The sequence below is a fragment of the Streptococcus castoreus DSM 17536 genome (assembly GCF_000425025.1).
In the GTDB taxonomy this organism is placed as follows: Bacteria; Bacillota; Bacilli; order Lactobacillales; family Streptococcaceae; genus Streptococcus; species Streptococcus castoreus.
On record NZ_AUKZ01000003.1, the window covers coordinates 115343 to 173013 of the forward strand.

Sequence of the window (57671 nt, forward strand, 5' to 3'; positions counted from 1 at the left end):
AAAATCGGCGAAAGCCTTGGCTATTTTGCTTCACCTAATGCGAGGAACCCCCTACATTTATCAAGGCGAAGAAATCGGCATGACCAATTATCCTTTTAAAGATTTGACAGAGGTTAACGACATTGAATCCCTTAATTATGCCAAGGAAGCTATGGAAGCTGGTGTTTCAGAGAAAACGATTGTAGACAGTATCCGAAAGGTTGGTCGAGACAATGCAAGAACGCCAATGCAGTGGTCTGAGGGGAAAAATGCAGGTTTTTCTGTTGCTGCTAAAACATGGTTGCCGGTTAATCCTAACTATCAAGAAATTAACGTAGAAAAAACATTAGCGAACCCGGATTCTATTTTCTATACTTACCAACGGTTGATTGCCTTGCGCCAAACCGAGGATTGGTTGGTAGAGGCTGATTACCAGTTGTTAGAAACTGCTGAAAAAGTCTTTGCTTATAAGCGTCAGTTGGGGAAAGCGATTTATCTTATCGTGGTTAATATATCTGATGAAGAACAAACCTTTTCACGTGCGCTAGAAAATGCAGAAATTATTATTGCTAATACAGATGTGGAGGCTATTATAGCCAGTCAACGTTTACAGCCATGGGATGCTTTTTGCGTAAAATTAACAAAAGCATAAGCCGTATTTTCTAAGAGCCGAGAGATTTCGTCCGATCTTGGCTCTTTTTCAATTTGTTAAAGCTGCCACAAAATAATTTCCTTCTTTTTTGGTGCTGCTTTGAAGTTACTTTTTTAATATTCTAAAAACAACTGACAAGTTAATGTGACTTAAAATGCGTTTATAGGGGAACTTTGGTTGAGCGTCTAGCATTTCTGGTTTAAGTCTGCTTAGATATTTAAAAACATGAGAACGGCTCTAACAAAGAGGGATGGGTGGACTTTTCATGCACTGGCTTTCTCTGTCATTACTCTAAAGTTATAGAAACTTAGGGTGGAGTGCTGAAGTGAGAATGATTTTCTGATATAATAAGACTATTACAAACAATAAGAAAAAGGAGTTCGTTTGCAAGGTAAAATCATTAAATCTCTGGCTGGTTTTTATTATGTTGAGTCGGGGGGGCAAGTATATCAAACACGAGCACGTGGGAATTTTCGCAAAAGTGGTCAAACTCCTTATGTAGGGGATCTAGTGGACTTTTCCGCCGAGGATAATTCAGAAGGTTATATTTTAGCGATTCATGACCGTAAGAATAGCTTAGTGAGACCTCCAATTGTCAATATTGACCAAGCTGTAGTCATCATGTCTGCCAAAGAACCCGATTTTAATAGTAACCTTTTAGATCGTTTTCTTATTTTATTAGAGCATAAGACGATTCATCCGGTGGTCTATCTGTCAAAAATGGATTTATTGGACAGTGCTGATGAAATTGAGATGATTGCTCGTCATTATCGAGCCATTGGTTATGACTTTGTGACGAATTTGGATACGCTTTTACCTTTATTAGCTGAGAAAACGACGGTTTTTATGGGACAAACTGGAGTTGGCAAATCGACCCTATTGAACCGTATTGCTCCAGAATTGGCTCTTGAAACAGGTGGCATTTCAGATAGTCTGGGACGGGGGCGTCATACGACTAGAGCCGTTAGTTTTTATAATGTTCATGGTGGCAAAATTGCGGATACACCGGGCTTTTCATCATTGGATTATGAGATTGATAATGTAGAAGATTTAAATGAGGCTTTTCCAGAACTGCGCCGTCTTAGTCATGCCTGTAAGTTCAGGTCTTGTACCCATACCCACGAACCCAAATGTGCGGTTAAGGCTGCACTTGATTCAGGAGATTTGTGGCGAGCACGTTACGATAATTACTTGCAATTTCTTAGTGAAATTGAAAACTGTCGCGAAACATATAAAAAAGTCATCAAAAGAAAGTAGGTTTCACCATGACAACTTTAAAAATTGCCCCGTCTATTCTAGCAGCAGATTATGCTAACTTTGCGTCTGAATTAGCACGCATTGAAGAAACTGGTGCCAAATACGTTCATATTGATATTATGGATGGTCAATTTGTTCCCAACATTAGTTTTGGTGCAGATGTGGTGGCAAGCATGCGTAAACACAGCAAACTGGTTTTCGATTGTCATTTAATGGTGATCAATCCGGAACGCTATGTGGATGCTTTTGCTCAAGCTGGAGCGGATATTATGACCATTCATACCGAAAGCACATTACATATTCATGGTGCTCTTCAAAAAATTAAAGCGGCGGGCATGAAAGCAGGTGTGGTTATTAATCCAGGAACTCCTGTTACTGTTCTTGAACCACTTCTTTCCTTGATTGACCAAGTTCTCATTATGACTGTTAATCCGGGATTTGGTGGGCAAGCCTTTATTCCAGAATGTTTGGAAAAAGTAGCTGCTGTTGCCAAAATGCGTGATGTTAAAGGTTTGTCTTTTGATATTGAGGTTGATGGTGGTGTGGATGACACGACCATTCGTGCATGCTACCAAGCTGGAGCCAATGTCTTTGTTGCGGGATCATATCTCTTCAAAGCAAGTGACTTGGCTAACCAAGTCAAAAACCTAAGGACAGCACTGAATGCTTAGAGTCGCTCTTTTTGCCGGTGGAGATTTGACTTTTTTCACGCGTCATTTTGATTATTTTGTTGGCATTGATAGGGGGAGTTTGTTTTTATTAGAAAATGGGTTACCTTTGACGATGGCTGTGGGTGATTTTGATTCAGTCTCTAAAGAAGCATTTACGATGATAAAAGAAAAAGCGGAGCATCTTGTCATTGCTAAACAAGAAAAAAATGACACTGATACCGAATTAGCCCTCAAAGAGGTATTTGCCCGTTTTCCTGATGCGCAAGTGACTATTTTTGGAGCTTTTGGTGGGCGATTAGATCATTTGTTATCCAATCTATTTGTCCCTAGCGATCCTGCCTTAGCTCCCCATATGACTCAAATTGAGTTACGTGATGAACAAAATGTTGTTACTTTTTGCCCAGCAGGCAAGCACCTTGTTAGGCAGGAAAATGGGATGACCTACATCGCTTTTATGACAGATGGAGAGGCTGATTTGGAAATCGTTGGTGCTAAATTTGCGTTAACCCCGGCTAATTTTTTCAAGAAAAAAATCTATGCTAGTAATGCCTTTATAGGCACTCCCATCGAGGTGACCGTACCGAGTGGCTATCTAATAATTCTTCAAAGCAAAGATCGGAGTTAATTAATATGGAATTTATTTTGTTATTGCTACTACTGGCTCTTTTAGGCTTAGTTGCTTTTGTATTTTTTAAAATCAATAGCCTACAAGATCAGGTTGTTAAAACCTTAGACAGCACTGCGGATAATTTATCAGATCAGGTGACCTATCAGCTAGATACGGCGAATAAACAGCAGATTTTGGAAATCACACGCTTGATGAATCGTCAACAAACCGATTTTTATCAGCAGTTAACCGATATTCGTGACGTCTTGCACCAAAGCTTATCAGAAAATAGAGATCGTTCCGACCAGCGCTTAGAAGTGATGAACCAAAGTCTGAGTCAATCCCTTAAAGCCATGCAGGAGTCGAATGAAAAACGGTTAGAAGAAATGCGTCACACTGTTGAAGAAAAATTAGAAGAAACCCTAAAAAATCGTTTACACGCTTCTTTTGAGACGGTTTCTAAGCAGCTAGAGAGCGTTAACCAAGGTTTGGGTGAAATGAGAACTGTCGCACAAGATGTGGGTACCTTAAATAAGGTTTTATCGAATACAAAAACGAGAGGCATCCTAGGTGAACTCCAACTGGGTCAAATAATCGAAGACATTATGACGACTAATCAGTACGAAAGGGAGTTTGTAACGGTTACAGGATCGACGGAGCGAGTTGAATACGCCATCAAATTACCAGGAAATGGTCAAGGAGATTATATTTATTTGCCTATTGATTCAAAATTTCCTTTGGAAGATTATTACCGATTGGAAGATGCCTATGAGGTCGGTGACAAATCGGCTATTGAAGCCAGCCGAAAAGCACTTTTAGCGGCTATTAAACGTTTTGCCAAAGACATCCATAAAAAATACCTCAATCCGCCGGAAACAACTAATTTTGGAATTATGTTTTTGCCGACTGAGGGACTTTACTCAGAGGTAGTTAGAAATGCTGCTTTCTTTGATAGCCTTCGTCGGGAGGAAGCGATTGTTGTTGCAGGTCCTTCGACCTTATCAGCTTTGCTTAATTCCTTATCTGTCGGTTTTAAGACACTTAATATTCAAAAAAATGCTGATGATATTAGTAAGATTTTAGGCAATGTCAAATTGGAATTTGAAAAATTTGGTGGGCTGCTTGTTAAGGCGCAAAAGCAAATCCATACCGCTAATAACACCTTAGATCAGTTGATGTCAACGCGAACAAATGCCATTATGCGTGCCTTGACTACGGTTGAAACCTATCAAGACCAGTCGACAGCATCTTTGCTAAATATGCCGTTGCTAGAAGAGGAAGAAAATGAAAATTAACCAAATGAAAAAAGACCAGCTTTTTGAAGGTTTTTATCTTATTAAGTCGGCAGAAGTTCGTAAAACAAGAGCAGGAAAGGACTTTATCAGCTTTACCTTTCAAGATGATACCGGTGAAATTTCAGGAAACCTCTGGGATGCTCAACCTTATAATGTTGAAGAATTCGTTGCCGGTAAGGTCATCTTCATGAAAGGTCGTCGTGAAGTTTACAATGGCACCCCTCAAGTCAACCAAATTACCTTGAGAAATGTCAGAGTAGGTGAACCTAGCGATCCTAAAGATTTTAAAGAAAAATCACCTGTTAGCATTACGGAAGTGCATGATTATCTAGATCAAATGCTCTTTAAAATTGAAAATGCCACTTGGCAAAGAATTGTACGAGCACTTTATCGCAAGTACGACAAAGAATTTTACACTTACCCAGCGGCAAAAACCAACCATCATGCTTTTGAGTCCGGTCTGGCTTATCACACCGCAACAATGGTAAGGTTGGCAGACAGTATCGGTGATATCTATCCTGAATTAAACAAAAGTTTGCTTTTTGCAGGAATCATGTTGCATGACCTTGCCAAAGTGTTGGAATTAACAGGGCCAGACAATACAGAGTACACCGTCCGTGGAAATCTGATTGGTCATATCGCCCTGATCAATGAGGAAATCACTAAGGTTATTACAGAACTTAATATTGATGACAACAAAGAAGAAGTGGTTGTGTTACGCCATGTGATTTTAAGTCATCATGGACAATTGGAATATGGCAGCCCGGTGCGCCCTCGTATTATGGAAGCGGAAATGATTCACATGATTGATAATATTGATGCCAATATGATGATGATGGCAACTGCACTCAATCGAGTTGGTGAAGGTGAGATGACCAACCGTATCTTTGCGATGGATAATCGTTCTTTCTATAAACCAAGGTATTAATAACAGGCTTAGTGATCATCTTGAAGAAAAACGAGCATTTCTTTTGTGGAATGTTCGTTTTTTGCGAGCTTTGTGGTATAATATTGAAAAGTACACAAAAATGGGGAAAATATGAAATTAAGACGAAGTGAGCGTATGGTTGTTATTTCAAATTATTTAATCAACAATCCATACAAATTAACAAGTTTGAATACTTTTGCAACAAAATATGAGGCCGCAAAATCATCTATCTCAGAGGATATTGCTATTATAAAAAAAGCTTTTGAAGAAGCAAATATTGGGGAGATTGACACGCTAACAGGAGCTAGCGGTGGAGTGATTTTTACACCAAGTATTTCAGAAACAGAAGCACGTGCCATTGTTGAGGAATTGTGTCAACGTTTGTCAGAAAACAGTCGTATTCTGCCTGGGGGGTATATTTACCTTTCAGACCTGTTGAGCACACCAAAAATTTTACAAAATATTGGTCGTATTATTGCGAATGCCTTTAAAGGGCAACAAATTGATGCTGTAATGACAGTTGCTACAAAGGGGGTTCCTTTGGCGAATGCAGTCGCTAATATTTTGAATGTTCCTTTTGTCATTGTGCGACGTGATTTGAAAATCACAGAAGGCTCAACTGTTTCCGTCAATTACGCCAGCGCCTCGAGTGATCGTATTGAAAAGATGTTCTTGTCGAAACGAAGTTTAAAACCAAACAGCCGTGTCTTAATTGTTGACGACTTTTTAAAAGGCGGGGGAACCATTACAGGGATGATCAGCCTTTTGTCAGAATTTGATAGCACGCTAGTTGGTGTGGCTGTTTTTGCAGAAAATGCCCAGTCAGAACGTGAACAAATGACTTTTAAATCCTTGTTAAAAGTATCAGAGATTGATGTCAAAAATAATAATGTTGTTGTGGAAGTCGGAAATATTTTCGATGACTGTGAATAAGCGAGAAAAGGAGTGAAAATGGAATTAGACCAATCAAAACCAAATCAGGTTAAGCAAAAGATTGCCTTAACCTCAACAATTGCTCTATTGAGTGCGAGTGTTGGAGTATCACATCACGTAAAAGCAGATGATTTAAAATCATCAGATGAAACCAAGGCAAGTAACACAAACGAAGATGGTTTGGTACGACCAAAAACTTTTGAGGAGGCTATGGCAACGGTTAAAACGGTTGAAGCAAGTCTCAATCAACAAAGACAAGCTTTGTCAGAAACAGAAGCTAGCCTCTCAGAAACAGAAGCAGAAGTTACCCAATTAGAAGCAACCAAGACAGACCAAGAAGCGGAACTTGTTTCTGCAAAAACAGTTTATGAGGAAGCGACAACGATTAGCAAAGAAGCGCTTGCTGCCCAAGTAAAAGAACATCAAGCACAGTTGCTAACGACAGAAAAGGACCTTGTTGAAGCAGAGACAGACAGTCAAACAAAGTCAGCAGAGCTTGCCAAACAAGAGCAAGTGATTACAACAGAAAGTGACCAAGCTAAAACCCTAGCACAACAAGTGGCTGCTGCTGAACAAAATGTGTCTCAATTAAATGACATGATCACTAAGCCTAAAGCAATTTCTGAAGAAGCACAGGCAGCAAAAGACAGTACCAAGCTTGTGGCAGATCAGTTACAACAAGCTAAGGCGGATTTGGAAAGTCAAAAAGAAACGGTTAAAGCCCAACTGACACAAGATTTAGCCGCAAATAAAGCAGCTCTAGCCGACAAAGAAGCAGAATTAAAACGGCTAGAAATGGCTACTCCTACGGGACAAAGCAGTATTGTCGGAAACAATACCATGCGTTTGCCGGATCAATATCCATTTGAAGAAATCAAAAAGTTAGCAGCAAGTGGCTATATTGGTACGGCTAGCTATAATAAATATTATAGCGAGCATGCCCAAGAGATTATTTCTAAAGCAACACCAGGTGATCAACTCAATCAATATATTGATATTCCATCGGATCTGACACGTGTTGTAGATCCGGATAATCTGACGCCAGAAGTCCAAAATGAACTCGCTCAGTTTGCTGCACAAATGCTAAACGCTGTTCGGCAACAACTTGGTCTACCTCCGGTGGTTGTCACAGCGGGCTCGCAAGAGTTTGCCCGTTTGTTAAGTAAAAGTTATAAACAAACACATGGCAATGTGAGACCGTCATTTGTTTATGGTCAACCAGGAGTTTCTGGTCACTATGGTGTCGGTCCTCATGACAAAACGATTATTGAAGCTTCTGCGGAATCGGTAGGACTTCGTAAAAATGATGACAACATGTATGAGAATCTTGGTGCTTTCAATGATGTTCGTACGGTTAATGGGATTAAACGTGGCATCTATGACTGTATTAAGTACATGCTATTTAATGATCATTTGCATGGGAATACCTATGGGCATGCGGTTAACTTCTTGAGAGTAGATAAAAACAACCCAAGTGCTCCAGTTTATCTTGGTTTTTCAACAAGTGGTGTGCAATCATTGACGGAACATTTTGTTATTTTCCCAGAGTCAAATATTGTTAATCACAGTCGCTTTGATAAGACTCAACTGACTGCATCGGGCAACACACAAGATTATTCGACAAGAACAGCAGCCTTATCAGCCAATATTGCGACAATTAAAGAGAAAATAGCTTCACTTGAAAGTCGTTTGACAGCTATTGATGCCGAAGCAGAAGTGGTGGCAGCACAAACGAGAGTGAAACAATTGCAGGAAAAATTAGAGATCGCTGCTAATCACTCAGAAAAATTGAATCGCCAGGTCGAACAGTTGAGCAACACTAAGGGTGCTTTAAGATCACAGCTGATGTCTGCAAAGAGTGAACAGGCTAAGTTACAGACGGAGTTAGACCAAGTTTTAGCGAAATTAGCTTCATCAAAAGTAACACTTCATCAAATGAAAGCTGCAACTGATCAAGCTAATGCCAAGGTAGCAAATTTGCTTGCAAAGAAAGCAGAATTAGAGAAACTGATTGATTTTAAGACAAATCCAAACCGTATTCAATTGGCACGTGAGCGAGTTGAACATGCCGAAAAAGATTTAGCCGGAACAAAGGCAAAATTAGTCACTGCTCAAGAGACTCTAGAAGGGTTGCGAAGTAAGAAAACAAGTCTTGCCACTGCCATCACAACAGCGGAGCATCAGTTAAGTTTGCTAAAAACATTGGCTAAGGAAAAAGAGAGACGTCATCCAGAAGTGGCAATTGTTAAAGAAACGAGTCGTTCTTTGGGCGGAGTTACAGAACAAGCCATTGACAATCCAACTCTTGTAAGACAAGATTCTAAATTAATTGCTTCAAATGCTATTGTTTCTAAAGTCGCTTCAGCGGTTAAGGAAAGTGCGAACAAAAAATCTTATGGCAAGACTTCTGTAAGTAACAGAACCTCTAAAGTTGATGAGAGTACGCAACTTGCCCTCAAGGCAGGGATTGTCATGTTAGCTGCGGTTGGTTTAGCTGGTGTTAAATTTCGTAAAAAATCAAGTGGCGAGTAAAAAGCTTTGCCAAACAGATATGAGGCAAAAAAGCTGCCCGTAAAATCATAAAACATTATGAAATTAGCGATAGAATGTTCTGATTCTAATGCATAAAACAAGAAATTTTATTTGACAAAAGTACCGTTGTATGTTATCATGTTAGACGGTACTTTTTACTTTTGGTCTCTCAAAAGTGTACAGAGACGTGCTGACAATTGTTGCAAAAAGTGCACCGGATATGGGCTGTCACCAAGTGCTATATCAACCAAAAATAAAAAAACACAGGAGAATGTAGATGCCTACAATTAACCAGTTGGTACGTAAACCACGTAAATCTAAAATTGAAAAATCAGATTCACCAGCTTTGAACATTGGTTATAACAGTCATAAAAAAGTTCAAACTAAGCTGGCTGCGCCACAAAAACGTGGAGTTGCCACTCGTGTTGGAACAATGACCCCTAAAAAACCCAACTCAGCCCTTCGTAAATTCGCTCGTGTACGTTTGAGCAACCTTATTGAAGTAACTGCCTATATCCCAGGTATCGGTCATAACTTACAAGAACACAGTGTTGTTCTTATTCGTGGTGGGCGTGTAAAAGACCTTCCAGGGGTACGTTACCATATTGTTCGTGGTGCACTTGATACTGCAGGTGTTGCTGACCGTAAGCAAGGCCGTTCTAAATACGGTGCGAAACGTCCAAAAGGATAATAGAAGGGGGATAAGAAACAATGAGTCGTAAAAATCAAGCGCCTAAGCGCGAAGTATTACCAGATCCATTATATAACTCAAAAATCGTAACGCGTCTTATCAACCGTGTTATGCTTGATGGTAAACGTGGTACAGCTGCAACTATCGTTTACGATGCTTTCAACGCTATCAAAGAAGCAACAGGAACTGATGCTCTTGAAGTATTTGAAACAGCAATGGAAAACATCATGCCTGTACTTGAAGTACGTGCCCGCCGTGTTGGTGGTTCTAACTACCAAGTTCCAGTTGAAGTTCGTCCAGAACGTCGTACAACACTTGGACTTCGCTGGTTGGTAAATGCATCACGTGCCCGTGGTGAACACACTATGAAAGATCGTCTTGCAAAAGAAATCATGGATGCTGCAAATAACACAGGTGCATCAGTTAAAAAACGTGAAGACACTCATAAAATGGCTGAAGCAAACCGTGCCTTTGCACACTTCCGTTGGTAAGATAGGATGTTTTAGCGGTAAGCAAATGCTAGTTAAAATAGGGAAGTTGACGAAGAAACGTCAGTTTCTAGGAGATCATCTTTTTGGTAGATATTTGTAGCTAAAACGCAATTAGGGACAAGATACGAAGGCATATAGAACGCAAAGTGAAAATAGGAAACTTGGAGGAGATTTCTATCTCTAGGAAAGTTTATCTTTTTCGCACAGCGTTTAGCCTGAGGTCATTTAACAGGATACAGAACTCGCCAAGACATCCGTATGAAAATAGGGAATCACGATCGGATGTAAAGGCATCCAATGGGGTTTGTCCTTTTCACTAGGATTTTAGGGGGAGTTCAATGGTCCAAGCGTTTAACCGGAGTTCAGTTACTAAGGTACTAAAACAGCTAAACTTTGAATAATTCCGGATTTTAAATGAGACGTTTCGTCTATTTTCAGCTTAACCTTGGTCCATGGTCTTAGATGCCAGAAAATAACTAGCAAAACGGGTAGGTCCTGCCTATCCGTTTTTTATAAATAATGCTATAATTAAAAAGTAAACTAAAAAATAGGAGAAACACATGGCTCGCGAATTTTCACTTGCAAAAACTCGTAATATCGGTATCATGGCTCACGTTGATGCTGGTAAAACAACTACAACAGAGCGTATCCTTTATTACACTGGTAAAATCCATAAAATCGGTGAAACACACGAAGGTGCCTCTCAAATGGACTGGATGGAGCAAGAACAAGAACGTGGTATCACAATCACTTCTGCTGCTACTACAGCTCAATGGGATGGACACCGTGTTAACATCATTGACACCCCAGGACACGTGGACTTCACAATTGAAGTGCAACGTTCTCTCCGCGTTCTTGACGGTGCTGTAACCGTTCTTGACTCACAATCAGGTGTTGAACCTCAAACGGAAACCGTTTGGCGTCAAGCTACTGAATACGGTGTTCCACGTATCGTTTTTGCCAACAAAATGGACAAAATCGGTGCGGACTTCCTTTATTCAGTACAAACCCTTCATGACCGTCTTCAAGCTAATGCTCATCCGATCCAATTACCAATCGGCGCAGAAGATGATTTCCGAGGGATCATTGACTTAATCAAGATGAAAGCTGAAATCTATACTAATGACCTTGGTACAGATATTCTTGAAGAAGATATTCCAGAGGAATACTTAGAACAAGCTCAAGAATACCGTGAAAAATTGGTCGAAGCGGTTGCTGAAACTGACGAAGACTTAATGATGAAATACCTTGAAGGTGAAGAAATCACTAACGAAGAATTGGTTGCTGGTATCCGTAAAGCAACTATCAATGTTGAGTTCTTTCCAGTTCTTTGTGGTTCTGCCTTCAAAAACAAAGGGGTTCAATTGATGCTTGATGCGGTTATCGCATACCTTCCAAGCCCACTTGACATTCCTGCAATCAAAGGGATTAACCCAGATACTGATGCCGAAGAGGTACGCCCAGCATCAGATGAAGAGCCGTTTGCAGCGCTTGCTTTCAAGATTATGACTGACCCATTTGTAGGACGTTTGACATTCTTCCGTGTTTACTCAGGTGTTCTCAATAGCGGTTCATACGTGATGAATACGTCAAAAGGTAAACGCGAACGTATCGGACGTATCCTTCAAATGCACGCAAACAGCCGCCAAGAAATTGAAACTGTTTATGCTGGAGATATTGCTGCCGCAGTTGGTTTGAAAGACACAACAACTGGTGATTCGTTGACAGATGAAAAAGCAAAAGTTATTCTTGAATCAATCGAAGTGCCAGAACCAGTTATCCAATTGATGGTTGAACCAAAATCTAAAGCAGATCAGGATAAAATGGGGGTTGCCCTTCAAAAACTTGCCGAAGAAGACCCAACATTCCGTGTTGAAACAAACGTTGAAACTGGTGAGACAGTTATCGCTGGTATGGGTGAGCTTCACCTTGACGTCCTTGTTGACCGTATGCGTCGTGAGTTTAAAGTTGAAGCTAACGTTGGTGCCCCTCAAGTATCTTACCGTGAAACATTCCGTGCTTCTACACAAGCTCGTGGATTCTTCAAACGCCAATCTGGTGGTAAAGGTCAGTTCGGTGACGTTTGGATCGAGTTTACACCAAATGAAGAAGGTAAAGGATTTGAGTTTGAAAATGCCATTGTTGGTGGTGTCGTTCCTCGTGAATTCGTTCCTGCTGTTGAAAAAGGGTTGATCGAATCTATGGCAAATGGTGTTCTTGCTGGCTATCCAATAGTTGACGTCAAAGCTAAGCTTTATGATGGTTCATACCATGATGTTGACTCATCAGAAACAGCTTTCAAGATTGCAGCGTCTCTTGCCCTTAAAGAAGCAGCTAAATCAGCACAACCAGCGATTCTTGAGCCAATGATGCTTGTGACTATTACAGCGCCAGAAGACAACCTTGGTGACGTTATGGGTCACGTGACTGCTCGTCGTGGACGTGTTGATGGTATGGAAGCACATGGTAACAGCCAAATCGTACGTGCTTATGTGCCACTTGCTGAGATGTTTGGTTATGCAACCGTTCTTCGTTCTGCAACTCAAGGACGTGGTACCTTCATGATGGTATTTGACCACTATGAGGATGTTCCTAAGTCTGTTCAGGAAGAGATCATTAAGAAAAATAAAGGTGAATAATCGCTACTGAGAGGTCAAGGATTGCGTTCCTGACCTTTTTTTGTGCTTATTTTAGTGGTGAAAATAGCAGAGCGAATCTCTTATTTGATGCATAATTAAGAGTAGGAAGGATTTAAAAATATCGCATTTTAAGCAGGTAAATTAAGGACTTTCTAGTTTATGAAAATGACTAATATATTTGCATTTTTTCAGAAATAGTTATATAATAGTCCTGTTGAAAGGTTATTGCAGATAGTTGCAAGTTAATCTTTTCACAATAGGTAGGGAGTGTTCCCTTTAATAATAATTCTTTTGATTTTCATAAGGAGGAAATCACTAATGGTAGTTAAAGTTGGTATTAACGGTTTCGGTCGTATCGGACGTCTTGCATTCCGTCGTATTCAAAATGTTGAAGGTGTTGAAGTAACTCGTATCAACGATCTTACAGATCCAAACATGCTTGCACATTTGTTAAAATATGATACAACTCAAGGTCGTTTTGACGGAACTGTTGAAGTTAAAGAAGGCGGTTTTGAAGTAAACGGAAAATTCATCAAAGTTTCTGCTGAACGTGATCCAGAAAACATTGATTGGGCAACTGACGGTGTTGAAATCGTTCTTGAAGCAACTGGTTTCTTTGCTAAGAAAGAAGCTGCTGAAAAACACTTGCACGCTAATGGAGCTAAAAAAGTTGTTATCACAGCTCCTGGTGGAAACGATGTTAAAACAGTTGTTTTCAACACTAACCACGACATCCTTGATGGTACTGAAACAGTTATTTCAGGTGCTTCATGTACTACAAACTGTTTGGCTCCTATGGCTAAAGCGCTTCATGATGCATTTGGTATCCAAAAAGGTCTTATGACTACAATCCACGCTTACACTGGTGACCAAATGATTCTTGATGGACCACACCGTGGTGGTGACCTTCGCCGTGCTCGCGCTGGTGCTGCAAATATCGTTCCTAACTCAACTGGTGCTGCAAAAGCTATCGGTCTTGTTATTCCAGAATTGAACGGTAAACTTGATGGGGCTGCACAACGTGTTCCTGTTCCAACTGGATCAGTAACTGAATTGGTTGTAACGCTTGACAAAAATGTTTCTGTTGACGACGTTAATGCTGCTATGAAAGCTGCTTCAAACGATAGTTTTGGCTATACTGAAGATCCAATCGTTTCTTCAGACATCGTGGGTGTTTCATACGGTTCATTGTTTGACGCAACTCAAACTAAAGTTATGGAAGTTGATGGCTCACAATTAGTTAAAGTTGTTTCATGGTATGACAATGAAATGTCTTACACTGCGCAACTTGTTCGTACTCTTGAATACTTCGCAAAAATTGCTAAATAATGATTATTAAGGAATCTAGAGTTTTCTAGGTTCTTTTTTGCTGTCTTTTTAGGCTAGTTTTTACTTCCAGTATTCTGTTTGAAAATGATTTAGCATTTCTGTTAACATATATTGATTTTTAAATTAAACAGCGTTAAAATAATGATAATAAGAAAAAGGAGATTTCCAATGAAAACGAAAAAAGTTGCTAGTGTTGTATCGCTTGCTTTGTCAATTCTTTTAGTGACAGGCTGTTCAAAGGTTGATACTAAAGCAAGTATCAATACAAAAGATACTGCCAGACAAAGTACGGTCAAGTATAGTGATGAGCAGCTCCGCTCGAAGGAAAACACAATGTCAGTTCTTTGGTATCAGCGTGCTGCTGAGGCTAAAGCTCTCTATTTGCAAGGTTATCAATTGGCGACAGACCGTTTGAAAGAGATTTTGACACAGCCAACAGATAAACCCTATGCGATCGTCTTAGACATTGATGAGACTGTCTTGGACAATAGCCCTTATCAGGCTAAAAATGTTTTAGAAGGAACCAGTTTTACACCGGAAAGTTGGGATGATTGGGTTCAAAAGAAAGCGGCTAAACCGGTCGCTGGAGCTAAAGAGTTCTTGCAATTTGCTGATCAAAATGGTGTTCAAATCTATTATGTATCAGATCGTTCAGCTAGCCAAGTTGATGCAACAATGGAAAATCTCAAAAAAGAAGGTATTCCAGTTCAGGGACGTGACCGCCTTTTGTTCTTAGAAAAAGGAGTTAAATCAAAAGAAAGTCGTCGTCAAAAAGTACAAGAAACCGCTAACCTTGCGATGCTCTTTGGTGATAATCTTGTTGATTTTGCTGATTTTTCAAAGAAATCACAAGAAGATCGCACGAAATTATTGGCTGAATTACAAGAAGAATTTGGTCGTAAATTTATCATCTTCCCTAATCCGATGTATGGCTCATGGGAAAGCGCCATTTACAAAGGACAAAAACTTGATACCACGAATCAATTAAAAGAGCGTCAAAAAGCTCTAAATAGTTTTAAATAAAGTAACCGAATGAGAGAAGGACTATTAGTTCGTCTCTCTTTTTAACCTCATGGGTTTCTGAAAGGACTTTTTATTTTGTGAAATCATTAATTTATTGTTTTCATATTTTATCTTTATCGGAAGAATTGTGATATAATAAAATGGTATAAAAAATATTAAGGAGTCTTTTCTAATGGCTAAATTGACTGTTAAAGACATTGAATTAAAAGGTAAAAAAGTTCTCGTTCGTGTGGATTTTAATGTTCCTTTAAAAGATGGTGTAATCACTAATGATAACCGTATTTCTGCGGCACTTCCGACTATTAAGTATATCATCGAACAAGGTGGTCGTGCGATTCTTTTCTCTCACCTTGGACGTGTTAAAGAAGAGGCAGATAAGGCAGGAAAATCTCTTGCTCCAGTTGCTGCTGATTTAGCAGCTAAACTTGGACAAGATGTTGTGTTCCCTGGTAGCACTCGTGGTGCTGAACTAGAAGCAGCTATTGATGCTCTTGAGGATGGACAAGTTCTTTTGGTTGAAAACACTCGTTTTGAAGATGTTGACGGCAAAAAAGAGTCTAAAAATGATCCAGAACTTGGTAAATATTGGGCTTCACTTGGCGATGGTATCTTTGTAAATGATGCTTTTGGAACGGCTCACCGTGCGCATGCGTCAAACGTTGGTATCTCAGCAAATATTGAAAAAGCAGTTGCTGGTTTCCTCCTTGAAAACGAAATTGCGTACATCCAAGAAGCAGTTGAAACGCCAGAACGCCCATTCGTGGCTATCCTTGGCGGTTCAAAAGTATCAGATAAAATCGGTGTTATCGAAAATCTTCTTGAAAAAGCTGATAAAGTCCTTATCGGTGGTGGAATGACTTATACTTTCTACAAAGCACAAGGCATCGAAATTGGTAATTCATTAGTTGAAGAGGATAAACTTGATGTGGCTAAAGAATTGCTTGAAAAATCAAATGGTAAATTAATCTTGCCAGTTGATTCTAAAGAAGCAAATGCTTTTGCTGGTTATGATGTTGTTCGTGATACAGAAGGCGAAGCAGTTTCTGAAGGTTTCCTTGGTCTTGACATTGGTCCAAAATCAATTGCTAAATTTGACGAAGCGTTGACTGGTGCGAAAACAGTTGTATGGAATGGACCAATGGGTGTCTTTGAAAATCCTGACTTCCAAGCTGGTACGATTGGTGTCATGGACGCTATTGTGAAACAACCAGGTGTTAAATCAATCATTGGTGGTGGTGATTCAGCAGCTGCGGCAATCAACCTTGGTCGTGCAGACAAGTTCTCATGGATCTCAACAGGTGGTGGAGCAAGCATGGAATTGTTAGAGGGCAAAGTATTGCCAGGACTTGCAGCCTTAACAGAAAAATAAGTGATAAGTCAGTTAAAAATATCTAGTGGCTATTTTTAGGTTGGAAATGGAAAACATCTAAATGTCTATTTTCACAATTTTGGTTTCATCGTAAGACCGATTATGAGTTAACGAAGTAAACGGTCAATCAATTATGCTGTAAATAAAAGGCAGAAATAGTTATAGGTTTGATTGCTCTTATTGACATTTAATGAAGCTAGAAAAAGGCACTCTTAGAGTGTCTTTTTTGCAGCGTTTTTCTAAAGATAAGGTGGTTGTTGGAAAAAATTCTGAGAGAAAGGGCTTTTAATTTTGTGCTCATTAGTGGTAGCTAATCTCAAGATGCCTTAGAGAAGTTGGGAATAGACGTTAACATAAGCGGATCAATAAGGTACGGCTCAAAGGAGAGAAATACCTATTGGTGGGTGACATAAAATTAGTTTTCATTGTGGGTTAATCGTGTTAGAATAAACTGTATCCAAAAAGAAACCAAGGTAGGGGAAGGTTAACATGATGAAATACACATTTGATCCTAAAAAATTCAAAATCGGGATGAGGACTTTTAAGACGGGACTGTCAGTTTTTTTTGTTCTGTTACTATTTACTTTATTTAACTGGGAGGGTTTGCAAATAGGTGCTTTAACAGCTGTTTTTAGTCTAAGAGAAGATTTGGATAGGACCGTTTCTTTTGGTTTTTCAAGAATATTGGGTAATAGTATTGGCGGGGGATTAGCGCTAGTCTTTTATTTTTTTAACGCTTTCTTTCACCAACATATATTGGTCACCTTGTTCATGGTGCCCCTCTTGACTATGCTGACTATTATGCTCAATGTCGCTTTTAATAATACATCTGGTATTATTGGTGCAGTTGCTGCTCTTCTCATCATTACTCTGTCCATTCCGACGGGGCAGACCTTTATTTATGTTATTTCACGTGTTTTTGAGACTTTCTGTGGTGTTTTTGTAGCTATTTTAGTCAATACTGACGTGGAAATGATTAAAAATAAATGGTTTAGGAAAAATCTATGAAATCATGTTATAAAATCTAACATATCCTCTTGACAGTCTCTTTTTTTCTGCCTATAATAGGGGGTGAAAGGAGTTTGTCATGAAAGAAAAAGAACTTAGACGATCAATGGCTGTTTTTCCAATTGGTGTAGTAATGAAGTTGACGGACCTTTCTGCGAGGCAGATTCGTTATTATGAAGATCAAGAATTGATTAAACCAGAGCGAACAGAAGGTAATCGTCGTATGTTTTCATTGAATGATATGGATCGACTTTTGGAAATCAAAGATTTTTTAGCTGAAGGCTTTAACATTGCAGCCATTAAGCGTGAATATGCTGAGCGACATGATAAACTATTGCAAAAGCAGAAGTCTTTGACGGATGCGGATGTGAGACGAATCTTGCGTGATGAACTTCTGACTCAAAGTGGTTTTTCAACCCCTTCACAACACATTGGCAATTTTCGTATCTAAGATACTAACTGGATGAAATTTAAAGGAGACCTGTTTAATGGCAATCACAGTAGCTGACATTTATCGCGAAGTTAACGAAAAAAATGTAACATTCCTTCGTTTGATGTTTACTGATATTATGGGAATTATGAAAAATGTGGAAATTCCTGCAACGAAAGAGCAGTTAGAGAAAGTGTTATCTAATAAAGCTATGTTTGATGGTTCGTCTATTGAAGGGTTTGTTAGAATCAATGAATCGGATATGTACCTTTATCCTGATTTAGATACTTGGATTGTTTTTCCATGGGGAGATGAAAACGGAGCTGTTGCAGGCTTAATTTGTGATATTTATACAGCTGAGGGGGAACCTTTTTCAGGGGATCCTCGTGGAAATTTGAAAAAAGCCCTAAAACATATGGATGAGGTCGGGTATCAATCCTTTAATCTTGGACCAGAACCTGAGTTTTTCCTCTTTAAAATGGATGATAGTGGGAATCCGACACTTGAGGTCAATGATAATGGTGGTTATTTTGATTTGGCGCCAACGGATTTGGCAGATAACACCCGTCGTGAAATCGTTAATGTTTTGACTAAGATGGGTTTTGAAGTAGAAGCGAGTCACCATGAAGTAGCGGTTGGACAACATGAGATTGATTTTAAGTATGATGGTGCTTTGAAAGCATGTGATAACATTCAAATTTTTAAACTTGTGGTTAAGACCATTGCACGTAAGCATGGTTTATATGCTACTTTTATGGCTAAACCGAAGTTTGGTATCAATGGTTCTGGTATGCATTGCAATATCTCATTATTTGATAAAGAGGGGAATAATGCTTTTTATGACGAGAATGACAGTCGAGGCATGCAGCTATCAAAAGATGCCTATTATTTTCTAGGTGGTTTGATGAAACATGCCTACAACTTTACTGCGATTACAAATCCTACCGTTAATTCGTATAAACGTTTGGTACCAGGTTATGAAGCGCCTGTTTATGTAGCCTGGGCGGGACGTAATCGTTCGCCTTTGATTCGTGTTCCTGCCTCGCGCGGTAAAGGAACTCGTCTAGAATTACGTTCCGTTGACCCAACAGCAAATCCTTACTTGGCTTTAGCGGTTCTTTTGGAAGCTGGGCTTGATGGTATCGAAAATAAAATTGATGCTCCAACTCCTGTGGAAGCTAACATTTATACGATGACAGTTGAAGAGCGTGAAGCAGCAGGTATTGTTGATTTGCCATCAACTTTGCATAATGCCCTTAAAGCATTGCAGACGGATGAAGTTGTTAGAGAAGCGCTAGGTGATCATATTTATACGAATTTTTTAGAAGCAAAGCGTATTGAATGGGCTTCTTATGCTACTTTTGTTTCGCAGTGGGAAATCGACAATTACCTTCACAATTATTAGAAATTAAAAGACGACAATCTACTTGTTTTGAGTAGGTTGTTGTTATATTATTCAATTTGTTTGGTTTTTTATTCTTATAAAACTTAATAGTAGTTGAAATATAGGTTTTTACAAATAGATTATTTCATAAAAATAAATTCAAAAATTTTCAGATAAATATATTCCATTTTTTCGGAATTGTGATATAATCTAACTTAAATATATTTTTATTACTATTTTCTAGGAGGACTTTACATGGCGGGATTACAATCAATCACATGGAAACGTGTTGGACTCGGGACACTTACACTTGCATCGGTAGCCCTTTTAATGGCATGTGGGAATAAGACGACTTCCACAAAAGATAATAAGAGTGAGATCAGCTGGTACACACCAACAGAAATCATCACTCTTGATATTTCAAAAAGTACGGACACTTATTCAGGTTTAGCTATTGGTAATTCTGGAAGTAACCTTCTTCGTGTCGATGCTAAAGGGAAATTACAACCTGATTTGGCAAAAAAAGTTGATGTATCAGAGGATGGGTTGACTTACACAGCTACCTTGCGCGATGGGTTGAAGTGGTCTGATGGAAGTGCTTTGACAGCTGAGGATTTTGTTTATACTTGGAAACGCATGGTAGATCCTACAACCGCTTCTGAATATGCTTACCTCGCAACAGAATCCCATTTAAAAAATGCTGAAGAGATTAATAGTGGTAAAAATCCTGACTTAAATTCTCTTGGGGTTAAGGCTGAGGGGAATAAGGTTATCTTTACCCTGACTGAGCCAGCACCTCAATTCAAGAGTTTATTGTCTTTCTCTAGCTTTATGCCTCAAAAAGAATCTTTTGTTAAAGAGGTTGGGAAAGATTACGGCACATCATCAGAAAAACAAGTTTATTCTGGACCATATACTGTAAAAGATTGGAATGGAACCAGTGGAACTTTCAAACTTGTTAAAAACAAAAATTACTGGGATGCGAAAAACGTAAAAACACAAACAATTAAGGTTCAGACGGTTAAAAAACCAGACACAGCTGTACAAATGTATAAGCAAGGAAAACTTGATTTTGCGAATATTTCAGGCACATCTGCGATCTATAACGCCAATAAAAAGAATAAGGATGTTGTCCCAGTCTTAGAAGCAACCACAGCTTATATGGTTTATAACCAGACAGGCTCTGTTGAGGCTCTTAGCAATCTAAAGATTCGTCAAGCCTTAAACTTAGCGACTGATCGTAAGGGAATTGTTTCTGCAGCCGTTGATACAGGTTCTAAACCAGCAACAGCTCTTGCACCGGAAGGACTTGCTAAGTTAACAGACGGCAAAGATTTGACAAAATACGTTGCTCCAGGCTACAAATACGATGAAAAAGAAGCGGCAAAACTCTTCAAAGAAGGTTTGGCAGAGCTTGGCAAAGAGTCTCTTAAATTAACAATCACTGCTGATGCAGATGCGCCAGCTGCAAAAGCCGCTGTTGACTATATCAAAGAAACTTGGGAAAAGGCTCTTCCTGGTCTAACTGTTGAAGAAAAATTTGTACCGTTTAAACAACGTCTTGAAGATACTAAAAATCAAAACTTTGAAGTGGCAGTTACTCTTTGGGGTGGTGACTATCCAGAAGGATCAACGTTCTATGGCTTGTTTAAATCAGGCTCTGCTTACAACTACGGTAAATTCACTAATGCTGCCTATGATGCTGCCTATGAAAAAGCTTTAACAACAGATGCTCTTGATACTGACAAGGCTGCTAACGATTACAAGGCTGCTGAAAAAGCTCTTTATGACAACGCGCTTTATAATCCACTTTACTTCCGTAGCGGTAAAGGATTGCAAAATCCAAACATCAAGGGTCTTGTTCGTAGTTCAACTGGTCTAAATGTTGACTTTACCTATGCTTACAAAAAATAAGAAAAGAAACACTGTAACTGATTGAAAATAGGATTCGGATATAGCATTAGAAGTTAGCTTTCGTTGAGTGTTTGCGGCTATCTCAATCCATTTTCAAAAGCCTATGGTAATGAAATATTGCAAGAATTGGCGAGGGCCAGTTCTTGCTTTTGTTAGAGGAAAAATATGATGAAATATCTATTAAAACGTGTGGCTATTTTGCTAGCAACACTGTGGGTTGTGGTTACCCTTTCATTCTTTTTGATGCAAGTTATGCCGGGAACACCCTACAATAACCCTAAATTAACGGACGAAATGATCGCTATGATGAATAAACAATATGGTTTAGATAAACCTTTGTGGCAACAGTATTTAAAGTACTTGTTTGATGTTTTACATGGTGATTTTGGGACCAGCTATCAATCTGTTAATCAGTCGGTGACCAAGCTTATTTCGCAACGCTTGGGTGTTTCGGTTCACTTAGGAATTCAAGCTTTGGTTGTTGGTATTAGTTCGGGATTGTTTGTTGGGGCAGTTTCAGCTCGTAATAAAAACAATAGAATTGATGCGGTTTTGAGTGTGATTTCAACACTTGGGATTTCAGTCCCTGCTTTTATCATTGGTCTATTGCTGCTGGATTATTTTGGGTTTAAATGGGCACTTTTACCACTGTCTGGATGGGGAACTTTTGGTCAGACGATCTTGCCAACATTGGCTTTAGCCATTCCTGTTTTTGCACAGGTTACCCGTTTCTTCCGTAGTGAAATGATTGAAACCCTTAATTCAGATTATATTCAATTAGCGCGTGCGAAAGGATTGACAAATCGTCAGGTAACTAGAAAACATGCCTACCGTAATTCAATGATTCCAGTCTTGACTTTGGTAGGACCAATGGCTGCTAATATTTTAACTGGGTCAGCTTTGATTGAACAAATTTTCTCAATTCCTGGGATTGGGCAACAATTTGTGTCATCCATTCCAACTAAGGATTATCCTGTTATTATGGGAACAACAATTGTGTATGCCCTCATGCTGATGGTGGCTATCTTGATAACAGATATTATCATTAGTGTAGCCGATCCACGAGTTCGTTTGGGATAGGAGAGTGTTATGCTAGAAGAAAGAAATTCATTTCAACTTGTGGGAGCTGGCAGCTCTGATTCACAAGAAAAAATTCAAAAGCCAGCACTGTCTTTCCTTCAGGATGCTTGGCGCCGTTTAAAACATAATAAACTTGCCGTTGTTTCGATGGGATTTTTAGTTATTCTACTTGTTTTTTCAGTGGGGTCAACTGCTGTCATTTCAAAAAATGATGCCAACAGCTTTAATAGTAAAGAAGTCAGCATTTACCGCAATTTACCACCAAAATTGAGTGGTAGCTTGCCGTTTTGGAATGGTAGTATTACTTATGCAGGCAATACTGAGGCTAACGATGCTTATGCTGATCAAGGTGTACCAGACGGGAAAAAATTCTTGTTTGGAACAGATAACCTAGGTCGTAGTATAGGCAAGCGGATTACTGTTGGGATTCGTATTTCGTTGTTGATTGCGATTGTAGCTACTTTGATTGATCTTATTATTGGGGTCACTTATGGCTTGGTATCTGGTTTTACAGGTGGCAGGGTGGATACGGTTATGCAGCGGATTATTGAGATTATCTCCTCTATTCCTAACTTGGTGATTGTGACCATGCTAGGACTTTTACTGGGGAATGGTGTCACTTCAATTATCATCTCTATTGCCATTGTGGGTTGGACTTCCATGGCAAGACAGGTCCGGAATTTGACCTTGTCATATCGTGAACGTGACTTTGTCTTGGCTTCACGTGCGCTTGGCGAAAGCAATGTTAAAATTGCTTTCAAGCATGTCTTGCCAAATATTTCAGGGATTATCATTGTTCAAATCATGATGACGGTTCCAAGTGCTATCATGTATGAATCGGTGTTGTCTGCCATCAATCTTGGTGTTAAGCCGCCGACTGCTTCCCTTGGTTCTTTGATTACAGATGCACAAGAAAACTTACAATACTACCCTTATCAGGTCTTGCTTCCAGCACTTGCTTTGGTATTTATTTCATTGGCATTTATTTTATTGGGTGATGGGCTTCGTGATGCTTTTGATCCAAAATCAAGTAACGAGTAGGAGGAAAAACGATGACGAATGAAACCATTTTAAGTGTCAAAAATCTTCATGTCGATTTTAAGACTTACGCTGGGGATGTCAAGGCTATTCGCAATATCAGTTTTGATCTCAAAAAGGGAGAAACCCTAGCAATCGTTGGTGAATCTGGTTCAGGAAAATCAGTAACTACCCGTACCTTGATGGGGCTAAATGCTAAAAATGCTAGTCTATCAGGAGAAATTGATTTTAAAGGAAAAAAATTGAATGCCTTAAAGGAAGAAGACTGGGTTAAGGTTCGTGGTAATGAAATTGCTATGATTTTTCAAGATCCGATGACCAGTCTTGATCCAACCATGAAAATTGGTATGCAGATTGCAGAAACCATTTTAATTCATCAAAAAATCAGCAAGCAAGAAGCTTTGAAACGTGCCCTTGAGTTGATGCACCAGGTTGGTATTCCAAATGCTGAAGAGCATATCAATGATTACCCTCATCAGTGGTCAGGTGGTATGCGTCAACGGGCAGTCATTGCGATTGCTCTTGCTGCAAACCCAGAAATTTTAATTGCTGATGAGCCAACTACAGCGCTTGATGTAACCATTCAGGCTCAAATCCTAAAATTAATGAAAGAAATCCAGGCACAAACCGCTTCGTCAATTATTTTTATCACTCACGATCTTGGTGTTGTGGCAGGGATGGCTGATCGTGTAGCCGTCATGTATGCTGGTAAAATTGTTGAATATGGAACCGTTGATGAGGTCTTTTACAATCCCCAACACCCATATACTTGGGGGCTTTTGAAATCTATGCCAACAACAGACACCGAATCAGGTAGCCTTGAGTCGATTCCAGGGACTCCTCCAGATTTGCTCAATCCTCCCAAAGGAGATGCCTTTGCAGCTCGTAATGAGTTTGCCTTGGATATTGATCATGTTGAAGAACCACCAATGTTTCAAATCAGTGAAACACATTATGCAGCAACATGGCTGTTAGATGAGCGTGCGCCAAAAGTGACCCCACCTGTGCAAATTCAAAAGCGTTGGGCAAAATGGCAAAAACGAGAAGGGAGACAGGCTTAATGACTGAAAATCGTAACAAATTAGTTGAATTAAAGAATGTCTCTTTAACCTTTAATAAAGGCAAGAAAAACGAGGTCAAAGCTATTGACAATGTTAGTTTTGATATTTATGAAGGGGAAGTTTTTGGACTTGTTGGAGAATCGGGTTCAGGAAAAACTACTGTTGGTCGTGCCATTTTAAAACTTTATGATATTAGTGAGGGAGAAATTATTTTTAATGGTGAAAAGATTTCTCATCTCAAGGGCAAGGAGTTACGCACTTTCCGCAAAGATGCTCAAATGATTTTCCAAGACCCACAAGCTAGTTTGAATGGTCGGATGAAAATTAGGGATATTGTTGCAGAAGGTCTGGATATTCATGGTTTGACCTCTTCGAAAGTAGAGCGTGAAGAAAGGGTTCAAGAATTATTGAACTTGGTTGGTTTAAACAAAGATCATTTAACACGTTATCCACACGAATTTTCCGGTGGACAGCGTCAACGGATTGGAATAGCTCGTGCCTTGGCTGTCAAACCCAAGTTTATTATTGCTGATGAACCGATTTCAGCACTGGATGTTTCTATTCAGGCTCAAGTGGTTAATTTGATGCAAAAACTTCAGACAAAACGTGGCTTGACTTATCTTTTTATTGCCCATGATTTATCCATGGTGAAATACATTTCAGATCGTATTGGTGTCATGCACTGGGGGAAAATGTTGGAAATTGGAACGTCAGATGATGTTTATAATCATCCGATTCATCCCTACACGAAGAGTCTGTTATCAGCTATTCCTGAACCAGATCCTGAAAAAGAGCGCCAACGTGCAGCAGAAGTTTATGATCCAACTCAAGAATTGGATGGACAAGAACGTCAGATGCATGAAATCACTCCTGGTCATTTTGTCTTAGCAACACAAGAAGAAGCTAAGCAATACCGAAACGAACGTCACTTGTAGGGTTTGAATAAGCCATTAGATGATTGGGTTGGAGACTTTATTTTGATCTCCAACTCATTTTTGTTGATTAGAAAAGGCTGTGACACGAAAAGGTTTTCTGACTATCTTTGATTTAATCGGATAAAAAAACACGAGCTGTTCAACTCGTGTTGGTTTTTGGACAAAGAGAATAAGGCATTAGGTTAAATTAAAATAGTCAACAGGTTACTTGAACTTAGTTGTTAAACAGTATCAAATCAGTGCTCGTTGGCACTTTTTATTTTTTTATAACCAGAAAAGAGTTGAAGAATAAACCATAAATGGATTTTTCTTTCGTCTAAAGTCATCAAGCCTCTATCTCAATCTTTATCAGGTGTCAAAACCATTGGAATGATAATAGGCTCACGCTCTGTTTTCTCATTAAGAAAAGGACGAAGGGCATTGACAATGGCACCGTTGACCGATTGGATGCTAGCTTCTTTGTTTTTCAAGGCAATACGAATAGCATTGAAAAGCACGCGTTGGCTCTCACGAATCAAATCGCCTGATTCACGCATATAGATGAACCCCCGACTGAGAATGTCTGGACCTGCTAGAATCATTTGTGTGTCAAAATCAACCGTAGCAACTGCTAAGACAACACCATCTTCGGAAAGATCGCGACGGTCACGTAACACAGCGGTTCCAATATCTCCAATACCATTACCGTCAACGTAAATGTCTTGGGCGTTGAAATGACCAGCAATACGTGCACTATCATTGGTTAAGGCGAGAACATCTCCATTTTCCATGATAAAGATATTTTCTTCAGGAATACCGGTGTCAATAGCAAGTCCAGCATGGACTTTTTGCATACGGTATTCACCATGAACAGGCATAAAGTATTTTGGCTTAATCAAGCGAAGCATGAGTTTTTGCTCTTGTTGCCCACCATGTCCTGAGGTATGGATGTTATTAACTTTTCCGTGGATAACATCAACACCAGCCTCTTGGATCGTATTGATGAGTTTATTAACGCTAGTTGTATTCCCTGGAATTGGGCTTGATGAGAAGATGACGGTATCACCTGGCTGCAAGTTAACTTGACGATGTGTGCCGTTAGCAATACGCGCTAGTGCAGCCATTGATTCTCCTTGGCTACCGGTACACATAATTAAAACTTCATTAGCATGGTAATTTTTGAGTTCATTTGGCTCAATAAATGTTCCTTTTGGCACTTTTATATAGCCAAGTTCAATTCCGTTTACAATAGCTTTTTCCATCGAGCGCCCAAAAACAACAATCTTACGACCAGTTTTAACAGCAGCTTCAGCAGCCTGTTGCAAGCGATAGATATTTGAGGCGAAAGAGGCGAAAATAATACGTCCATGAATGCCTTCAATGATTTTCAAAATGGATTGACCAACCACTTTTTCAGAATTGGTAAAAGTTGGCACCTCGGCATTAGTTGAATCTGACAGCAAGCAAAGAACACCTTCCTCACCAAGTGCAGCCATGCGGTGCAAATCAGCAGGATCTCCTACTGGTGTAAAATCAAACTTAAAGTCACCGGTACAGACAATTTTCCCCTGTGGGGTATGAATAACAATACCAAGTGGTTCTGGAATGGAGTGTGTTGTTCTAAAGAAAGTCACACTCATGTTTTTGAATGTTAGTTCCGTATTATGATTGATTTCATAAACGGTGGCATCACGCCAAAGACCGTGTTCTTCTAGTTTGCCACGAATAAGGGCTAGTGCTAGAGGCCCAGCGTAGATAGGAATATTAGCTTGTTTTAATAGGAAAGGAATCCCACCGATATGGTCTTCGTGACCGTGAGTGATAACAAGAGCCTTGACGCGGTCCAAATGGTCAACGATATAAGAATAATCCGGAATAACATAATCAATTCCCAGTAGGTCATCTTCTGGAAATTTAATACCAGCGTCAACGATGATGATTTCATCTTGATACTCGATCCCATAAGTATTTTTTCCGATTTCCCCGAGACCACCAATGGCAAAAACCCCAACTTCATTAGGTTTTAAACTGATATTTGTCATTTTAGAACTCCGTTAATTCGAAAACACCAGTTTCTTTTTCATAATTTAGGTGTTTGTTAGAAAGTAATTCGATAAATTCAACATTGTAGTTGGTATGCTCTTCAACGATCTTGCGAGCTTTGATACGACCATCAAGTTCATCTGTTGCATCAATATCGAGATAAAGTGCTTTGGTGCTCTCACGACGAGGGTTACGCTCGTTGGTTTCTTGGTAGAATACTTTGTAAATCATTTGTTAAATAGTCCTTTCGTTGTGAATCAATTAGCCAAACAATAACAAATAGGTCAAAACGTTAAGCAACTTTGTTTTGACACCTTTATATGTTGTAATTATTGTGTATTAGATTAATTCCTGATTCTGTACATTACTAAGATTATACCACAATATCAGCTTTTAGTAAAAATTTTCGACAAAATGATTCGCACTTGTCTTTTTGTTCATGGTCTTTAATTTATGTTATAATTGACAAGAAACGTTCACTAGAAAGGCGTAAAATGAAGTTACTTGCATTTGATACCTCAAATAAAACCTTATCTCTTGCTATCCTTGATAATGAAACACTTTTAGCAGATATAACCCTTAATATTAAGAAAAATCACAGTGTTAGCTTGATGCCGGCTATTGATTTTTTGATGACCTCTGTTGATTTGCAACCGAAAGATTTGAACCGAATTGTAGTGGCACAAGGTCCTGGCTCTTACACAGGCTTACGTGTTGCTGTGGCGACTGCCAAAATGTTGGCTTACAGTCTAAAAATAGACTTGGTTGGGGTATCAAGTCTGTATGCTTTAGCAGCAAGCACTTGTAAGCAAAATCCTGATAGTCTAGTTATTCCTTTAATTGATGCTAGACGCAATAATGTTTATGTTGGTTATTATCGTCAGGAAAAACTGGTTTTACCAGAAAGGCATGCTTCTTTAACTGGTCTTCTTGATCAACTAAGAGGGGAAAGGGAACTCATTTTTGTGGGAGAAGTGGCTCCATTTGCCGAGCAGATTCTTGATGTGCTTCCCCAAGCTGAAATCATTCCCACCCTTCCTTCAGCTTATGAATGCGCTTGCTTAGGTTTCCGATTAGAGGCGGTGAATGTGACTACTTTTGTGCCGAATTACCTTAAACGTGTAGAAGCCGAAGAAAATTGGTTGAAAGAGCATCAGGCTAGTGATGAAAGTCAATACATTAAGAGAGTCTAATATGAAAACCATTGAGGAACAAGCCAGAGCTGTTCACCAGCTTTTAAAAGCCACTTATGAGAAGTCACCTTGGAGCTTGGAACAAGTAATAGCAGATATGCAGCAAGACCGAACAGATTATTTTATGGTTTATGATCAGAATCATTTAATCGGTTTTTTGGCGATTCAGGAGTCAATTGGAGAAGTAGAAATTACCCATATTGCTGTTTTACCGAGCTATCAAGGACAAGGTGTGGCCTCACAATTAATGGCACATTTAGATGACTTGATGGGAACTATTTTTTTAGAAGTTAGAGCATCCAATACCAACGCACAAGGATTATATCATAAATTTGGTTTTGAACTTGTGGGGAAAAGACGGGCATACTACCACGATCCCATCGAAACAGCTTTGATTATGAAACGAGAAGGAAAACATGACAGATAGATATATTTTAGCGGTTGAGAGTTCTTGTGATGAAACCAGTGTTGCTATTTTAAAAAATGATGATATATTATTAAGCAATATTATTGCTAGTCAGATTGAAAGTCATAAACGTTTTGGGGGTGTAGTGCCAGAGGTTGCTAGTCGCCATCATGTGGAAGTAATCACTACTTGCTTTGATGACGCTCTACAAGAAGCAGGCATTGAGCCATCAGATCTCTCTGCGGTCGCGGTGACTTATGGTCCAGGGCTTGTAGGGGCACTTTTGGTTGGTTTAGCAGCTGCTAAAGCTTTTGCATGGGCAAATGGTTTGCCCTTAATTCCAGTTAATCATATGGCAGGGCATTTAATGGCTGCGCGTGAGCAGCAAGATTTGCAATACCCTTTAATGGCGCTTTTAGTTTCAGGAGGGCATACGGAATTGGTCTATGTGACAGAGCCTGGTGCTTATCATATTGTTGGTGAAACACGGGATGATGCTGTTGGTGAGGCCTATGATAAAGTTGGGCGTGTCATGGGTTTGACTTACCCAGCTGGTCGAGAAATTGATCAACTTGCTCATCAAGGCAAAGATTGTTATCATTTTCCTCGAGCTATGATAAAAGAGGACCATTTGGAGTTCTCCTTTTCAGGACTCAAGTCAGCTTTTATCAATTTGTACCACAATGCTCAACAAAAGGGTGAAGTGTTAGTGATTGAAGATTTATGTGCTTCTTTTCAAGCAGCTACTCTTGATATTTTACTGGCTAAAACAAAAAAAGCACTGGCAAAATACCCTTCTAAAATGCTAGTGGTTGCTGGTGGTGTGGCGGCAAATCAAGGTTTACGTGAGCGACTTGCTAATGACATCATAGACCTAGATGTGGTGATTCCCCCCTTAAGGCTTTGTGGAGACAATGCTGGAATGATTGCTCTAGCAGCAGCTGTTGAATATGAGAAGAAATCGTTTGCAAATTTGGATTTGAATGCTAAGCCAAGCCTGGCATTTGATAGCCTTTACTAGAGAGTATTTAGGGGAGAATTCCTTTTTATCTCTTTAGTATAGAGGATATTTTTGATAACAGCTTAAAACAAAAATAACTCGGTATCTTGGCATACCGAGTTATTAGGATGATAAGTAATTGGCTTCTATGATTACTAATCGGTCAAACAAATACCTGCAAAATAATTGTTTGCCTTAGGTGAGGTAAGCTTACCAGCTCGCTTTAGTGATTCCTGGCAGTTGACCTTTATGTGCTAAGTCGCGGAAATTGATACGGCTAACACCAAACTTACGCATGTAAGCATGGGGGCGACCGTCAATTTTATCGCGATTTTTCAAGCGATTTGGATTTGAATCACGAGGCAATTTGCGAAGCGCTTCATAATCGCCACTAGCTTTTAATTTACGGCGAAGGTCAGCATACTGTTCAATCAATTGGAGCTGCTTTTGGTATTTCGCAATTTTTGATTTTTTTGCCATTGCTTTCTCCCTCTATTATAATATTAGTAATCCCAGAGTTCCTATCAGTACTCTGGATTTCCTTAGCTGGTATTTAACCGGTTAAGAAAATACTATTTCATTATACACCTTTTAAGCAGAAAAGCAAGCAAAATATTTAACTGGTTATGTTTTTGGCGTTTTTAAATGACTGATGCCAAAAAGCTTGGGGATATATTCCCAAGCTTGTTATACTTAGCTGTCGTGTAAGCTACCTGCTACCCAACCTGAACAAAGGGCTGCGGTGATGTTAAAGCCACCTGTATGGGCATTAATATCCAAAACTTCTCCTGCAAAATGCAAACCAGAAACTTTCTTACTTTCAAGGGTTTTGGGATTGATTTCTTTCAAGTCCACACCGCCTTTGGTCACAAAAGATTTAGCCAAAGACATTTTTCCTGTAATTGGAATAGGGAGGTGCTTTAGTTTAGCAATCAGTTCTTGTTCTTGTCTTTGTGAAAGCTGTTTGACTTTCTCAGGATAGCCTTCAGCTAAAAAGTCGGCCACTCGTTCAGGAAGTAGGCCTTTAAGAGCGTTTTTGATGTTTTTATTGCGATGCTCAATTAAATAAGCTACTAATTCTTCTTTTGAAAATATTGGCAAAAAGTCCAGTTCTGCGATTTCCCCACCTTTGACAAAGGAGGACAGACGAAGGGCTGCAGGACCTGACAAACCAAAATGGGTAAAGAGCAAGTCATGTGTGATGATATGTTTACCACAGCTAAGTGTAACGTCATCGAGGGAAATCCCTTGCAACACTTTGTGTGGAAAATCAGTTAGGAGAGGACTTTCTGCAGCTTCTAAGTCAGTCACAGCCAGCTTAAAATGACGAGCAATCTCATGACCAAAACCAGTCGATCCAGTTGCTGGATAAGACTTTCCGCCGGTAGTGACGATTAATTTATGACAGGTAAAACTTTGGTTAGCTGATTTTATATGAAAGAGGTCCCCCATTTTCTTAACTGAAATTACTTCGGTATTGGTCAGAATTTGCCCACCGAGGACCTTGATTTTTTTCTTTAGAGTGTCAATAATCGTTTTTGATTTATCTGTTGTCGGAAACAATCGTCCATGATCTTCTTCTTTTAGAGTTACCCCGTTTTCCTTAAAAAAAGCAATAATATCATGATTGTCAAATTGGGAGAAGACACTGTATAAAAAATGTCCGTTCCCTGGAATACCTGCTAAGAGGTCGTCAAGGCTACCACTATTAGTCACATTGCAACGCCCACCACCAGTTCCAGCCAGTTTTTTGCCCAACCGTCGGTTTTTTTCAATAAGAAGTGTCTTGTAGCCGTAATAGCTACTGGAAATGGCTGCCATCATACCAGCAGGTCCACCCCCAATAATAATGGTATCGTATAGTATCATAGATTTATTTTAGCATAAAAATGAACGATTTAATAGTAATGTAAACTAGGCTAAATTGACAGAATACGTGTGTTATGTTACTATCTTTAGTAAGAATATTCAGTTATAGTAATAAAGAGGAAATTATGGCAATTGAAAAGACAGTTAGTGAACTAGCTGACATTTTGGGAGTAAGCCGTCAGGCTGTCAATAATCGTGTCAAGTCTTTACCAGAAGAGGATCTTGATAAAAATGATAAAGGTGTCACTGTGGTTAAGCGTAGTGGCCTTATTAAGTTGGAAGAAATTTACAAAAAAACGATTTTTGATGATGAGCCAATTAGCGAAGAGACCAAGCAACGTGAACTTTTAGAGATTCTTGTTGATGAGAAAAATACTGAAATCACGCGCTTATATGAGCAGTTAAAAGCTAAAGATGTTCAACTTGCCTCTAAGGACGAACAGATGCGTGTCAAGGATGTGCAAATCGCTGAAAAAGACAAGCAACTTGATCAGCAGCAACAACTAACAGCCAAAGCGATGGCTGACAAGGAAACCTTAAAATTAGAATTGGAAGAAGCTAAAGCAGAGGTAGATCAAGTCCGTTTGCAGGCAGAAGAAGTTCAAGCTGAAATTGGTCCTAAAAAAGGCTTTTTCAGTCGTTTATTTGGTTAATAAGAAAAATGATAGCAAGGACCCCATCAGGGTCTTTTTTGGAGAACAAGATGAAAAGATTAGAGACTTATATTGCTTTTGACTTAGAATTTAACACAGTTAATGATATTAGCCATATTATCCAAGTGTCGGCAGTCAAGTATCAAAACCATCAAGAAGTTGACAGCTTTGATACCTATGTTTATAGTGAGATCCCTCTACAAAGTTTTATCAATGGTTTGACAGGAATTACTTCTGATAAGATTGCTGCGGCACCAAAAGTCGAAGAGGTTATGGCTGCTTTCAAAGATTTTGTTGGAGAGTTACCATTGGTTGGTTATAATTCCCAAAAATCTGACCTGCCAATACTAGCTGAAAACGGTTTGGATTTAAGGGACCAATACCAGGTTGATCTCTTTGATGAAGCTTACGACAGACGTAGCGCAGACTTAAATGGTATTGCTAACCTTCGCCTGCAAACCGTGGCAACCTTTTTAGGTATTAAGGGTCGAGGTCATAATAGCTTGGAGGATGCTAGAATGACAGCAGGTATTTATGAGTCTTTTTTAGAAACAGATACGAACAAGGCATATCTCAGTCAGCAAGAGGAGGCTATCACGGATAACCCTTTCGCAGCTTTGGGAGGCTTTTTCGACTAAAGGCTCTGCTATTTCTAAAAACTAAAAAAATCCCCTAGGGATACCCCTTGCTTGTAACGCTAGGTCATTTGATAGGATAGGACTATATCAAGAGGGAGTCGGGTGCACACGAGTCGCTTTTGATCACTAAACTATAGAAAGAAGGTGAGGAAATGTCTCAATTCTATTCGACTGGAGAATTGACCAACTTAGCTGGAGTTTCTATTCGAACAATACTACGACCAACGTGGGATTTTGACTCCGACAGAATTGACAGAAGGTGGACGGCGACTCTATACAGATTCTGATTTAGAACAATTACGCATTATCTGTTTTCTGCGTGATTTGGAATTTTCCATTGAGCAGATTCGCAAAGTCTTAGCAGAAGAAAATGCAGCCCAGGTGCTGGAATTGCTTCTGGTGGATCATATTGCGACTGCCAAGGAAGAATTGGTCGCAAAAGAGCAACAAGTTGACATAGCTGTCAAGATACTTGACAGGCTTAGAAAACAAGACGCCCAGTCACTAGATTTTCTGATGGACATTTCGCTTAGCATGAAAAATCAAAAAGCTTGGAAAAAACGTTTTATGACTTTAATTGTCTGTTTGACAGTAGAAACTCTGCTTTTTGTGGGTGGAGCCTATCTTCTTCAATTGACAATCTGGAAATATTTATTAATCCCGGGGTTCCTTTTCGTCTTACTAGGAACCTTATACTGGTATTACCAAAATATTTGTTATCTTTGTCCTTCTTGTCATCAAACATTTGAAGCAAAATGGACAGAATTTGCCCTAGCAGGTCATACGCCACGAACCAGAAAGTTAACCTGTCCCCATTGCCATCAAAAATCGTATTGCTTGGAACTGGCAAAAGAGGACACTGTCTCAAGAGACCAGCACTAACTCGCAAAAAACTAGCCTGAGATCGTTCTCAAGCTAGTTTTTGTTTTCTTAAAATGGTAATTTACCAGCAAAAGCCCCTAATGTTTTCTTAGTCGCTTCATCAATTTGCGTAAGGGCGTCATTAATGGCTTGTGTAGTCATGTCTTGAAGGGTTTCCACATCTTCAGGATCCACAACAGCTTCTTTGAAGTCAATACCAACCAAATTTTTATCACCCGTGAAAGTAGCAGTGACGAGGTCTTGAGCGGATTTTCCAGTAAATTGCATAGCAGCTAAATCTGCCTGTTTTTGTTCCATTTGCTTTTGAAGCTTTTGTGCTTGCTTCATCATATTTTGCATGTTCATCATAAGATTGAGTTCTCCTTAGTTTTAATCACTTCTTATTATAACATAGACAAGGAGGATTTGTAGCTTAGTTTAATATTGCGTAAGAGCAGTTATTGACTACTAGTAGGCTGTATAGATGTTCCTATTGTAACTTCTTCATAAAAAGTTAATTACAATGTCATTTATAAATTGAATAATAACGCTTATAATTAGTGTGTAACGGAGAATAAACCGTTTTTAAATAATAAACTTAAAAGATGTCATTTCTCTTTCTTGTTTAGTCATCCTTATGGTTCGCTTATGACAGTGTTGATACTAGTTTGGTCTTAGTTTAGTGGTTGGTTCACACAGTCATAAATTTCTGTGAATAATTTCAGTAGCTCACGCTGTCTATTATGGCTTTTTTATGAGAGTCAATGCTTTTTTAGTGCTATGACCTAGTGACAAAAGGTCTCTATTTTTGATAGAGAACATGAAAGAGCCGTCTCAATCTGAGAAACGGCTCTAAACTTTTGAAAGAAACAATGAACGGGACAAATCTAGAAATCATTATCAAGGATAAAAGAGGGCAATGTATTAGGTAGGCAGGTGTCTGCTTGTCAAAATGAGTGGTCCTCAATGATCGAGTCCTCTTTAGCTTGTTGTTCTAAAAGAATCTGTGCAAAGTCTAGCCATTTGTTATAGTTATTTTCAGTCAGTTGCTCTGAAATCATAACTAGGTTACGTTGGGGGAGTTGGTAAGTAACTCCCTTGTTTTCTAAGGTCAAGTCCTCTTCCATAAGAGCTGTTAAACTTACATCAAAGATAGCAGCAATGTCACTTAGTAGACCTGACTTTGGCGTGTACTTGCCTTTTTCCCACTCACTGATTGAAGATGAACTTTTTCGTCCCAAGAGGTTGGCAAGTTCTAATTGTTCCATATTCTTTTTTAATCTAAGGTATTTTAAATTACTTGCAAAAAATGTTTTCTTTACTGGCATCGTATCCCTCCCTTAGGCTTTATATAAGATATAATACCACAAAACAGGGTAAAGCAAAAGATTTACTAAAAGGAGTATGAAATTGCTCCAAAAACTTGACTTCACAAAAACCGAAGTTTATAATAAACGTTACATAAGTAATTAATCTTATTTTAGTGTGGAGGGAAAATCGTGACCAAATCAACCTTAAAAGAGCTGAGACTGGCCCAAAAAATGACGCAGCAAGAGTTATCGACTTTGACAGGTATTTCTGTAAGAACAATTGCCAGATATGAAAAAGATATTCAAAAGCTAAGACGAGCTAAATATGAAAAGCTAAGGGGCATAGCAGAAGCATTAACGGTCTCCGTTGATGATATTTTTTTAGATATAAATTCGGATTTTATGAACTGATAAAGAAAACAGGAAAGTTGCTGTGAACTGCCCCCCAAAAGTTAGACACAAAATCTAATGATAGGGGTGCTTTTCTTATGAAATTAAACAATAATGATAAGATCGAGATCTATCACTTAAGACAATTAGGTTGGACTTGGTCTCAACTCAAGCAAAGATTTGATGTGAATCAGGCTCATCTAAAATACTTGGTCCGAAAACGAATCAAAACAAAATTAAAAGGACTTAGTCCCGTACCATACAGAACTAAATCCTTTCAATAATTTCTTGTCCAACTTTTGGGGGTCAGTACACTGAGAGTAGCTTTTTTCTTAATTGAAAGGGCATTGTTTTTGGTTAAGTTATTTTAAAAAAATAATTAACCAAGCTTATTAAAGTATATTTTTTCTTCTTGACATGTTATAATCAAATGATAGTCGATGACTAAAAAATTTTTAAAAAGGAGTTATATCATGTTTACAGAAGAAATGAAAGAGATGATTGCTAGTCAGCTTGCCATGGTTGCAACGGTCGATAATGAAGGACATCCCAATATTGGTCCGAAACGTTCCATGCGATTGCTAGATGATAAAACCCTTATTTTCAATGAAAATACTGGTGGTCAGACACAGGCAAATATTGAAGCCAACGGCAGAGTTGAAGTTGCTTATGTTAATCGAGATTGTTTGAGAGGTTACCGCTTTTGTGGTCAAGCAGAAATGATTAGGCAGGGACCTCTTTACGAAGTAGCCAAGACTTGGGCAGAAGGGAAAATGGGAGTTCCAAAGGCAGCAGGCATTGTTCATATTGATGCCATTTACAGTCTTCATTCTGGAAAAGAGGCAGGTCAAAAGGTTACAGACTAGAATTTGAAACCTGATTTGCGATTTAGTAAGTTAATGAAAAAGCGCCTAGCATTGCTGATTAAGCTTTTAGGCGCTTTTAGTGTGACTATTAGATTATTTTTGATCGGTCTCAACTGGAATAATCATTTGGGATTGACTAAGGTCAATGGTTAAGGCATAATGACTGTTATCACGAATAGTGTGTTCAAAATCAGTTGTATAAAGAAGGATTCTTATGGTATCACCTTTTTCTAAATGGTAGATACTTGGCTGTAAGTGGAAATTAACGGTCATCCATTCCTTACTTGGAATAGATTCAATTTTTAGCAAGTTGTTCCTATTTTGCAAATTCATGACACCCTTGGTAATAACGCGGTAGGGGCTTTCTTTAAATGGCAATTCTTTAAGGGCTTCTCGAGAGAAATTTTGCCCATTGTCGATACTGGTTAAATTCAGATTAGCAGGAGAATCAGTCAATCGTTTTTTCTTGCCATAATCTAAGATTTGAGCTGATAAGATACCTTTATTGTCACTTGACTTAACCTGTAGTTGTAAGGTAACTTCCCCATTGATCGGCAAGTCATCTGCCAAAATCATATCGATATGGACTTGGTTGGCTTTGGCTGCAAAAAGCTCTTCTTTGAACGATTGGAAGGATTTGCAGTAGCGATTGAAGTCTTTCTCGTGATAATGATTGTCAATGAGAACATGGTCATTTCCTAGAGGGAATATTCGGGTGTTGGAGCTGCCAAATTTGTCTAGAATTTGCCAGTCTTGTTCTTTTTGATTATTTTGCCAGATAACCTCAGCTAGTTGAAAACCATTATCTTGTCCTAATAGTTTTTGGCAAAGTAGAGCGTTCATGCTCTCACGGAAATCAATAGATTGCCAGTTGTGCATATAGACATGTTCACCGTGATGCAAGAAAAGGTGTTTTCCAATTGTCTCAGGCAGTTGATTGAAAATGTTATAAACCTGTCTTGGTTTGACATTCCAATCTTGAAGCCCATGTGTGTAAACCACTTCACAGGTAATGTTATTTGCTTCTTGAAGGTAGTTGCGGTTATGCCAAAATTGACTATAGTCTCCAGAAGCACGATCTAAAGCACGAGTTTGGTTAGATAACAATGTTTGGTAGTAGTCATTGTGATAGAGATAGTCCCCTGCCAATAAATTACGTGAATAGGTTAATTCTGTTAGAACATCTAAGTCCTCGCCAGGATAACCTCCAGGACTGCAAACCAATCCATTTTCGCGGTAATAGTCATACCAAGAGGAGATGGCAGATTCTGCAATAATAACAGCTAAACCATCAACTCCTGTTGTAGCAAGACCTGTTGACATGGTTCCTAAATAAGATTTTCCGGTAGTTGCGACGAGACCATTTGACCAAGCCGCCTTAATTTGTTCGTTACGCTGATGATTAGTGAACCCATTTGCTTTGCCATTCAACCAGTCAATGACAGCCTTGAAACTTGCCACTTGTTCGTAGTCTCCACTAGTCATAAAACCGGCTGAACCGGCTGTTCCAATTCCTGAAACGTAAATATTAGCAAACCCACGAGCAAGAAAATAATCATTTAAGGTATAGGAACTAATGTAACTAAAGCTTTCTTGGCTGTCGGTGATCGGAGCGTCTGATGGTTGTGTTTTAAAGGGCATAAAGTTGGTCTGTGAAATATCAATGGTCTTAGTCTCTTTGACAATTAACTCACCCTCCATTGGATAGAGTTTTTTGTCGTTTGCAACCTCGTTAACTCCTTCATGGTAAGGGCTTGCGGTCATTATGGTTGGTAGAGTTTGGTGAGTTTTGGGGCGAATGATATTAACCTTAATGAGGTCCAACTTGCCATCTTCATCAGTATCCACTGGTGTTTCGACATAAACCACTTCTCGAATTAATTGATTTGTATCAAAAGTTGCTAGGGATTTACCATTAAAATAATGGTACTGATTATCCATTGGTAATAATCCCTGACTAACCAGGTCATCAATCAGTGTCATACCAGACTTTTTGCGAGTGGCTAATAAGTGGTGCAAAGGACTGATGATGTCTTTACCATCGAAGTTAATTGGAAAAGCAATGCTTTTTATAAACTCTTTAGATGATGTAAAATCAACATTTGGGATAAAGCCGAGAATTTGCAAGGCAACTAACTCAAAAACATCCACTGTTAAAGGAACATCTGATTTAAAAAAAGTGAGCAGATCTAACGATTCACTTGCGATCATGTTACTTAGAGGATAATCGGTGTTCTTAAAATGGAAAAAGAGTTTTCGCAAAAAAGTGTCAAAATTAGCTTTAGGTGTATTTTGAGAGGTAAGGTCAAATCCTAAACCTTGAAGTTCTTCTAAGGCATTTTCCGGAGAAATTGGGATATAAGAAAATTGGTTGTATTTCATGTTTGTGTCAGATCCTTTCGTGAAAGTAAGCGTTTTAATTAGATAAACTAGCTTTACATTGTCTATTATACTTGATAGAATGGTACTTGTCTAAACAATATCATAAAATGGAGGAATTAAAGACATATGGATGTGACATGGACTGTGAAGTATATTACAGAATTTCTGGCAACCGCCTTGCTTATTATTTTAGGGAATGGTGCGGTTGCAAATGTTGATTTAAAAGGGACTAAAGGAAATAATTCAGGTTGGATTATCATTGCTTTGGGCTATGGTTTTGCGGTAATGATGCCTGCTTTGATGTTTGGTAATGTTTCAGGAAATCACATAAACCCTGCTTTTACCTTGGGGCTTGCTGTTTCAGGTTTATTCCCATGGGCACACGTTGCGCAATACATTGTTGCACAGCTTCTTGGTGCGATTTATGGTCAACTTGTTGTCGTTGGTGTTTATGGTCCTTACTTTAGAAAAACCGAAGATCCAACTCCTGTTTTAGGTTCTTTCTCAACGATTTCAGCCCTCGATGATGGTACAAAAGCTAGTCAAAAAGCTTCATTGATTAATGGTTTTGCGAATGAATTTGTAGGCTCATTCATCCTTTTCTTTGGTGCCCTTGCTCTTACCAAGAACTTCTTTGGTGCAGAACTGATTGCTAAATTGACTGAAGCTGGTTACGACAAAGCGACTGCTGCTCAACAAGTGGCTCCTTATGTGACAGGAAGTATTGCTGTTGCTCACATCGGTATCGGTTTCTTGGTTATGACACTTGTAGCTTCACTTGGTGGTCCTACTGGTCCAGCTCTTAACCCTGCACGTGATTTAGGACCACGTCTTGTTCACCATTTCTTACCTAAAACAGTTCTTGGCAAAGCTAAGGGCGATTCCAAATGGTGGTATTCATGGGTTCCAGTTGTTGCACCAATTTTAGCGGCGATTACTGCAGTAGCACTATTCAAATTCCTTTATATCAAGTAATCAAAAAAGAGATGATATGAGCAGGAGCTCGTTGAAATAGTCTGAAGAGAAAAAATTATGTTAACAAAAAACGAATGATGATACTTAGTGAAAAGAAACTATTTATCGTGCATTCGTTTTTTTTAGTTATCATCGACCAATCTCAAACTTAATTGTTTGTTAAATTTTTAATGTGATTGACTGTTTCATTAGGCGCTATGAACAACAGCCAGCCCATAACACTTTTTTTGATGTTCTGATTTTAAGAGAGTTTTCCCATGAGACACATTAGAAAGGTCGTTGTGTTACTTTTTCTGATTAGTGATAGATGGTGTTAATGACGATCTGATTAACATTGTACCAGTAAAGAGAACAATTAAGACCACTAAAACTTTTAGGCTATTAATATCTAGGTTGGTAAGGAAGAAAACTGCCACCAAAACTCCAATAATACCACCGAAAACAATTCCTGCAAAACCATTCCAACTGACACGATCTCCTTTGATAAATTGGCTACTAGAAGCTGTCATGATCATGGCAGCGTCAAGCATCATAACAGGCATGGCAACTGTTGGACTCAGTCCCATTAGGGAGAAGAAAATTAGTTCTGGGGCATAGTTACCAAGACCCATGGTCATCAAGACACCAACTGTAAAGTTAAAACCAATTCCAATTAACAGCCAGATGCCATGGAGCCCATGCACTGTGTCAGAAAGATTATCACCAGGGTGAAAAACCATTCGAAAAGATAACAGTAAGGCTGCAAGAATTAAGAGACTTCCTAGAATTCGTTGAACGGTCGGGGTATGCCAATTTTTAGTGATTTTGGTTCCAAAATAAGCCCCAATAAAGGCAGCCACTGCCATGCTCAACAGCGTCATGACTTCAACTTTTACCACAAAAATAAAGCACAGTGATTGAATGAGTACAGGAAGAACATGACCAACAGTCATGGTTCCAGGTAATTTTTTGTCATCAGTCACTAACTTGGTTAATTTAAAACAAGTTGTGGTCGTGGCAAATGATCCAATACCAAGCGTATCAAGTGCATCAGTAACTAGTCCAATCCAAAAACCAGTCCAAAAACGCTTGAAAGGATTAATGTTGTTTTTTCTGATGTGTTTAAACAATAATAGGAAAATAAAAAGCATTGCCAAAACGAGCAAGGCTTGTATTAGTCTGAGAATAATCATTTCGTTCATAGAAACTAGTGTACAAAAAAAATACCTTGTCGTCAATTTGAGTTTCTTAAAAATATGAAAATAATTATGTTAGGAACAGAATCATTATTTTGGTTCAAAATCTTTTGTTTTAACAAGGTTACATTTCTTTGCTTGGCTTGCGCGTTTTCTGCATTTTTGATAAGAAACATATAATTTCTTGTCAAAAATGAGAATTTTGTCTATAATAGCAGAGGATTAGGAGGAAAGTATGGCTTTATTTGAAAATCTTGTCTTTAAAACCCCGGTGTTACGTGTCAATAATCGTGATCTCAACATTGCCTTTTACCAAAAAAGTCTAGGTCTTCGTCTAATGTCAGAAGAAAATGCGATTGCCATTTTTTCATCTTGGGGACAAGGACAAGAACGATTTGTCATTGAAGAATCTCCATCGGTTAGAACACGTGCTGTAGTAGGTCCTAAGAAAGTAAATACTATTGTTATTAAGACAACTCATCCTAAGGATATTGAGCAATTATTGGCTTATGGTGCAACTTACGATAATCTTTTCAAAGGGAAAAACGGCTACGCTTTTGAGACCACTTCACCAGAGGGCGATTGTTTCTTGCTACATGCCGAAGAGGATATAAAAACCCTTGAGGGCGCTGAATTGCCGATATTTGAAAAAGACGCTGATTTTAAGGGATTAAGTCAATTTACCTTTGATATTATTGTTTTTAATGTTCCTAGTGAAGAGCAGTCAAGAACTTTCTATCATCGTTTGTTTGGAGAACAGTTGCCTGTTGCCATGGATTTTATTCAAGAAAATGGTCCAGATCTAACGATTGATCCACATATTGCTTGGGATTTAGAAATTTTAGAGTTTCAAGTCTCCGAAAATGATGATCTACTAGCTTTAAAAGCACATCTAGAAGAAGATGGTCATAAGGTTTATTTGGATAAAAAACACAAGGTACTCGTTATTTCTGATCCAAGTCAGATAGAGATTTGGTTTGTGAAATGAGCCTTGCTTTATGCCAACAACTCAATCGTCAAATCCAAGACCGATTATATAGAGGGGTTAGTTTAGCCCTTTTTCAATCGGGAAACTGGCAAGAATATTATTTGGGAACAGTTGATGGTTGTCAACCCGTTCAGACTGGCTTGGTTTACGATTTAGCAAGTGTCTCCAAGGTTATTGGTGTTGCAACGGTATGTGTTTTTTTGGTTAATAGTGGCGCTTTGAAGATTGATACTGCTTTAAAATATTATTATCCTGATGTGGTAAATGAAGAAGTGACCATTCGTCAATTATTGACTCATACTAGCGGGTTCGATCCTTATATTTTAAATCGTGATCAGCTTAATGCAAAGGCGTTAAAAGCAGCACTGAACCAGTTAGCAGTAAAGACAGATAAGACCTTTCATTATACAGATGTGAATTTTTTACTGCTGGGCTTTATGCTTGAGGAACTTTATGGAAAATCTTTAGATCAGCTTTTTCAGGAAATTGTCTTTGAGCCGTTTGGAATGAAAGAGACTTCGTTTGGACCAAGACCAGAAGCAGTACCCACTCTTAAAGGCTTAAAAGATGGTTGCGTTCATGATCCTAAAGCTAAGGTTCTAGGAAAACATGCAGGGTCAGCGGGTCTATTTTCAACGTTAAAAGATTTGGAACGTTTTGTTGACCATTATCTTAAAGCTGATTTTTCAGATTGCTTGTTTGCTAATTACAGTCATCAAGAAAAAATACGATCACTAGGTTGGAATTTAAAGGGAGATTGGATAGATCATACGGGTTACACTGGTCCTTTTATCATGATCAATAAAAAGGCACAAAAAGCAGCCATATTTTTAACCAATCGCACTTACGACAAAGATGATAGATCGTTCTGGATTAGTCAACGTCGACTTATTCAAGAAGCGATCTGTGATGTGTTAGAGGAGTAACTTATAAAAGACAAGAAAAAGAAGTCTAAGGCTTCTTTTTCTTGTCTGGTTTTACGTCATTTATGCTTGCGATATAATAGCTTGTAAGGATTAAGATAAGCCAGCTAAGGCAGGAGTAGATATTGTATATATGAGAACTCCTTCCGCTAAAGAAGCTTGCTAGGGCTAAAAAACAGCTAAGCATTTCCACTTTGACTTCATTAATAGCAGAAAGTTTGTCAAATCAATTTGATAAACTTGTTTTTCTTGGTAGTGGTGTTTGGTGAGGTAGAAAAAATGGTCTCAAAAAAGAGGTTGACGGTTGCTAAGAATAAAGAACTTGCTCAACTGATATGCAAACTTAGGACCAGTGAGATGCCAAACAAAAAAGTTAGTCATAAGGTAATGCTAAATTGACTTGTATTTGTCATGTCATATCCTTACCGTATGTTTAAATGTCATAAGTTTTTTTCCATAGTGATGTGATCAATACCTGCTTCATCAAAACGATCACCTTTTGCTTGGAATCCTAATTTGGTGTAGAAAGTCTGTGCGCTTAGTTGCGCGTGGAGAGTTATTTTCGTGATACCTTGCCGTTGAGCATCATCTAAGATATAGGATATTAACTGTTTGCCAATACCTTGATGTCGGTAGGTTTTCAGTACAGCCATGCGCTGCAAGGTTACTTGATGAAAGTCATCAGCATGTGGCAAGAGTCTACAGGTGGCACAGGGACGAGTATTCTTATCATAAAGGACAAAATGTAGGCAATAGGCTTCGTTTTGATCAATTTCAAGAGAGATGGGCACTCCCTGTTCTTTGACAAAAACCTCTTGTCTAATTTTAACAGCATCTAAGTAAGTATCTGCTAGGGTATTTCGTGTTTGTCTGATTATCATAAGCCTATTATAAGCTAAAAAAAGAAGTAGGACAACCATCTGATCAGGGGGTTGTCCTACTCTCCTAGAGTGACTGAATGTCTAATTATTTAATGATTGTGTCCCTAGCTTAGTTTTTATGTTTTATTTTCCTGAAACAGCTTGCGCAGCATCATCCATTGAAAGCACTTCGTGGAAAACACGTTGAGTCAATTCAGTTTTTTGTTCTGGTGTCAGGTATTTGGTGTTGACACAGTACCCAGAGATACGAACGATAACATCTTCACCATTCATAATCTTGTCATAAACATCGTTAAGGTCCATAACGTTCAAGTTAACGTGTTGTCCACCATTTTCAAAGTAACCATCAAGAACAGTAACCAAGTTATCAACTTGTTCGTCAAATGTTTTACCAAGTGCGCGAGGTGATACTTGAGTCGTCAAGGAGATACCATCGTTAGCGTGTGAGAAGTCAAGCTTAGCAAGTGAATTAAGGTTTTGTAACCATCCGCCTTTAGCTTTGTTAGATGGGTTAGCACCTGGTGAGAAGAATTCAACTTTGCTTGTGTTAACGGTACCATCTTCGTTGAGGAATACCCCACGGTGAACTGGAGAGTTACCTGTTTGTTTAGAGTAGGCAACGTTTGATGTAATGGTAAGAAGTGATACAGAAGCTTCAGCGTTCTTGTAAAGTTTGTGGCTTGCAAGACGAGTATGGTAAGCTTCCATCAACCATTTCGCAATATCATCGACACGGTCATCATCTTCACCGTAACGAGGGAAATCACCAGTTACTTCATAATCGTAAATGTAGCCATTTTCATCACGGATGGTTTTAACCGTTGCATATTTGATTGCTGACAAAGTATCAACAGTGTTAGCGAAACCACAGATACCGAATCCCATGTTAGCACGTTGGTGTGTTGGCAAGAAGGCCATTTGAACAGCTTCGTAGTTGTATTTATCAGTCATGTAGTGAATGATGTTAAGGGCATCTACGTAAGTATCTGTCAACCAATCAAGAGATTTTTCAAAGTTAGCCATCACTTCGTCGTATTCAAGAATTTCTGATGTGATTGGTTCAACAACGTTGAAAACTTTGTAGTCTCTATGAACATCATCGTAACCACCGTTAAGTCCAGTAAGAAGGGCTTTAAGCACGTTTACACGAGCACCGAAGTATTGAATGTTATGGCGTTTTTCTTCATTTTCTGGGTCAAGTGGTGATACACAGCATGAAATACATGACATTTCGCCGTAACCTTCTTTAGCCATTGTTGTGACACCTTCGTATTGGATAGAAGAGTGTTTGTGGCTCATTTTCATACAGTAGCGACGAAATGCCTCTGGCAATTTATCAGTCCAAAGAACTGTCAAGTTTGGTTCTGGAGAGTTGCCGATATTGTCAAGCGTGTTCAAGAAACGGTAATCCATCTTGGTAACACGGTGACGACCGTCGTTACCCATACCAGCCATAGAAGTTGTGATGAAAGTTGGGTCACCTGAGTAAAGGGCATCGTAAGCTTTGGTACGTCCGAATTTTACGGTACGAAGTTTAAGCACGAAGTCATCAACGAATTCTTGGATTTCTGATTCTGTAAAGGTACCACGAGCAAGGTCCCGTTCTGCAAAGATGTCAAGAACGATTGGCACACGTCCAAGAGATGTTGCAGCACCATTGATCACACGACATACAGCCATGAAAGCAATGTTTACCCATTGGATAGCTTCTTTAACGTTTTCTGCTGGGCGACGAACGTCAACTCCGTAAAGATCACCGAGTTTCACCACTTCACCAAGTGCTTGGTATTGAAGGTTAACTTCTTCACGAAGACGGATTGATTCTTCGTCAATTTCAGTGATGGCATTCCAGTCGTTGACTTTTTCTTGCATCAAGTAGTCTGCACCGTAAAGGGCAAGACGTGCGTAAACACCGATGATACGTCCACGTGAGTAAGCATCTGGAAGACCAGTTACAGTATGAGCGTGGCGGGCGCGACGAATATTTGAGGTATAAGCACGGAAGATCCCATCGTTAACAGTTGTTACATATTTTGTGAAAATTTCATGCACAGCTGGGTCTGGTTCATAACCATTTTCTTTAAGAGTAGTTTCCGCCATACGGATACCACCTTTTGGCATGAAGTTCAATTTGAACAACTCGTCGTTTTGGATACCGACAATCAATTCTTGGTCTTTGTCAATATATCCAGCAGGAATGCCAGCAATTGAAGTTGGGCGAGTGTCGTATGGGAAACGAGTAGCTTCATAGTGTGCTTTTGTATCTTCAATCACTTTTTTGATGTGTAATGATCGTTCAGTAGCGCCAGCTAAAAAAGATTCATCACCATCGTATGGTGTGTAGTTGGCTTGCACGAAACGAGATACACTTGCTTTTTCTTTCCAGTCAGTTCCCTTAAAGCCTTCCCAAGCTTTTTCAAAAACATCCGTGTTAGTTTTTACAGTTGCCATAAATTTCTCCTTAAATTCTAGTAACAACACCATCTGTTACATTTACAGTTTTAAGTTTAACACATAGGAAACGTTTTCCCAAGCAAAATTCTTGACAATAGATAGATTCTTTTATAATACAGATTGTTGAAACAGTCACAAACTGTATTAGAATGCATTCTTTTGGCTTTAAGCACTCTAAACGGTATAATAGAGAGGGAGGGACTTATGCTTATTTTTCCATTGATTAACGACACCTCACGAAAAATCATACATATTGATATGGATGCCTTTTTTGCTGCGGTGGAAGAAAGAGATCATCCTGATTTAAAAGGTAAACCGATTGTCATTGGAAAAGATCCTAGAGAGACAGGTGGTCGTGGTGTTGTTTCAACTTGTAACTATGAGGCTAGAAAATACGGGATTCATTCTGCGATGAGTTCGAAGGAAGCGTATGAATGCTGTCCTCAAGCGATTTTTATTTCCGGTCGTTACGAAAGGTATCGTGACATCGGTCATCAGATTCGAGATATTTTTAAACGTTACACTGATTTGGTGGAGCCAATGTCCATTGACGAGGCCTACTTAGATGTTACTGAAAACAAATTGGGAATTAAATCAGCAGTGAAACTTGCCCAACTGATTCAACACGATATTTGGAATGAATTTGGTTTGACATGTTCGGCAGGTGTGTCTTATAACAAGTTTTTGGCTAAATTAGCTAGTGATTTTGAAAAACCACATGGTTTGACCCTCGTGTTACCTGAGGATGCGATCTCATTTTTAGAAAAGCTTCCCATCGAAAAATTCTATGGGGTTGGTAAGAAGTCTGTTGCAAAATTACATGAAATGGGCATTTACACAGGACATGATTTGTTACAAGTGTCTGAGATGAACCTGATTGATCATTTTGGTCGTTTTGGCTTTGACCTTTACCGAAAAGCCAGAGGCATTAGTCATTCTCCAGTTAAGCCAGATCGTCTAAGGAAATCCATTGGTAGTGAGCGAACCTATGCCAAATTGCTTTACCAAGATGTTGATATTAAAGCTGAAATTACAAAACATGCAAAACGTGTAGCAAATCTTTTGCGGAACAACAAAAAATTAGGTAAGACCATTGTGCTTAAAGTGCGCTATGCTGATTTTACCACCTTAACCAAGCGGGTTACCCTACCAGAACTCACCAGAGATGCTAATCATATTGAGCAGGTTGCCAAAGATATTTTTGATCGTTTAGCAGAAAATACTGCTGGTATTCGCTTATTGGGGGTAACTGTGACTGGCTTGGAAGATAAGGTGATCGATATTTCATTGGATTTGTAAAAGGCTAGAAACCATAAGCTTTTTAGGAATGATTGCGTGAGAGGATGAAAAACACCTGACTAGGGATAATCAGGTGTTTTGAGGTATTAACTTATAGAATAGTTTGATCGTTATCACTTTCTTTTTCATTAAGGGTTTTAGCCTTGTAGAAAGCAAAACCGTAAAGGGCTGCTTGAGCAAGCGTGAGAACGACTGTAAAAATGAGTGAGGAAGATGAAGCAGTCTTAGGCGCTAAAAATAAGCTAGTGGCAAGACCAACAATACAAAGCACAAGCCCTAAAATATAAGGCACGTAGTTAATAACAAGCTTTTTTTTGAGATTTGAAAGGTTTTGAGCACAAAAAACAAGAATAACAACAATGGCAATAAGGTTTAATACGGAAATGAAAATCATAAATGGTGACAAACTAGCCTCTAGCTGTGCTAATTGTTCAGTCGTAAATTGTGAACGAAACGTCTCATTTTTTAACTGACTTTGCAAGAAGAAAATACCAGCAAAACCAATAAGTGAAAGGACAATACTGATAGCATTCAAGATAATAATGACAATGGTTGATGTTTTGAGTGCTTGACGCACTTTTTCGTATGAAATCATATACCCCTCCTAGAGTCTTTAAACTGAAATTGTATAGTTTATCTAATACAGAGATATTATATCATAAAATGGATAAAATCGACTTACTTAATCTGTTTTTTCTAAAAAAAGAGATCGAAATCAGCTTCTGTAAGTCCTATCATTGGGTCAATGGTCAAAAAATTATCTAAAGTTAAAATAGGAAGAGAGCCTTTGGTTTTGACTTTTTCGGGTATCGGATCATCAGTTTCTTGTTGGTTTTCTATCTTGTGATTTAGCTGAGTGGCTGATTTACTAAGGGAGACTTTACTTTCTGAATCAGGTCTTGTAATGGCTTCATTATCAGTTTCTGCTTGGAATCGCTCCACTAAATACGTTTGGCGCTTATCTCCTTCATTTTTAATAGCATATTCAAAGGCTGCGATTTCTCCTAACATAATCAGCTTACTCTTAGAACGCGTAATTGCTGTATAAATGAGGTTCCGCTGCAACAGACGTCCGCTTTGGCGTGTGATTGGCAAGATAACCACTTGAAATTCGCTACCTTGTGATTTGTGAATACTCATGGCGTAGGCAAGGGTTATTTTTGCCCAATCCTTTCTAGGGTAGGTCACTTCATTACCGTCAAAATCTATGATCAATTCATCTTGCTTGGATTCGGTATATTTTGCTGGAATAAGGTCGCTGATATAGCCAATATCACCATTAAAGACATTGGCTTGTGGGTCATTAACTAAATGAAGCACCTTATCCCTTTTACGAAAACGACTGTCATTGAACAAAAATTCATTTCCATCAGATAAGGGATTGATTAATTCTTGCATAAGCTGGTTTAAATGATTGATACCAGCCAGCCCTTTATACATAGGAGCCAAAATCTGAATTTCTTCTGCGGGGATGCCACTTTTCATAGCCGACACCACGATCTTTGTGATCATTTCAGGAATGAATGCCGCTTGCGCTTCAAAATAAGAACGGTCTGGTTTTTTATCACGAAAATCAGGGGCTAAAATGCCTTGTCGCATCTGATTAGCTAAATCAACAATGGTAGATTCTTGAGACTGTCGAAAAATTTTACGTAAGGCAATTTGTGGTAACATTTTGACTTTTAGAAAATCTGCCAAGACTTGTCCTGGACCAACAGAAGGCAGTTGATCACTATCTCCGACAATGATGACTTGCGTGGTTGAACGGATTGCTTTAAAGAGTTGATTAGCCAGCCAAGTATCAACCATTGAAAATTCGTCAACAATTAACAGGTCACACTCCAAGTAATCATCCATGATCTGGTAGTCATTGTCCCCATTTAAGCCTAAATGACGGTGAATGGTTGCGCTGGGAAGTCCTGTTAAGTCGTTCATCCGGCGTGCTGCTCGTCCAGTAGGAGCAGCTAAAAGGATGGGAAGTTCCTTTTTCGTTAGGTCAATCTTATGGAGATTGGCATAGGTCTGCAAAATACCACGAATAACGGTTGTTTTTCCAGTCCCAGGTCCCCCAGTTAAAATAAAGACTTTGCTAGTTAGAGCTTTTTCGATTGCCTCTTGTTGCACTTTATCATAGGTAATGGCAAACTCATCTTGCACGCTGTGAATTTCTTTTTGAATGTCATCTACGTCAAATGTTTGACCTAACGGCTGCTCCATCAAACGAGTGAGGTTTTTTTCAATACCTTCTTCAGCAAGATAAAGGCTTGTGTCAAACAACTTGGTTCCAATGGTTCTGATTTTACCCTCGTCAATTAATAAGGTTAATTGTTCAGCAACTGCAGCAGGCTCACAGTCTACCTGTCTGGTATCTTCTAACAAATGAATGGCAGATGCTAGTAGATGGCGAGCTTGAACATAGGTATCTCCTTGCTTAATGGATTCTTCTAAAAGACAATGGAGCAATGCGGCACGGAAACGTTTTGGGGAGTCGTTTTTGATACCAATTTGTTCTGCTAGTTTATCCGCCATTTTAAAGCCAAATCCCTGAAGATCTTCAACCAGTTGGTAGGGATTTTCTTTGACCATCTCGATTGCCTCTTCCTTGTATTTTTCAAAAGCTTGAAAAGCAAAACGATTGGTCAATCCTAATTCGACTAATCCAGTGATGATTTGTTCGGTACCATAGTTTAGTTTTAATTTGGCAATAAAGGCTTCGCGGTTAACCTTAGATAGACCAGAAATGCTTTCAAGCTTACTTGGGTCTTTTAAAATATGATCAATCGTGTTGGTGCCATAAAGGGCAATAATTTTTTCGGCAATTTTCTTACCAATTCCTTTAAAATGGTCGCTAGAGAAGTAATTAATCAAGCCAGATGAGCTTGGTTGGATTTTTTGATAACGGGTTAGGTTCACCTGTTGTCCATATTTAGGATGTTGGGTAAGCTCTCCCCAGAAAGTGTAATCCTCTCCTTCCATAATTTCAGCCATGGTTCCTGTAATAATCACTTCAAAGTCATCAAAATCACTGTCTGTATCATCAATCGTGAGAAGAAGAATTTTGAAGAAATTAGCAGGATTTTCAAAGATAATACGATCAACGGTGCCTGTGAAAAAGTATTCCATAACAGACCTTTCTGTTTATACAAGATAGTCGAAAACCTGCCCAAAGGCAGGTTGATATTGAAGATAAAGTTTTTTTGATGCTTCCCTTAGGTGATGGACGGCAGTGGCTTCTTTATAGAATGTCATGTCTAAACCTTGAGCCTAGGTTTCAGGGGTTGCGGGTGACAAAACAATAATATTTCTGTTGCTTTTGTCATGGCAGAAGTAACGGTCTAGGTTCATTTTGTTCGCAAAAATCTAGCCTTAAATTTAAACGATTTGTCAGTAATTTCAATCAGATAGGTTTATCTACGGTCTGAACCTACTCGAAAGCACTTGTTGTTTACTTAAAAATGGTCATTTTATTAAGTGGCCAAAAGCGTGCTTTGACTTTACCAACAAGGTTTTCTTTTTTAAAACTACCAACTTCACGACTATCACGAGAAACAATACGATCGTCCCCAAGAAGCAAGTATTGTCCCTTTGGCACAGTGATTTCAAATCGTGCTTGACCTTCTGAATTTGTTGTGAAAGCAGCAGAAGTCTCTGCTAATTGTTGGAAAAGATTGTTATATGCGTAGGTTTTTTGGAGTTTGTCTTTTTTAAATTTCTTTAAGTAGTTGGCTAAATAGGGCTCATTTGTCTTTTTGCCATTGATATAAAGCGTGTCATCACTATAAGCAATCGTATCACCGGGCATTCCAACGACCCTTTTAACAATTTCTTTTTTCTGACCATTTTCTTCTTCTCGAGCAACTACAATATCAAAGCGGTCAATTCTTGCTTGATTAAAAACAATTAATCGCTCGCCATGAGCTAGGGTTGGATCCATCGAATGACCATCCACTTTGACAGCTTGCCATAAAAAGAGACGTGATAGTCCAAAGAGAATTAGGAAGAGGGTAAATGGTCCCCATTCTTTTATAAAATGTTTCATGTTATTCCTTTATCTATTTATCGTTATTGAGAAGTGCTTGGGCTTTTTGGGTATTGGCAAAATGAAGCTTGGCACTGTATTCCAAACTAGTCATGCCATAAGCTGCTAGTAGCTTACTGGCAACCTTATCAGAAGCTTTACTAGCTCCGCTTGGTAATTGATAGCCTAGATTTTGACTAAGTTTATCAAGATTTTCTAAAAAGAGATTTCTGGCAATGATAGAACTAACTGCGACAGCCAAATATTGGCTTTCTGCCTTTTCTTGGAAGGTTAAGGGATTTGAAAAGTGATTTTTTTCTTTTTGGAGGTGTTTTTCATAATTGCTTTGGCTAGTAAAAGCGTCAATAACAATTTTCTTTGGCTTGACCCCTTCGTTTAGCAGTAAGAAGATGGCTTGGTTATGAAGGGCAACCTTGACAGAAACGGCATTGTAAGTTTTTCCTTTACCAACCATTTCATTGTATTTTTTAGGAGACAATAAAAGGGCTTTGTGGCAAATCTTTTTTTCTAAGATTGGAGCAATGTGGCGAATTTTTTGGTCCGTCAGGGTTTTAGAGTCATCAACTCCAAGATTTTGCAAAAAAGCATGATCATCTGGAGTGACAAAACTAGCGACTACGGCAATACCGCCAAAGTAAGATCCGTTACCAACTTCGTCACTCCCAATCATAGGCATATTTTGTGTGGCAGTGGCTTTTTTAGGCTGAGGCAAATCCGTTTGCAAGCCAAGTTCCTGTGCAAGTGCAACGACAGCTTGTCCTTGCAAAACCAATTTGCCTGATGTATATAAAAGAACAGTGACGCCATTTTTTTTGGCGGCAAAAGCCACATAGGGATTTCGATTACTAATCTGATGAGAAAAGAGCTGATTTTTTACAGACTGACTCAATGGGGCATCTATTTTCAAAACTAAGGTGTCCATAAACACTATTTTAACATAAAATCATTTGTTATGGCTAATCTCTAAGTTTATTTTATTAAGAAAGAGGAAATTAATGCCGTGACAATACTTGGATTAATGGAGGCGAACATTTTACGAAAGCCTGATTTTACGGTATAATACTACAGAGGTGATCCTATGAAAAGTATTAATCGCTACAAATTCACCTTTGGTGAAAAAACGTTTACATTAACAACAGACAAGGACAATCTCTTTATGGAAGAGGTTGAACGTGTGGCTAAAGAAAAATACCAAGCTATTAAAGACCGTTTACCAGAAGCAGATGATGAAACGGTTGCTATTTTGATGGCTATCAATACGTTATCAACACAGTTGAGTCGAGAAATTGATATTGAACAAATTGAAGCTGAAATTTTAGATCTTCGTCGAAAAACCTTGACGGATCTTCAAAAAAAGGCTAATCAAGTAGATACGGATGAGGTTTAGACATGTTATCGTTACTGATATTACTTGTGCTAATTTGGAACTTTTATATTGGTTATAGTCGAGGCATTATTCTTCAATCCTTTTACACATTGGGTGCTTTGTTTTCTCTGTTGGTAGCTAGTCATTTTTATAGGGGGCTTGCTCATAAGATTACCTTGTGGATTCCTTATTCTAATCCGGCGGAAGGAGCATCAACACTTTTTTTCAAAACCATTAATATTTTTGATCTAAATAAGGTTTATTATGCTGGCATCGCTTTTTTTGCCCTCTTTTTATTAACCTATGCTTTGGTTCGATTGGTTGGGGTACTGGTTCATCTCTTTCAAATTGATTCCTTTGAAAGTCTTTGGACAAAGGTTTTTAGTGGTGTTTTAGCACTGTTGGTTTCCCTTCTTTTTTTGAGTATGGTGTTGACCATTCTTGTGACGGTACCAATGCCTGCTATCCAACAACATTTGCATGCCAGTTTATTTGGTCGTCTACTGATTGAGCATTTTCCACCATTTACGACGATGCTTCAAAAACTTTGGGTTCAGGCTATTGTGTAGACGGTATTTTTGAGGGAGATTAACGTTTAGAACTTGTAGGTAATCTGGCTGACCGCAGGTTCTTTTTATATGGCGGAAGTTTCTCTTTTTCTTGGTTTGGGATAGATGTCTATCTACGGCTCAAAAAAGCTAAACGTTTTCAGAAAAATTGTCTGAAGTAAAAGCAATAGATGCTAGAGATAGCAAGGTTTTCTGCTTGAATTTGATCTAAAGACCAAACCATTTAAGAATAAGACAGAAGTTCTTAGAAGTGAGAGATGACATGGTTTGAAAACATTTTTTGATGGTTTCCAGATCATTTCGATAATTGGTGTTTTTAAGGCTTGAAATGCCTTTTTAAGTAATTTTAGGTATAATGTTATTATGAATAAAGAAATTTTAGAACAGTTAGAATTTGACAAAGTGAAAGAACAATTTCGCCCTTATTTGCAAACAGAACAGGGGCAGCTTGAACTTGCTCAACTAGAACCCTTGATTAACAAGGAGAAGATACAGCAATATTTTACAGAAATCGACGAAATGGCTGCTATTTTTGGTGAGCAACACAGCTTTGCTTTAGGGAGTCTTTCAGATGTGTCTCAGAGTATGCGTCGTTTGGAGCTTGATGCTGAATTGAGCATTTCAGAATTATTAGACGTTAAAAAATTGTTACATGTTTCAGCGGAGGTTGGTCGTTTCTATACAGAGTTAGAAACGGTGGACTTGGTTGTTTTAAAGCAGCTTTTTGACAAATTAGAGATGTTTCCAAGCCTTCAAGGGAGTTTACAGGCGATTAATGACGGGGGGTTTGTCGAAAGTTTTGCTAGTTCAGAATTAGAAAACATTCGTCGACGTATTTCAGACAGAGAACATACCAGTCGTCACATTTTGCAAGACTTGCTTAAAAAACAGGCAGACTATTTATCTGAAAACCTGGTTGCTAGCCGAAATGGCCGCAGTGTTTTACCGGTGAAAAATACCTATCGTAATAAGGTGGCGGGTGTTGTGCATGATATTTCAGCATCAGGCAATACAGTGTATATTGAACCACGTGCCCTTGTGCAGTTAAATGAGGAAATCACACAGCTACAAGCCGATGAACGTCATGAAGTGGCTCGTGTTTTGCGAGATTTATCTGATTTGTTACGTCCCTACAGCCGTGCGCTTAGGAATAACTCTTGGTTATTGGGTCATCTGGATTTCGTCCGTGCTAAGTATTACTATCTTCAAGATAAGCAGGCAACTGTCCCAAGAATTTCTGAGGATAAGAGTTTACAGCTGTTAAATGGTCGTCATCCTCTTCTTCAAAATCCAGTCCCCAATGATCTGTATTTTTCAAATGAATTAGCTGTGATTGTGATTACAGGTCCCAATACAGGTGGTAAGACGATCATGTTAAAAACGTTAGGTTTAGCGCAGCTAATGGCACAATCTGGACTACCTATTCTAGCGGATAAGGGGTCACGAATAGCTATTTTTAAGGGCATTTACGCTGATATTGGCGATGAGCAGTCGATTGAGCAAAGCTTGTCGACGTTTTCTAGTCACATGACCCATATCGTTGAAATTTTAAATCAGGCTGATCAAGATAGCTTGGTTCTTTTTGATGAATTGGGGGCTGGGACTGATCCACAAGAGGGGGCAAGCCTTGCAATAGCTATTTTAGAACAGCTACGCTTAACCGATATTAAAACCATGGCAACCACGCATTATCCTGAATTAAAGGCTTATGGGATTGAAACAGCCAATGTTGAAAATGCTAGTATGGAATTTGATAGTATTAGTCTCAAGCCAACGTATCGCTTTATGCAAGGTGTTCCAGGTCGTTCTAACGCTTTTGAGATTGCAAAACGGCTCGGTTTGGCAGACCATATCGTTAAAGAAGCACAAGAACTGATAGACACTGATAGTGATGTTAATCAGATTATTGAGCAGCTTGAAAAACAAACTCTTGAAAGTCGGAAACGTCTTGATCACATCAAGGCAGTAGAGCAAGATAATCTTAAATTTAACTGTGCTGTCAAGAAACTTTACCATGAATTTTCTCATGCAAAGGACAAGGAACTTGAAAAAGTAGCCCTTGAAGCGCGAGAAATTGTTGATGTGGCCTTGGCAGAAAGTGAAGCTATTTTAAACCGTTTGCATGAAAAAGCAGCCCTCAAACCACATGAACTCATTGAAGCTAAAAGTCAGTTGAAAAAATTACTGCCAGAAATGAATTTATCTCAAAATAAGGTTTTGAAAAAAGCGAAACAGTTACGTACGCCTCGTGTAGGCGATGATATTATTGTAACTGCCTATGGGCAAAGAGGAACCTTGATTAAAGAACTCAAAGACAAGAAATGGGAAGCCCAAGTTGGCTTAATCAAGATGACACTAAAAGAAGATGAATTTAACCTTGTTAAAGTAGTAGAAGAGGCTCAGAAAATCAAGAAAAAGGCCATTAATGTGATCAAAAGAGCTGCTGCAAGTAGTGGTCCACAGGCTCGGTTGGATTTACGTGGGAAGCGTTACGAAGAGGCTATGCAAGAACTTGATGCGTTTATTGACCAGGCCCTTTTAAATAACATGAGTCAGGTTGATATTATCCACGGTATCGGGACAGGTGTGATTCGTGATGCCGTCACCAAATACCTGCGCCGAAACAAGCATGTTAAAAGCTTCGCCTACGCCTCGCAAAATGCTGGTGGCTCAGGTTGTACCATTGCAACCTTGGGATAAAGGCAGGTAATTACTGGGATAGCACTAAAATGTCCGCTTTCTATGGAGGTGGTCATTTTTTGATTGTGTCGATTGAATTGATTGTTTTTTTATTAATGGGAAAAAGATGACATTTGCCATATATAATAAAATCCGTTTGTGAATGTCAGAAATTATGTTTCAAAAATAATTTTGATGTATAGTGTGGTCAAATAAGGGCAAACAAAAATTTTTAACAGTCGGGGTACTTGTACCAGTCTTGGTAGGAATTCGTTTACTAGTTACCCAACCGGTCAGTGAGGAGGGAAGTCCAGAACTAAGTGTACCAGCACCTAGTGGTGAGAGAAATTCAAATGGATCGACTAGTGATAGTAAAAATGACAATAGAAGAAACAAGACAATGAAACCAGTGATAGAAGTGAAGTGGAAGAACAGGAGAAAGAGAGTTCAACTAAGTCTGTCTCTGAAGATGAGGACAAGAGTGAAGATGAGATGATTCCTAAAATAGACAATCAGAAGGATACTCAGGTTTAAGAAGAAGGAAGACAGGCAGAAGAAACTGTGGTTCGCTTAAAGGTAGTTCAATGGGATACCCTTTCCTCTAGCCAATATATCAAAGATGGTCATCCTAATGATCCAGCTACTAATCTTTATGAAAGTGATGCTCGGCTTAAAAGAAATACAGTTGGGTATGATGATGGTTATAAATTTGTATCCCCAAAAGTTTGGGAAGAAGATCATAAACGTTTTTTTGGGACAATTTTTAGATTGGTTTGGACTTGGCTTAGTGGTTGATTTACACAGTCATAAACTTCTGAAAATAACTCCAGTGGCTTATGCTTTCTAGTGTGGTTTTTTTATTGTTAACAAGTAAGATGGCGTTTGTTTGATGATTTTGTAAGCAGATTTATGCGGAGAAATCGGATTTATTGTTGCAAGCGCTTGCACAATGTGTTAAGATGGTTTTGTTGAAATATTTATCACATGGGAGGTCTTATGATAAAGTTAAAGGAGCAAGGGAAAAAACAGGAAAACGATATGCTTAAGACAATAAGCATGGGTGTTGTATCAGTAGCAACAGGGGTCGGTTTCCTTTTATATAGCCCACAGGTTTTGGCACGGGATACCAATTCTGAAACGGCTATTACTGTGAGTCAATCGACAGACAAATCAGTAGTTACGACCGGTGATTCAGAAATGGCAAAGTCTCCAGAGACTGTGCAAGAAAGTTCTAATAATGCAAGCGCTGGCGTTGCTGTTAAACCAGTCACTGAACCGACAACTAAGGATGTAACAGGGAAAACAGATGAAACTTCTTCGATCCCTGAAGCCTTACCTGCATCAACACCGCAGCCCGCCAAGGAAGAGGTTTTGGTACCTCAAACGGAATCGGCAGCTACACAAGAGAAACCGACTATCGAAACGGGTTACTTTCGGTTTCACTTTAAGCAGCTTCCTAAAGATCAGGCGGTGGAAAGCCTTGGTTT

52 protein-coding genes and 1 pseudogene (2 of these 53 running past the window's edge) are annotated in these 57671 nt (G+C 38.9%); 39 read left to right on the top strand and 14 right to left on the bottom strand.

All coding sequences use genetic code 11. The features are described 5' to 3' along the window. From dexB to H346_RS0100655, 22 genes are all read left to right on the top strand, one after another. Positions 1 to 631: the 3' portion of a glucan 1,6-alpha-glucosidase DexB gene (dexB, locus tag H346_RS0100550; protein WP_027969342.1), read on the top strand. It extends 986 nt beyond the left edge of the window; the window shows 631 of its 1617 coding nt (coding positions 987–1617); its start codon lies beyond the left edge, outside the window; the stop codon is at positions 629 to 631. A 384-nt stretch (positions 632 to 1015) separates the two neighbouring features. Beyond that, complete coding sequence (rsgA, locus tag H346_RS0100555) at positions 1016 to 1888, top strand: ribosome small subunit-dependent GTPase A (RefSeq protein ID WP_027969343.1); 873 nt, start codon at positions 1016 to 1018, stop codon at positions 1886 to 1888. An 8-nt stretch (positions 1889 to 1896) separates the two neighbouring features. Further along, on the top strand, positions 1897 to 2559 hold the full coding sequence (gene rpe, locus H346_RS0100560; RefSeq protein WP_027969344.1) for a ribulose-phosphate 3-epimerase: 663 nt from the start codon (positions 1897 to 1899) through the stop codon (positions 2557 to 2559). Next, positions 2552 to 3184, top strand: coding sequence for a thiamine diphosphokinase (locus tag H346_RS0100565; protein WP_027969345.1), 633 nt, complete (start codon positions 2552 to 2554; stop codon positions 3182 to 3184). Before rpe ends, H346_RS0100565 begins: the two co-directional genes overlap by 8 nt. A 5-nt stretch (positions 3185 to 3189) precedes the next feature. After that, positions 3190 to 4461, top strand: a complete 1272-nt coding sequence (locus H346_RS0100570; RefSeq protein WP_027969346.1) for a DNA recombination protein RmuC — start codon at positions 3190 to 3192, stop codon at positions 4459 to 4461. After that, entirely contained in the window at positions 4451 to 5389 is a 939-nt protein-coding gene (locus H346_RS0100575; protein ID WP_027969347.1) for a 3'-5' exoribonuclease YhaM family protein, read from the top strand. The genes H346_RS0100570 and H346_RS0100575 overlap by 11 nt, the downstream gene beginning before the upstream one ends. A gap of 111 nt (positions 5390 to 5500) precedes the next feature. Next, complete coding sequence (gene purR, locus H346_RS0100580) at positions 5501 to 6322, top strand: pur operon repressor (RefSeq protein ID WP_027969348.1); 822 nt, start codon at positions 5501 to 5503, stop codon at positions 6320 to 6322. Positions 6323 to 6340: 18 nt separating this feature from the next. Beyond that, the gene (locus H346_RS0100585; protein WP_027969349.1) at positions 6341 to 8854 is read left to right on the top strand and encodes an SEC10/PgrA surface exclusion domain-containing protein; all 2514 of its coding nucleotides are present in this window, start codon (positions 6341 to 6343) and stop codon (positions 8852 to 8854) included. A 277-nt stretch (positions 8855 to 9131) separates the two neighbouring features. Further along, positions 9132 to 9545, top strand: a complete 414-nt coding sequence (rpsL, locus tag H346_RS0100590) for a 30S ribosomal protein S12 (RefSeq protein WP_027969350.1) — start codon at positions 9132 to 9134, stop codon at positions 9543 to 9545. 20 nt (positions 9546 to 9565) lie between these two features. After that, positions 9566 to 10036 (top strand): 30S ribosomal protein S7, encoded by a 471-nt coding sequence (rpsG, locus tag H346_RS0100595; protein WP_027969351.1) that lies wholly within the window; start codon positions 9566 to 9568, stop codon positions 10034 to 10036. 560 nt (positions 10037 to 10596) lie between these two features. Continuing rightward, positions 10597 to 12675, top strand: coding sequence for an elongation factor G (fusA, locus tag H346_RS0100600; RefSeq protein ID WP_027969352.1), 2079 nt, complete (start codon positions 10597 to 10599; stop codon positions 12673 to 12675). 318 nt (positions 12676 to 12993) lie between these two features. Continuing rightward, complete coding sequence (gap, locus tag H346_RS0100605; protein WP_027969353.1) at positions 12994 to 14004, top strand: type I glyceraldehyde-3-phosphate dehydrogenase; 1011 nt, start codon at positions 12994 to 12996, stop codon at positions 14002 to 14004. 168 nt (positions 14005 to 14172) lie between these two features. Beyond that, positions 14173 to 15027 (top strand): 5'-nucleotidase, lipoprotein e(P4) family, encoded by an 855-nt coding sequence (locus H346_RS0100610; protein WP_027969354.1) that lies wholly within the window; start codon positions 14173 to 14175, stop codon positions 15025 to 15027. A 172-nt stretch (positions 15028 to 15199) separates the two neighbouring features. Continuing rightward, positions 15200 to 16396 (top strand): phosphoglycerate kinase, encoded by a 1197-nt coding sequence (locus H346_RS0100615; protein ID WP_027969355.1) that lies wholly within the window; start codon positions 15200 to 15202, stop codon positions 16394 to 16396. A gap of 492 nt (positions 16397 to 16888) precedes the next feature. Next, positions 16889 to 17404: an FUSC family protein gene (locus H346_RS0100620; RefSeq protein ID WP_027969356.1), complete on the top strand. Its 516-nt coding sequence runs from the start codon at positions 16889 to 16891 to the stop codon at positions 17402 to 17404. Positions 17405 to 17483: 79 nt separating this feature from the next. Then, complete coding sequence (locus H346_RS0100625; RefSeq protein ID WP_027969357.1) at positions 17484 to 17855, top strand: MerR family transcriptional regulator; 372 nt, start codon at positions 17484 to 17486, stop codon at positions 17853 to 17855. A gap of 37 nt (positions 17856 to 17892) precedes the next feature. Further along, the gene (gene glnA / locus H346_RS0100630; protein WP_027969358.1) at positions 17893 to 19239 is read left to right on the top strand and encodes a type I glutamate--ammonia ligase; all 1347 of its coding nucleotides are present in this window, start codon (positions 17893 to 17895) and stop codon (positions 19237 to 19239) included. A gap of 234 nt (positions 19240 to 19473) precedes the next feature. Further along, a complete protein-coding gene (locus H346_RS0100635; RefSeq protein ID WP_027969359.1) occupies positions 19474 to 21132 on the top strand; it encodes a peptide ABC transporter substrate-binding protein in 1659 nt (552 codons plus the stop codon). 165 nt (positions 21133 to 21297) lie between these two features. Next, positions 21298 to 22212, top strand: coding sequence for an ABC transporter permease (locus H346_RS0100640; RefSeq protein ID WP_027969360.1), 915 nt, complete (start codon positions 21298 to 21300; stop codon positions 22210 to 22212). 9 nt (positions 22213 to 22221) lie between these two features. Continuing rightward, positions 22222 to 23253, top strand: coding sequence for an ABC transporter permease (locus H346_RS0100645; protein ID WP_027969361.1), 1032 nt, complete (start codon positions 22222 to 22224; stop codon positions 23251 to 23253). An 11-nt stretch (positions 23254 to 23264) separates the two neighbouring features. After that, complete coding sequence (locus tag H346_RS0100650; RefSeq protein WP_027969362.1) at positions 23265 to 24311, top strand: ABC transporter ATP-binding protein; 1047 nt, start codon at positions 23265 to 23267, stop codon at positions 24309 to 24311. Then, a complete protein-coding gene (locus H346_RS0100655; protein ID WP_027969363.1) occupies positions 24311 to 25246 on the top strand; it encodes an ABC transporter ATP-binding protein in 936 nt (311 codons plus the stop codon). Before H346_RS0100650 ends, H346_RS0100655 begins: the two co-directional genes overlap by 1 nt. Positions 25247 to 25584: 338 nt before the next feature. On the opposite strand, the gene rnjA is transcribed toward H346_RS0100655, so the two are convergent. Together rnjA and H346_RS0100665 are read right to left on the bottom strand one after the other, a co-directional pair. Next, on the bottom strand, positions 25585 to 27267 hold the full coding sequence (rnjA, locus tag H346_RS0100660) for a ribonuclease J1 (RefSeq protein WP_027969364.1): 1683 nt from the start codon (positions 27265 to 27267) through the stop codon (positions 25585 to 25587). Position 27268: 1 nt separating this feature from the next. Further along, a complete protein-coding gene (locus H346_RS0100665; RefSeq protein ID WP_027969365.1) occupies positions 27269 to 27499 on the bottom strand; it encodes a DNA-dependent RNA polymerase subunit epsilon in 231 nt (76 codons plus the stop codon). Positions 27500 to 27762: 263 nt separating this feature from the next. On the opposite strand from H346_RS0100665, the gene tsaB reads away from it, so the two are divergent. The 3 genes from tsaB to tsaD are packed head-to-tail and all read left to right on the top strand — an operon-like array spanning position 27763 to position 29888. Then, positions 27763 to 28461: a tRNA (adenosine(37)-N6)-threonylcarbamoyltransferase complex dimerization subunit type 1 TsaB gene (gene tsaB, locus H346_RS0100670; RefSeq protein WP_027969366.1), complete on the top strand. Its 699-nt coding sequence runs from the start codon at positions 27763 to 27765 to the stop codon at positions 28459 to 28461. Between the two features lies 1 nt (position 28462). Further along, the gene (gene rimI, locus H346_RS0100675; protein WP_027969367.1) at positions 28463 to 28888 is read left to right on the top strand and encodes a ribosomal protein S18-alanine N-acetyltransferase; all 426 of its coding nucleotides are present in this window, start codon (positions 28463 to 28465) and stop codon (positions 28886 to 28888) included. Further along, positions 28878 to 29888 carry a tRNA (adenosine(37)-N6)-threonylcarbamoyltransferase complex transferase subunit TsaD gene (gene tsaD, locus H346_RS0100680; RefSeq protein WP_027969368.1) on the top strand — a complete coding sequence of 337 codons (1011 nt, stop codon included), beginning with the start codon at positions 28878 to 28880 and terminating at the stop codon, positions 29886 to 29888. The genes rimI and tsaD overlap by 11 nt, the downstream gene beginning before the upstream one ends. A 189-nt stretch (positions 29889 to 30077) precedes the next feature. Here the strand turns inward: tsaD and rpsN are convergent, their stop codons facing one another. Then, positions 30078 to 30347 (bottom strand): 30S ribosomal protein S14, encoded by a 270-nt coding sequence (gene rpsN, locus H346_RS0100685; RefSeq protein ID WP_027969369.1) that lies wholly within the window; start codon positions 30345 to 30347, stop codon positions 30078 to 30080. Between the two features lie 213 nt (positions 30348 to 30560). Next, the gene (aao, locus tag H346_RS0100690; protein ID WP_027969370.1) at positions 30561 to 31736 is read right to left on the bottom strand and encodes an aminoacetone oxidase; all 1176 of its coding nucleotides are present in this window, start codon (positions 31734 to 31736) and stop codon (positions 30561 to 30563) included. 125 nt (positions 31737 to 31861) lie between these two features. Between aao and H346_RS0100695 the strand changes: the two genes are divergently transcribed. The 3 genes and pseudogenes from H346_RS0100695 (at position 31862) to H346_RS09515 (ending at position 33909) form a co-directional block, all read left to right on the top strand. Then, positions 31862 to 32389 carry a DUF536 domain-containing protein gene (locus H346_RS0100695; RefSeq protein ID WP_027969371.1) on the top strand — a complete coding sequence of 176 codons (528 nt, stop codon included), beginning with the start codon at positions 31862 to 31864 and terminating at the stop codon, positions 32387 to 32389. Positions 32390 to 32439: 50 nt separating this feature from the next. Further along, entirely contained in the window at positions 32440 to 33027 is a 588-nt protein-coding gene (locus tag H346_RS0100700) for a 3'-5' exonuclease (protein WP_027969372.1), read from the top strand. A gap of 152 nt (positions 33028 to 33179) precedes the next feature. Next, positions 33180 to 33909: pseudogene (locus H346_RS09515) on the top strand (MerR family transcriptional regulator). 48 nt (positions 33910 to 33957) lie between these two features. On the opposite strand, the gene H346_RS0100710 reads toward H346_RS09515, so the two are convergent. Then, entirely contained in the window at positions 33958 to 34257 is a 300-nt protein-coding gene (locus H346_RS0100710; protein WP_027969373.1) for a YbaB/EbfC family nucleoid-associated protein, read from the bottom strand. A gap of 578 nt (positions 34258 to 34835) precedes the next feature. After that, a complete protein-coding gene (locus tag H346_RS0100715; RefSeq protein ID WP_027969374.1) occupies positions 34836 to 35216 on the bottom strand; it encodes a helix-turn-helix domain-containing protein in 381 nt (126 codons plus the stop codon). 171 nt (positions 35217 to 35387) lie between these two features. Between H346_RS0100715 and H346_RS0100720 the strand changes: the two genes are divergently transcribed. Both H346_RS0100720 and H346_RS0100730 read left to right on the top strand, forming a co-directional pair. Next, positions 35388 to 35609: a helix-turn-helix domain-containing protein gene (locus H346_RS0100720; protein ID WP_027969375.1), complete on the top strand. Its 222-nt coding sequence runs from the start codon at positions 35388 to 35390 to the stop codon at positions 35607 to 35609. A 452-nt stretch (positions 35610 to 36061) separates the two neighbouring features. After that, positions 36062 to 36454, top strand: coding sequence for a pyridoxamine 5'-phosphate oxidase family protein (locus H346_RS0100730; RefSeq protein WP_027969377.1), 393 nt, complete (start codon positions 36062 to 36064; stop codon positions 36452 to 36454). A gap of 93 nt (positions 36455 to 36547) precedes the next feature. On the opposite strand, the gene H346_RS0100735 is transcribed toward H346_RS0100730, so the two are convergent. Further along, on the bottom strand, positions 36548 to 38836 hold the full coding sequence (locus H346_RS0100735; protein WP_027969378.1) for a Xaa-Pro dipeptidyl-peptidase: 2289 nt from the start codon (positions 38834 to 38836) through the stop codon (positions 36548 to 36550). Positions 38837 to 38962: 126 nt separating this feature from the next. Here H346_RS0100735 and gla point away from each other — a divergent pair, with 126 nt between their 5' ends. Next, positions 38963 to 39811, top strand: coding sequence for an aquaglyceroporin Gla (gene gla / locus H346_RS0100740; protein WP_027969379.1), 849 nt, complete (start codon positions 38963 to 38965; stop codon positions 39809 to 39811). 284 nt (positions 39812 to 40095) lie between these two features. On the opposite strand, the gene H346_RS0100745 is transcribed toward gla, so the two are convergent. Beyond that, complete coding sequence (locus H346_RS0100745) at positions 40096 to 40992, bottom strand: TSUP family transporter (protein ID WP_244147240.1); 897 nt, start codon at positions 40990 to 40992, stop codon at positions 40096 to 40098. A gap of 229 nt (positions 40993 to 41221) precedes the next feature. Between H346_RS0100745 and H346_RS0100750 the strand changes: the two genes are divergently transcribed. Both H346_RS0100750 and H346_RS0100755 read left to right on the top strand, forming a co-directional pair. Next, entirely contained in the window at positions 41222 to 41974 is a 753-nt protein-coding gene (locus H346_RS0100750) for a CppA family protein (protein WP_027969381.1), read from the top strand. Beyond that, positions 41971 to 42900, top strand: a complete 930-nt coding sequence (locus tag H346_RS0100755) for a serine hydrolase domain-containing protein (protein WP_037562400.1) — start codon at positions 41971 to 41973, stop codon at positions 42898 to 42900. Before H346_RS0100750 ends, H346_RS0100755 begins: the two co-directional genes overlap by 4 nt. Before the next feature lie 437 nt (positions 42901 to 43337). Here H346_RS0100755 and H346_RS0100765 read toward each other — a convergent pair whose 3' ends face one another. Beyond that, positions 43338 to 43778 carry a GNAT family N-acetyltransferase gene (locus tag H346_RS0100765; protein WP_027969383.1) on the bottom strand — a complete coding sequence of 147 codons (441 nt, stop codon included), beginning with the start codon at positions 43776 to 43778 and terminating at the stop codon, positions 43338 to 43340. A gap of 123 nt (positions 43779 to 43901) precedes the next feature. Further along, on the bottom strand, positions 43902 to 46229 hold the full coding sequence (gene pflB, locus H346_RS0100770) for a formate C-acetyltransferase (protein ID WP_027969384.1): 2328 nt from the start codon (positions 46227 to 46229) through the stop codon (positions 43902 to 43904). A gap of 207 nt (positions 46230 to 46436) precedes the next feature. On the opposite strand from pflB, the gene dinB reads away from it, so the two are divergent. Beyond that, positions 46437 to 47531, top strand: a complete 1095-nt coding sequence (gene dinB / locus H346_RS0100775; protein ID WP_027969385.1) for a DNA polymerase IV — start codon at positions 46437 to 46439, stop codon at positions 47529 to 47531. A 91-nt stretch (positions 47532 to 47622) separates the two neighbouring features. Here dinB and H346_RS0100780 read toward each other — a convergent pair whose 3' ends face one another. From H346_RS0100780 to rnhC, 4 genes are all read right to left on the bottom strand, one after another. Further along, entirely contained in the window at positions 47623 to 48126 is a 504-nt protein-coding gene (locus tag H346_RS0100780) for a hypothetical protein (protein WP_027969386.1), read from the bottom strand. Between the two features lie 101 nt (positions 48127 to 48227). Further along, positions 48228 to 50654, bottom strand: coding sequence for an SF1B family DNA helicase RecD2 (gene recD2, locus H346_RS0100785; protein WP_027969387.1), 2427 nt, complete (start codon positions 50652 to 50654; stop codon positions 48228 to 48230). Positions 50655 to 50976: 322 nt separating this feature from the next. Continuing rightward, positions 50977 to 51570 (bottom strand): signal peptidase I, encoded by a 594-nt coding sequence (gene lepB, locus H346_RS0100790; protein ID WP_027969388.1) that lies wholly within the window; start codon positions 51568 to 51570, stop codon positions 50977 to 50979. 13 nt (positions 51571 to 51583) lie between these two features. Then, complete coding sequence (gene rnhC / locus H346_RS0100795; RefSeq protein ID WP_027969389.1) at positions 51584 to 52492, bottom strand: ribonuclease HIII; 909 nt, start codon at positions 52490 to 52492, stop codon at positions 51584 to 51586. Positions 52493 to 52648: 156 nt separating this feature from the next. Here rnhC and zapA point away from each other — a divergent pair, with 156 nt between their 5' ends. The 5 genes from zapA to H346_RS0100825 all read left to right on the top strand — a co-directional run. Then, a complete protein-coding gene (zapA, locus tag H346_RS0100800) occupies positions 52649 to 52957 on the top strand; it encodes a cell division protein ZapA (protein WP_027969390.1) in 309 nt (102 codons plus the stop codon). A gap of 2 nt (positions 52958 to 52959) precedes the next feature. Continuing rightward, a complete protein-coding gene (locus H346_RS0100805; RefSeq protein WP_027969391.1) occupies positions 52960 to 53505 on the top strand; it encodes a CvpA family protein in 546 nt (181 codons plus the stop codon). Positions 53506 to 53868: 363 nt separating this feature from the next. After that, the gene (locus H346_RS0100810; protein WP_027969392.1) at positions 53869 to 56205 is read left to right on the top strand and encodes an endonuclease MutS2; all 2337 of its coding nucleotides are present in this window, start codon (positions 53869 to 53871) and stop codon (positions 56203 to 56205) included. Positions 56206 to 56745: 540 nt separating this feature from the next. Then, positions 56746 to 56979 (top strand): hypothetical protein, encoded by a 234-nt coding sequence (locus tag H346_RS0100820; RefSeq protein ID WP_027969393.1) that lies wholly within the window; start codon positions 56746 to 56748, stop codon positions 56977 to 56979. Positions 56980 to 57180: 201 nt separating this feature from the next. Next, positions 57181 to 57671, top strand: partial view of a pullulanase gene (locus H346_RS0100825; RefSeq protein ID WP_027969394.1) — the 5' portion only. Its footprint extends 3154 nt past the window's final position; the window shows 491 of its 3645 coding nt (coding positions 1–491); the start codon lies at positions 57181 to 57183; the stop codon falls past the right edge of the window.

What these genes read in the sequence shown, in the direction of transcription:
- H346_RS0100665 (WP_027969365.1), bottom strand. Translation starts at nt 27,499, where the DNA reads ATGATTTACAAAGTATTCTACCAAGAAACCAACGAGCGTAACCCTCGT.
- H346_RS0100575 (WP_027969347.1), top strand. Translation starts at nt 4,451, where the DNA reads ATGAAAATTAACCAAATGAAAAAAGACCAGCTTTTTGAAGGTTTTTAT.
- tsaB (WP_027969366.1), top strand. Translation starts at nt 27,763, where the DNA reads ATGAAGTTACTTGCATTTGATACCTCAAATAAAACCTTATCTCTTGCT.
- H346_RS0100735 (WP_027969378.1), bottom strand. Translation starts at nt 38,836, where the DNA reads ATGAAATACAACCAATTTTCTTATATCCCAATTTCTCCGGAAAATGCC.
- tsaD (WP_027969368.1), top strand. Translation starts at nt 28,878, where the DNA reads ATGACAGATAGATATATTTTAGCGGTTGAGAGTTCTTGTGATGAAACC.
- H346_RS0100655 (WP_027969363.1), top strand. Translation starts at nt 24,311, where the DNA reads ATGACTGAAAATCGTAACAAATTAGTTGAATTAAAGAATGTCTCTTTA.
- H346_RS0100695 (WP_027969371.1), top strand. Translation starts at nt 31,862, where the DNA reads ATGGCAATTGAAAAGACAGTTAGTGAACTAGCTGACATTTTGGGAGTA.
- H346_RS0100805 (WP_027969391.1), top strand. Translation starts at nt 52,960, where the DNA reads ATGTTATCGTTACTGATATTACTTGTGCTAATTTGGAACTTTTATATT.
- H346_RS0100755 (WP_037562400.1), top strand. Translation starts at nt 41,971, where the DNA reads ATGAGCCTTGCTTTATGCCAACAACTCAATCGTCAAATCCAAGACCGA.
- fusA (WP_027969352.1), top strand. Translation starts at nt 10,597, where the DNA reads ATGGCTCGCGAATTTTCACTTGCAAAAACTCGTAATATCGGTATCATG.
- H346_RS0100810 (WP_027969392.1), top strand. Translation starts at nt 53,869, where the DNA reads ATGAATAAAGAAATTTTAGAACAGTTAGAATTTGACAAAGTGAAAGAA.
- rpsL (WP_027969350.1), top strand. Translation starts at nt 9,132, where the DNA reads ATGCCTACAATTAACCAGTTGGTACGTAAACCACGTAAATCTAAAATT.
- H346_RS0100700 (WP_027969372.1), top strand. Translation starts at nt 32,440, where the DNA reads ATGAAAAGATTAGAGACTTATATTGCTTTTGACTTAGAATTTAACACA.
- rimI (WP_027969367.1), top strand. Translation starts at nt 28,463, where the DNA reads ATGAAAACCATTGAGGAACAAGCCAGAGCTGTTCACCAGCTTTTAAAA.
- pflB (WP_027969384.1), bottom strand. Translation starts at nt 46,229, where the DNA reads ATGGCAACTGTAAAAACTAACACGGATGTTTTTGAAAAAGCTTGGGAA.
- H346_RS0100585 (WP_027969349.1), top strand. Translation starts at nt 6,341, where the DNA reads ATGGAATTAGACCAATCAAAACCAAATCAGGTTAAGCAAAAGATTGCC.
- H346_RS0100640 (WP_027969360.1), top strand. Translation starts at nt 21,298, where the DNA reads ATGATGAAATATCTATTAAAACGTGTGGCTATTTTGCTAGCAACACTG.
- H346_RS0100745 (WP_244147240.1), bottom strand. Translation starts at nt 40,992, where the DNA reads ATGAACGAAATGATTATTCTCAGACTAATACAAGCCTTGCTCGTTTTG.
- H346_RS0100635 (WP_027969359.1), top strand. Translation starts at nt 19,474, where the DNA reads ATGGCGGGATTACAATCAATCACATGGAAACGTGTTGGACTCGGGACA.
- recD2 (WP_027969387.1), bottom strand. Translation starts at nt 50,654, where the DNA reads ATGGAATACTTTTTCACAGGCACCGTTGATCGTATTATCTTTGAAAAT.
- H346_RS0100620 (WP_027969356.1), top strand. Translation starts at nt 16,889, where the DNA reads ATGAAATACACATTTGATCCTAAAAAATTCAAAATCGGGATGAGGACT.
- H346_RS0100625 (WP_027969357.1), top strand. Translation starts at nt 17,484, where the DNA reads ATGAAAGAAAAAGAACTTAGACGATCAATGGCTGTTTTTCCAATTGGT.
- H346_RS0100765 (WP_027969383.1), bottom strand. Translation starts at nt 43,778, where the DNA reads ATGATAATCAGACAAACACGAAATACCCTAGCAGATACTTACTTAGAT.
- zapA (WP_027969390.1), top strand. Translation starts at nt 52,649, where the DNA reads ATGAAAAGTATTAATCGCTACAAATTCACCTTTGGTGAAAAAACGTTT.
- H346_RS0100710 (WP_027969373.1), bottom strand. Translation starts at nt 34,257, where the DNA reads ATGATGAACATGCAAAATATGATGAAGCAAGCACAAAAGCTTCAAAAG.
- H346_RS0100645 (WP_027969361.1), top strand. Translation starts at nt 22,222, where the DNA reads ATGCTAGAAGAAAGAAATTCATTTCAACTTGTGGGAGCTGGCAGCTCT.
- H346_RS0100565 (WP_027969345.1), top strand. Translation starts at nt 2,552, where the DNA reads ATGCTTAGAGTCGCTCTTTTTGCCGGTGGAGATTTGACTTTTTTCACG.
- rpsN (WP_027969369.1), bottom strand. Translation starts at nt 30,347, where the DNA reads ATGGCAAAAAAATCAAAAATTGCGAAATACCAAAAGCAGCTCCAATTG.
- glnA (WP_027969358.1), top strand. Translation starts at nt 17,893, where the DNA reads ATGGCAATCACAGTAGCTGACATTTATCGCGAAGTTAACGAAAAAAAT.
- lepB (WP_027969388.1), bottom strand. Translation starts at nt 51,570, where the DNA reads ATGAAACATTTTATAAAAGAATGGGGACCATTTACCCTCTTCCTAATT.
- dinB (WP_027969385.1), top strand. Translation starts at nt 46,437, where the DNA reads ATGCTTATTTTTCCATTGATTAACGACACCTCACGAAAAATCATACAT.
- H346_RS0100730 (WP_027969377.1), top strand. Translation starts at nt 36,062, where the DNA reads ATGTTTACAGAAGAAATGAAAGAGATGATTGCTAGTCAGCTTGCCATG.
- H346_RS0100750 (WP_027969381.1), top strand. Translation starts at nt 41,222, where the DNA reads ATGGCTTTATTTGAAAATCTTGTCTTTAAAACCCCGGTGTTACGTGTC.
- H346_RS0100610 (WP_027969354.1), top strand. Translation starts at nt 14,173, where the DNA reads ATGAAAACGAAAAAAGTTGCTAGTGTTGTATCGCTTGCTTTGTCAATT.
- gap (WP_027969353.1), top strand. Translation starts at nt 12,994, where the DNA reads ATGGTAGTTAAAGTTGGTATTAACGGTTTCGGTCGTATCGGACGTCTT.
- H346_RS0100780 (WP_027969386.1), bottom strand. Translation starts at nt 48,126, where the DNA reads ATGATTTCATACGAAAAAGTGCGTCAAGCACTCAAAACATCAACCATT.
- H346_RS0100615 (WP_027969355.1), top strand. Translation starts at nt 15,200, where the DNA reads ATGGCTAAATTGACTGTTAAAGACATTGAATTAAAAGGTAAAAAAGTT.
- H346_RS0100570 (WP_027969346.1), top strand. Translation starts at nt 3,190, where the DNA reads ATGGAATTTATTTTGTTATTGCTACTACTGGCTCTTTTAGGCTTAGTT.
- rpe (WP_027969344.1), top strand. Translation starts at nt 1,897, where the DNA reads ATGACAACTTTAAAAATTGCCCCGTCTATTCTAGCAGCAGATTATGCT.
- purR (WP_027969348.1), top strand. Translation starts at nt 5,501, where the DNA reads ATGAAATTAAGACGAAGTGAGCGTATGGTTGTTATTTCAAATTATTTA.
- rnhC (WP_027969389.1), bottom strand. Translation starts at nt 52,492, where the DNA reads ATGGACACCTTAGTTTTGAAAATAGATGCCCCATTGAGTCAGTCTGTA.
- aao (WP_027969370.1), bottom strand. Translation starts at nt 31,736, where the DNA reads ATGATACTATACGATACCATTATTATTGGGGGTGGACCTGCTGGTATG.
- rnjA (WP_027969364.1), bottom strand. Translation starts at nt 27,267, where the DNA reads ATGACAAATATCAGTTTAAAACCTAATGAAGTTGGGGTTTTTGCCATT.
- gla (WP_027969379.1), top strand. Translation starts at nt 38,963, where the DNA reads ATGGATGTGACATGGACTGTGAAGTATATTACAGAATTTCTGGCAACC.
- H346_RS0100715 (WP_027969374.1), bottom strand. Translation starts at nt 35,216, where the DNA reads ATGCCAGTAAAGAAAACATTTTTTGCAAGTAATTTAAAATACCTTAGA.
- H346_RS0100650 (WP_027969362.1), top strand. Translation starts at nt 23,265, where the DNA reads ATGACGAATGAAACCATTTTAAGTGTCAAAAATCTTCATGTCGATTTT.
- rpsG (WP_027969351.1), top strand. Translation starts at nt 9,566, where the DNA reads ATGAGTCGTAAAAATCAAGCGCCTAAGCGCGAAGTATTACCAGATCCA.